This is a genomic window from Sphingomonas sp. GM_Shp_1 (assembly GCF_026540895.1).
Taxonomy (GTDB): domain Bacteria; phylum Pseudomonadota; class Alphaproteobacteria; order Sphingomonadales; family Sphingomonadaceae; genus Sphingomonas.
In genome coordinates this window covers 1-57,671 of sequence record NZ_JALNUR010000018.1, presented here as the reverse complement: position 1 = coordinate 57,671, position 57,671 = coordinate 1, and the positions used below count along the sequence as shown (strand labels likewise).

General features: G+C 66.7%; 39 protein-coding genes and 1 tRNA gene (1 of these 40 running past the window's edge). 19 read left to right on the top strand and 21 right to left on the bottom strand.

The genetic code is table 11. The annotated features are described in order from the left end of the window. On the bottom strand, positions 1 to 461 hold the 5' portion of the coding sequence (locus OXQ33_RS10815) for a phosphatidylserine decarboxylase (RefSeq protein WP_267434697.1). Its footprint begins 262 nt before the window's first position; 461 of the gene's 723 nt are visible here — the first part of the coding sequence; the start codon lies at positions 459 to 461; its stop codon lies beyond the left edge, outside the window. 142 nt (positions 462 to 603) lie between these two features. On the opposite strand from OXQ33_RS10815, the gene OXQ33_RS10810 reads away from it, so the two are divergent. Together OXQ33_RS10810 and OXQ33_RS10805 are read left to right on the top strand one after the other, a co-directional pair. Beyond that, positions 604 to 1,824, top strand: coding sequence for an NADP-dependent isocitrate dehydrogenase (locus tag OXQ33_RS10810; RefSeq protein WP_267434696.1), 1,221 nt, complete (start codon positions 604 to 606; stop codon positions 1,822 to 1,824). A 112-nt stretch (positions 1,825 to 1,936) separates the two neighbouring features. After that, positions 1,937 to 2,479, top strand: coding sequence for a TIGR02594 family protein (locus OXQ33_RS10805; RefSeq protein ID WP_267434694.1), 543 nt, complete (start codon positions 1,937 to 1,939; stop codon positions 2,477 to 2,479). Positions 2,480 to 2,511: 32 nt separating this feature from the next. On the opposite strand, the gene OXQ33_RS10800 is transcribed toward OXQ33_RS10805, so the two are convergent. Further along, positions 2,512 to 2,964 carry a cytochrome C gene (locus OXQ33_RS10800; protein ID WP_267434693.1) on the bottom strand — a complete coding sequence of 151 codons (453 nt, stop codon included), beginning with the start codon at positions 2,962 to 2,964 and terminating at the stop codon, positions 2,512 to 2,514. A gap of 112 nt (positions 2,965 to 3,076) precedes the next feature. Between OXQ33_RS10800 and OXQ33_RS10795 the strand changes: the two genes are divergently transcribed. Then, on the top strand, positions 3,077 to 4,855 hold the full coding sequence (locus tag OXQ33_RS10795; RefSeq protein WP_267434692.1) for a cation:proton antiporter: 1,779 nt from the start codon (positions 3,077 to 3,079) through the stop codon (positions 4,853 to 4,855). A 135-nt stretch (positions 4,856 to 4,990) separates the two neighbouring features. On the opposite strand, the gene OXQ33_RS10790 is transcribed toward OXQ33_RS10795, so the two are convergent. From OXQ33_RS10790 to OXQ33_RS10770, 5 genes are all read right to left on the bottom strand, one after another. Beyond that, the gene (locus tag OXQ33_RS10790) at positions 4,991 to 7,663 is read right to left on the bottom strand and encodes a valine--tRNA ligase (protein ID WP_267434691.1); all 2,673 of its coding nucleotides are present in this window, start codon (positions 7,661 to 7,663) and stop codon (positions 4,991 to 4,993) included. Positions 7,664 to 7,705: 42 nt separating this feature from the next. Further along, positions 7,706 to 9,334, bottom strand: coding sequence for a histidine kinase famiy protein (locus OXQ33_RS10785; RefSeq protein ID WP_267434690.1), 1,629 nt, complete (start codon positions 9,332 to 9,334; stop codon positions 7,706 to 7,708). Positions 9,335 to 9,421: 87 nt separating this feature from the next. Continuing rightward, the gene (locus OXQ33_RS10780; protein WP_267434689.1) at positions 9,422 to 10,003 is read right to left on the bottom strand and encodes a DUF2497 domain-containing protein; all 582 of its coding nucleotides are present in this window, start codon (positions 10,001 to 10,003) and stop codon (positions 9,422 to 9,424) included. 44 nt (positions 10,004 to 10,047) lie between these two features. Beyond that, positions 10,048 to 11,508 carry a TolC family outer membrane protein gene (locus OXQ33_RS10775; protein WP_267434712.1) on the bottom strand — a complete coding sequence of 487 codons (1,461 nt, stop codon included), beginning with the start codon at positions 11,506 to 11,508 and terminating at the stop codon, positions 10,048 to 10,050. A gap of 66 nt (positions 11,509 to 11,574) precedes the next feature. Continuing rightward, positions 11,575 to 12,243: a protein-L-isoaspartate O-methyltransferase gene (locus OXQ33_RS10770; RefSeq protein WP_267434688.1), complete on the bottom strand. Its 669-nt coding sequence runs from the start codon at positions 12,241 to 12,243 to the stop codon at positions 11,575 to 11,577. Between the two features lie 262 nt (positions 12,244 to 12,505). Between OXQ33_RS10770 and OXQ33_RS10765 the strand changes: the two genes are divergently transcribed. The 5 genes from OXQ33_RS10765 (at position 12,506) to OXQ33_RS10745 (ending at position 19,153) form a co-directional block, all read left to right on the top strand. Beyond that, positions 12,506 to 12,579: transfer RNA gene (locus tag OXQ33_RS10765), tRNA-Cys, on the top strand. A 172-nt stretch (positions 12,580 to 12,751) separates the two neighbouring features. Next, positions 12,752 to 14,623 (top strand): PDZ domain-containing protein, encoded by a 1,872-nt coding sequence (locus OXQ33_RS10760; protein ID WP_267434687.1) that lies wholly within the window; start codon positions 12,752 to 12,754, stop codon positions 14,621 to 14,623. Positions 14,624 to 14,767: 144 nt separating this feature from the next. Further along, positions 14,768 to 15,328: a PAS domain-containing protein gene (locus OXQ33_RS10755; RefSeq protein WP_267434686.1), complete on the top strand. Its 561-nt coding sequence runs from the start codon at positions 14,768 to 14,770 to the stop codon at positions 15,326 to 15,328. Between the two features lie 50 nt (positions 15,329 to 15,378). Beyond that, the gene (locus OXQ33_RS10750) at positions 15,379 to 18,774 is read left to right on the top strand and encodes a chemotaxis protein CheB (RefSeq protein ID WP_267434685.1); all 3,396 of its coding nucleotides are present in this window, start codon (positions 15,379 to 15,381) and stop codon (positions 18,772 to 18,774) included. After that, positions 18,767 to 19,153, top strand: coding sequence for a response regulator (locus tag OXQ33_RS10745; RefSeq protein ID WP_267434684.1), 387 nt, complete (start codon positions 18,767 to 18,769; stop codon positions 19,151 to 19,153). The genes OXQ33_RS10750 and OXQ33_RS10745 overlap by 8 nt, the downstream gene beginning before the upstream one ends. 42 nt (positions 19,154 to 19,195) lie before the next feature. On the opposite strand, the gene OXQ33_RS10740 is transcribed toward OXQ33_RS10745, so the two are convergent. Genes OXQ33_RS10740 through OXQ33_RS10720 form a run of 5 tightly spaced genes read right to left on the bottom strand, consistent with a single transcriptional unit; the run spans position 19,196 to position 25,619 of the window. Further along, a complete protein-coding gene (locus OXQ33_RS10740; protein ID WP_267434683.1) occupies positions 19,196 to 20,476 on the bottom strand; it encodes a TolC family outer membrane protein in 1,281 nt (426 codons plus the stop codon). Next, complete coding sequence (locus tag OXQ33_RS10735) at positions 20,469 to 22,898, bottom strand: ABC transporter permease (RefSeq protein ID WP_267434682.1); 2,430 nt, start codon at positions 22,896 to 22,898, stop codon at positions 20,469 to 20,471. The genes OXQ33_RS10740 and OXQ33_RS10735 overlap by 8 nt, the downstream gene beginning before the upstream one ends. A 28-nt stretch (positions 22,899 to 22,926) precedes the next feature. After that, positions 22,927 to 23,679 (bottom strand): DUF2807 domain-containing protein, encoded by a 753-nt coding sequence (locus OXQ33_RS10730; RefSeq protein WP_267434681.1) that lies wholly within the window; start codon positions 23,677 to 23,679, stop codon positions 22,927 to 22,929. Between the two features lie 15 nt (positions 23,680 to 23,694). Continuing rightward, the gene (locus OXQ33_RS10725) at positions 23,695 to 24,372 is read right to left on the bottom strand and encodes an ABC transporter ATP-binding protein (RefSeq protein ID WP_267434680.1); all 678 of its coding nucleotides are present in this window, start codon (positions 24,370 to 24,372) and stop codon (positions 23,695 to 23,697) included. A 14-nt stretch (positions 24,373 to 24,386) separates the two neighbouring features. Further along, a complete protein-coding gene (locus OXQ33_RS10720; protein ID WP_267434679.1) occupies positions 24,387 to 25,619 on the bottom strand; it encodes an efflux RND transporter periplasmic adaptor subunit in 1,233 nt (410 codons plus the stop codon). Between the two features lie 114 nt (positions 25,620 to 25,733). On the opposite strand from OXQ33_RS10720, the gene OXQ33_RS10715 reads away from it, so the two are divergent. Further along, entirely contained in the window at positions 25,734 to 27,050 is a 1,317-nt protein-coding gene (locus tag OXQ33_RS10715; RefSeq protein ID WP_267434678.1) for a response regulator, read from the top strand. Further along, entirely contained in the window at positions 27,040 to 28,179 is a 1,140-nt protein-coding gene (locus OXQ33_RS10710) for a HAMP domain-containing sensor histidine kinase (protein WP_267434677.1), read from the top strand. Before OXQ33_RS10715 ends, OXQ33_RS10710 begins: the two co-directional genes overlap by 11 nt. Positions 28,180 to 28,194: 15 nt before the next feature. On the opposite strand, the gene glpK is transcribed toward OXQ33_RS10710, so the two are convergent. Then, positions 28,195 to 29,685 carry a glycerol kinase GlpK gene (gene glpK, locus OXQ33_RS10705; protein ID WP_267434676.1) on the bottom strand — a complete coding sequence of 497 codons (1,491 nt, stop codon included), beginning with the start codon at positions 29,683 to 29,685 and terminating at the stop codon, positions 28,195 to 28,197. A 77-nt stretch (positions 29,686 to 29,762) separates the two neighbouring features. Between glpK and OXQ33_RS10700 the strand changes: the two genes are divergently transcribed. From OXQ33_RS10700 to OXQ33_RS10670, 7 genes are all read left to right on the top strand, one after another. Further along, positions 29,763 to 31,271, top strand: coding sequence for a glycerol-3-phosphate dehydrogenase (locus OXQ33_RS10700; protein ID WP_267434675.1), 1,509 nt, complete (start codon positions 29,763 to 29,765; stop codon positions 31,269 to 31,271). 62 nt (positions 31,272 to 31,333) lie between these two features. Then, on the top strand, positions 31,334 to 32,089 hold the full coding sequence (locus OXQ33_RS10695) for a FadR/GntR family transcriptional regulator (protein WP_267434674.1): 756 nt from the start codon (positions 31,334 to 31,336) through the stop codon (positions 32,087 to 32,089). Positions 32,090 to 32,787: 698 nt separating this feature from the next. Continuing rightward, complete coding sequence (locus tag OXQ33_RS10690; RefSeq protein ID WP_267434673.1) at positions 32,788 to 35,568, top strand: TonB-dependent receptor; 2,781 nt, start codon at positions 32,788 to 32,790, stop codon at positions 35,566 to 35,568. A gap of 82 nt (positions 35,569 to 35,650) precedes the next feature. Further along, on the top strand, positions 35,651 to 37,933 hold the full coding sequence (locus OXQ33_RS10685) for an alpha-N-acetylglucosaminidase (protein WP_267434672.1): 2,283 nt from the start codon (positions 35,651 to 35,653) through the stop codon (positions 37,931 to 37,933). Beyond that, positions 37,930 to 39,057 carry a heparan-alpha-glucosaminide N-acetyltransferase domain-containing protein gene (locus OXQ33_RS10680; RefSeq protein WP_267434671.1) on the top strand — a complete coding sequence of 376 codons (1,128 nt, stop codon included), beginning with the start codon at positions 37,930 to 37,932 and terminating at the stop codon, positions 39,055 to 39,057. The genes OXQ33_RS10685 and OXQ33_RS10680 overlap by 4 nt, the downstream gene beginning before the upstream one ends. 155 nt (positions 39,058 to 39,212) lie before the next feature. Next, a complete protein-coding gene (locus OXQ33_RS10675) occupies positions 39,213 to 40,490 on the top strand; it encodes a glycoside hydrolase family 130 protein (RefSeq protein WP_267434670.1) in 1,278 nt (425 codons plus the stop codon). Positions 40,491 to 40,760: 270 nt separating this feature from the next. After that, entirely contained in the window at positions 40,761 to 41,693 is a 933-nt protein-coding gene (locus tag OXQ33_RS10670; RefSeq protein ID WP_267434669.1) for a hypothetical protein, read from the top strand. Between the two features lie 54 nt (positions 41,694 to 41,747). Here the strand turns inward: OXQ33_RS10670 and OXQ33_RS10665 are convergent, their stop codons facing one another. Then, positions 41,748 to 42,623, bottom strand: coding sequence for an SUMF1/EgtB/PvdO family nonheme iron enzyme (locus OXQ33_RS10665; protein ID WP_267434668.1), 876 nt, complete (start codon positions 42,621 to 42,623; stop codon positions 41,748 to 41,750). Then, positions 42,620 to 44,389 carry an arylsulfatase gene (locus OXQ33_RS10660; RefSeq protein WP_267434667.1) on the bottom strand — a complete coding sequence of 590 codons (1,770 nt, stop codon included), beginning with the start codon at positions 44,387 to 44,389 and terminating at the stop codon, positions 42,620 to 42,622. Before OXQ33_RS10660 ends, OXQ33_RS10665 begins: the two co-directional genes overlap by 4 nt. Before the next feature lie 182 nt (positions 44,390 to 44,571). Between OXQ33_RS10660 and OXQ33_RS10655 the strand changes: the two genes are divergently transcribed. Then, complete coding sequence (locus tag OXQ33_RS10655) at positions 44,572 to 46,965, top strand: TonB-dependent receptor (RefSeq protein ID WP_267434666.1); 2,394 nt, start codon at positions 44,572 to 44,574, stop codon at positions 46,963 to 46,965. A 36-nt stretch (positions 46,966 to 47,001) separates the two neighbouring features. Here OXQ33_RS10655 and OXQ33_RS10650 read toward each other — a convergent pair whose 3' ends face one another. The 4 genes from OXQ33_RS10650 to OXQ33_RS10635 all read right to left on the bottom strand — a co-directional run bounded on the left by OXQ33_RS10650 (position 47,002) and on the right by OXQ33_RS10635 (position 52,408). Then, complete coding sequence (locus OXQ33_RS10650) at positions 47,002 to 47,715, bottom strand: GntR family transcriptional regulator (protein WP_267434665.1); 714 nt, start codon at positions 47,713 to 47,715, stop codon at positions 47,002 to 47,004. A gap of 71 nt (positions 47,716 to 47,786) precedes the next feature. Further along, positions 47,787 to 49,883, bottom strand: a complete 2,097-nt coding sequence (locus OXQ33_RS10645; protein WP_267434664.1) for a right-handed parallel beta-helix repeat-containing protein — start codon at positions 49,881 to 49,883, stop codon at positions 47,787 to 47,789. A 60-nt stretch (positions 49,884 to 49,943) separates the two neighbouring features. Further along, positions 49,944 to 51,266, bottom strand: coding sequence for an MFS transporter (locus OXQ33_RS10640; protein ID WP_267434663.1), 1,323 nt, complete (start codon positions 51,264 to 51,266; stop codon positions 49,944 to 49,946). Next, a complete protein-coding gene (locus tag OXQ33_RS10635; protein WP_267434662.1) occupies positions 51,263 to 52,408 on the bottom strand; it encodes an enolase C-terminal domain-like protein in 1,146 nt (381 codons plus the stop codon). The genes OXQ33_RS10640 and OXQ33_RS10635 overlap by 4 nt, the downstream gene beginning before the upstream one ends. 224 nt (positions 52,409 to 52,632) lie before the next feature. On the opposite strand from OXQ33_RS10635, the gene OXQ33_RS10630 reads away from it, so the two are divergent. Continuing rightward, positions 52,633 to 55,482, top strand: coding sequence for a TonB-dependent receptor (locus OXQ33_RS10630; RefSeq protein WP_267434661.1), 2,850 nt, complete (start codon positions 52,633 to 52,635; stop codon positions 55,480 to 55,482). Between the two features lie 33 nt (positions 55,483 to 55,515). Here the strand turns inward: OXQ33_RS10630 and OXQ33_RS10625 are convergent, their stop codons facing one another. Together OXQ33_RS10625 and OXQ33_RS10620 are read right to left on the bottom strand one after the other, a co-directional pair. Beyond that, positions 55,516 to 56,352, bottom strand: a complete 837-nt coding sequence (locus tag OXQ33_RS10625) for a kinase (protein WP_267434660.1) — start codon at positions 56,350 to 56,352, stop codon at positions 55,516 to 55,518. Then, positions 56,342 to 57,313, bottom strand: a complete 972-nt coding sequence (locus OXQ33_RS10620) for a D-glycerate dehydrogenase (RefSeq protein WP_267434659.1) — start codon at positions 57,311 to 57,313, stop codon at positions 56,342 to 56,344. Before OXQ33_RS10620 ends, OXQ33_RS10625 begins: the two co-directional genes overlap by 11 nt. Positions 57,314 to 57,671: the final 358 nt, after the last annotated feature.

Here is a 57,671-nt window from a genome sequence, read left to right as displayed (position 1 = left end):
AAATGCTGGCGCTCATTCTCGTCCGACGCCTTGTCGAGATCGGCGTTGAGGAACTTGCCCGAGATATACACGACCTGACGGATCACGCCCGCCACGGGCGTCCGGTTGATATGCACGTCGAACACCGACATGAAGATCGACACGCGCACCAGCGGCGCCTCGCCCAGTTCGCCGACCAGCTCGCGCGGGATCGGCACGCGCTGGATCATCGTGACCAGGCCGTCGGCGGGCGCGACGATCAGGTCGTCCCCCTGCGGCGTGGTGCGCACGGGGTCGCGGAAAAAGGCGGCGATCCAGATGCACAGGCCGACGAACGGCCAGAACAGCACTTTGGTGACGAGCGTCGCGAGCAGGGTCAGGCCCGCCCCGATCAGCACATATTTGCGCCCTTCGGGATGGACGGCGGGAAAGCGCCACTTGACGGTGGTGGTCGCGATGGGAGGCTTTTCGAGCGAAGGCATTACGCCTGTTTACCTGTCCACCGGCCATCGCACAATGATTTCGGTTCACCCCGGCTCCGCCACCCCGCGCCACAGGTGGTTGATCCGCCGCGCCCCCTCCCCTAGACGCATGCCCAAACCTGCCAATCTGAAGGATGCGCATATGGCGAAGATCAAGGTGAACACGCCCGTCGTGGAGATCGACGGCGACGAAATGACCCGGATCATCTGGGAGTGGATTCGCGAACGCCTGATCAAGCCGTATCTCGACATCGAGCTGGCCTATTTCGACCTGTCGGTCCAGAATCGCGACGCGACCGGCGACCAGATCACGATCGACAGCGCCCATGCGACGCAGAAGTACGGCGTCGCCATCAAGTGCGCGACGATCACCCCCGACGAGCAGCGCGTCGAGGAATTCGGCCTGAAGAAGATGTGGAAGTCGCCCAACGGCACGATCCGCAACATCCTGGGCGGCGTGGTGTTCCGCGAGCCGATCGTGATCAAGAACGTTCCCCGCCTCGTCCCCGGCTGGACCCACCCGATCGTCGTCGGCCGTCATGCGTTCGGCGACCAGTATAAGGCGACCGACTTCAAGGTCCCCGGCAAGGGCAAGCTGACCCTGAAGTGGGAAGGCGAGAATGGCGAGTCGATCGAGGAGGAGGTGTTCAACTTCCCGGCGGCTGGCGTCGCCATGGGCATGTACAATCTCGACGATTCGATCCGCGACTTCGCGCGCGCCTCGATGAACTATGGCCTGAATCGTGGCTGGCCGGTCTATCTGTCGACCAAGAACACCATCCTCAAGGCCTATGACGGCCGCTTCAAGGACATCTTCCAGGAAGTGTTCGACACCGAGTTCGCCGAGCAGTTCAAGGCGGCGGGCATCGAGTATCAGCATCGCCTGATCGACGACATGGTTGCCTCGGCCCTCAAGTGGCACGGCGAATTCGTCTGGGCTTGTAAGAATTACGACGGCGACGTGCAGTCGGACACGGTCGCGCAGGGCTTCGGCTCGCTGGGCCTGATGACCTCGGTCCTGATGACCCCGGACGGCAAGACGATCGAGGCAGAAGCGGCGCACGGCACCGTGACCCGTCACTATCGCCAGCACCAGCAGGGCAAGGCGACCTCGACCAACCCCATCGCGTCGATCTTCGCCTGGACCGGCGGCCTCAAGTATCGCGGCAAGTTCGACAACACGCCGGACGTGGTGCGCTTCGCCGAGACGCTGGAAAAGGTCTGCGTCCAGACCGTCGAGAATGGCCAGATGACCAAGGACCTCGCCATCCTGATCGGCCCGGACCAGCCCTGGATGACCACCGAGCAGTTCTTCGAGGCGATCCGCGTCAACCTCGAAACCGCGATGGCCGACTGGCAGTAAACTCCGTTTCGGTCCGGTCACCGATAGGCGACCGATCGCGAACCGCGCAATCTGGACCCGGGGGGCATGCCTCCCGGGTCTTTTTGCGTATCGCTCGATCGGGAGACATCGAATGGATCTGGGAAATTACAGTTGGCTGACAACCATCGGCACACTGCCGCGCATGGTGTCGGAAGCGCTGAAAATCTGGGGCGTCGAAGAGAAGCCCGGCGGCAAGAATAACCCCGAAATTCTGGCATGGGCTCAGGAGGTCGGTGGCGACGTCGCCGAATTCTATAACGCGGACTCCATCCCCTGGTGCGGCCTGACCATGGCGCTCGTGGCGCGCCGCGCGGGTAAGACGCCGCCCGCCAATCCTCTATGGGCACTTAACTGGCGCAAATTTGGAGAACCCAGCGGTCAGCCCGACCTTGGCGATATCGTTACCTTCACGCGCAACGGCGGCGGCCATGTCGGGCTCTATGTCGGTGAGGACGAAAGCCGCTATCATATACTCGGCGGCAATCAGGGGGACAAAGTCTGTATCCGCCCCTACGCCAAGGAGCGCTTCGTCGAGGCGCGCAAACCGCTCTATATGACCCCGCCCGCGACAGCGGTCCCCATATTGCTGCACGGCGATGGACAGCGGCCAGCCAATATGGTGGCGACCTTCTAACGGCGATCGACGTTCACCGCTGACTTTCACGCCTATCTGGAGCCGCCCTCATGCTCCAGATAGGCGATCACATCGGCCCGTGCGAGCGGGTCGGGCAATCCCGCGAAGGTCATCCTCGTGCCCGGTGCGAAGCGCTGCGGCGAGGCCAGCCAGCGATCCATCGTCGCCCGGTCCCAATGGCCGCCGATCCGCATCAACGCGGCGGTATAGCCGAAGCGGTCGCTGCCTCCCGCCACCGGCTTGCCCATGATGGCGTGCAGGTTCGGCCCGGCGCGATCCAGTTCGCCCTTGCCGATCGTGTGGCAGGCCAGGCATTGCCCGAAGGTCCGCGCCCCCGCATCGGCATCCGCGACGCGCATCAGCGTCTCCAGCGACGGATGGGGCCCCGCCTTCTTCAACCGCTCCGCCCGGCCATCGTCCCCGCACCCCGCCAGCAACAGCAGCGACAGCAAAGGCCCGAACAGCGAGAGGCGATAATCGATCATCGCCGCCCCCTAGCCCCGCATCGGTCGCACCGTCAGTGGACCGATCGTCCCATCCCCGTTACGCGCCATTAACGACCTGACAAGCGCGTCCAAGCCGGGTTAGTGTGTCGCCATGGCATTACGGCTCGACAATCAAGGCTTCTCCGATGCGCTGGTCATCCTCGGTTCTGCGGGGATCGTCATTCCGGCCTTTGCCCGCTTTCGGGTCAGCCCGGTCATCGGGTTCATTCTGGTCGGATTGCTGGTCGGCCCGGCGGGGCTGGGTTCGCTCGTCCCGCATGCGCCATGGCTTTACTATCTGACCATCTCCAACCCCGAGTCGATCGAACCCTTTGCCGAGTTCGGCATCATATTATTGTTGTTTTCCATAGGCCTGGAGCTGTCTTTTCGCAGGCTTTGGGCAATGCGGCGGCTGGTGTTCGGGACCGGCGCGGCGGAGTTGCTCGGCTCGGCAGCATTGATCGGCATCGCGCTGCATCTGATCGGACAGAGTTGGGCCGGGGCGATCGGGCTGGGGCTGGCATTGACCTTGTCGTCGACCGCGCTGGTGCTGCCACTCGTCGGGACGACCAGCCCGGTCGGGCGGGGCGCCTTTGCGATGCTGTTGTTCGAGGATCTGGCGCTGGTCCCGATCATCTTCGCGCTAGGGGCGATGGCGCCGACCGCGACCGATGAGGGCTGGGTCGGCATCGCGGGCGTCGCCTTGCGCGGCGGCCTGACGGTGGTCGCCATGTATCTGGGCGGCAGGATCGTCCTTCCCCGCCTGTTCGCCCAGGCGGCGCGCACCAAGAGCCCCGAATTGTTCCTCGCCGCCTCGCTGCTGGTCGTCATCGTCGCCAGCGTGGCGACCACGGCGGCGGGCCTCTCGCCGATCGTCGGGGCGCTGCTCGCCGGACTGCTGATCGCCGAGACCGAATATCACTCGGAGGTCGAGGTGATGACCGCGCCCTTCAAGGGGCTGGCGCTCGGCGTGTTCCTGATCACAGTGGGGATGAGCCTGGACCTTCGGCTGATCGCAAAGAACTGGGACATGCTGTTGCTGGCGGTGGTTGGCGTGGTCGCGGTGAAGGCGATCGTCACCTATCTGCTGCTCCGCGTCGCCCATGCCCGGCGCGGGGTGGCGGCGGAGACCGGGCTGTTGATGGGCAGTCCGTCGGAAACCACGCTGATCGTGCTGGGCACGGCGGCGCAGGCGCAGTTGATCCTGCCCTCGACCGCCAGTTTCTGGCAGACCGTGACCGCCATCGGCCTGACCATTACGCCACTCCTCGCCAAGGCGGGTCGAGTCATCTCCCGCCGGATCGAGGCGCGGAGCACCGACGGTCCGCCCGCGCCCGAGCCGGAGGCGGATGGCGGGCGCACCGTCATCATCGGCTTCGGCCGGGTCGGCAAGATGATCGCCGACATGCTCACCGTCCATGGCCAGGCCTATGTCGCGGTCGAGGCGGACATCGATTCGGTCAGCGAGGCGCGGCGGGCAGGCTATCCGGTGCTGTTCGGCGATGTCTCGCGCGCGGAACTGGTCGACCGGCTGAACCTCCCCGCCGCGCGCGCGCTGATCCTGACGATGGACGATCCGGTGCTGACCGTGAGGCTGGCACGGCGCATCCGCGACGCCGCGCCGGACCTGCCGATCATCGCGCGTGCAAGGGACATGGCGCATGCAACCGAACTATACCGCGCGGGCGTCAGCGAGGCGGTGCCCGAGACGCTGGAAAGCTCGCTGCAATTGTCGGAGGCGGTGCTGGTCGATCTGGGCGTCGCGATGGGACCGGTGATCGCGTCGATCCACGAAAAGCGGGATGAACTGCGTCAGGTGATCCGGCGCGAGGCGCAGTTGCAGCGCGAGCCGAGGATCCGGCGGCTGCGGCGGTTGGGGGAACAGGCCTAACCCAGTCATCCCCAAGCATAGCTTGGGGAGGGGGACCATCGCGAAGCGATGGTGGAGGGGCTTTGCCCCTTGCCCCTCCACCACGCCCTACGGGCGCGGTCCCCCTCCCCATCTGACGATGGGGAGGATTAAGCGTCAGCCAAGCCGCCCGAGTGCGGCGTGCAACCGCGCCGCTTCAGCCATCTTGTCGGCGTGGTCCGCCCGCGCCTTCTCGACCGCTTCCGGCTTGGCGCGTTCGACGAAGCTGGCATTGCCCAGCCGCCCGCCCAGCGCGTCGCGTTCCTTTTCCACCGTCGCGATCGCCTTGGTCAGGCGCTGGCGTTCGGCGTCGAGGTCGATCACGCCCTCCAGCGGCAGGACGAAGGTCGCCTCGTCCACCACCACCTGCGCCGCGCCGCCCGAAACTTCGCCCTCGGCCGCCTCGACACGGGCGAGCCGCGCCAGTGCAGAGGCCTGGCGGACCAGTCGCGCCTGCGTATCGGCATGGGCATCGCGGACGTGCATCGGCAGGCGCGCGCCCGGCGGTACGTTCAGCTCGGTCCGCGCGGCACGAATTTCGCTGACCAGACGGATCAGCCAGTCGATCTCGCGCTCCGCTTCCGGATCGAGCGCGCGGGCGTCGGCCATCGGCCAGTGCGCCACGATCAGGTCATGATCGCGCGCGCCCATCGCGTGCCACAGTTCCTCGGTGATGAAGGGCATGAACGGGTGGAGCAGGACCAGAATCTGGTCGAGCACCCAGCCCACGACCGCGCGGGTCTCGTCGCCGCCCTCTTCGCCGCCTTGCAGGACCGGCTTGATCAGTTCGAGATACCAGTCGCAGAAGCGGCTCCAGACGAACTGATAGATCGCGTTTGCCGCGCCGTCGAAGCGGTAGTCAGCCAGCGCCAGGTCGACCGCCTGCACCGTCTTTACCGTCTCGGCGATGATCCACTTGTTGACGGCCAGCGTCGCGTTGGGCGCCTCCAGCGTGGTCGACGCGCCGATGCCGTTCGCCTGGGCGAAACGCGCGGCGTTCCACAGCTTGGTCGCGAAGTTGCGATAGCCCTCGACACGGCGTTCATCCATCTTGATGTCGCGGCCCTGGCTCTCCATCGCCGCCATGAAGAAGCGCAGCGCGTCGGCGCCGTACTGGTCGATCAGGCCCAGCGGATCGACCGTGTTGCCCTTCGACTTCGACATTTTCGAGCCGTCGGCAGCGCGGACAAGACCGTGCAGATACAGCGTCTTGAAGGGCACATCTTCCATGAAGTGCAACCCTTGCATCATCATCCGCGCATCCCAGAAGAACAGGATGTCGAAGCCGGAGATCAGCACGTCATTCGGGTAACGGCCCTCCAGCGTCTTGTCGCTGTTGTCGGGCCAGCCGAGCGTCGCGAAAGGCCAGAGCGCGGAAGAAAACCAGGTGTCGAGCACGTCCGGGTCGCGGGTCAGGACCACGCCCTCGCCCGCTTGTCCCTGCGCCTCTTCCTCGCTCTCGGCGACGAACACGCGGCCATCCTCGGCGAACCAGGCCGGAATCTGGTGCCCCCACCAAAGCTGGCGGCTGACGCACCAGGGCTGGATATTCTCCATCCAGTTGAAGAAGGTCTTCTCCCACGCCTGCGGCACGATCTTGATCTTGCCCGAGCGCACCGCCTCGATCGCGGGCTGGGCCAGCGTCTTGGCGTCGACATACCATTGGTCGGTCAGCCACGGCTCGATCACCACGCCCGAACGGTCCCCGAACGGAGTCTGGATCGTGCGCGGCTCGGCGTCGTGCTCTTCGCCCTCCTTGTCGATGTGCGGGATGAGCACGCCCTCCTCCTTCAGCCGCGCGACGACCGCCTTGCGCGCGTCGGCCGTCGACAGGCCGAGGAACGCGTCGGGGATCAGACCATCGGCGGTCTGGACGATGCACGCCTTGGCATCGAGCATGTTGAGCATGTCGCGCGCTTCGATCCCGGCGCGGCGGCCGACCTCGAAATCGTTGAAGTCATGGCCGGGCGTGATCTTGACCGCGCCCGATCCCAGTTCGGGGTCGGCATGTTCGTCGGCGACGATCGGGATCAGGCGGCCAGTGATCGGCAGGCGAACCTGCTTGCCGATCAGCGCGGTATAGCGCGCGTCATCCGGGTGGACCGCGACCGCCATATCGGCCAGCATCGTCTCAGGGCGCGTCGTCGCGACCTCGATAAAGCCCGATCCGTCGGCCAGCGGATAGCGCAGGCGCCAGAAGCTGCCCTTCACCTCGCGTGTCTCGACCTCCAGGTCGCTGATCGCGGTGCCGAGCCCCGAGTCCCAGTTGACCAGCCTTTTGTCGCGGTAGAGCAGGCCTTGGGCGTGCAAGTCGACAAATACCTTCAGCACCGCCTTGCTGAAGCCCTCGTCCATGGTGAACCGCTCATTGGCCCAGTCCATCGAGCAGCCCAGGCGACGCAACTGGCCGGTGATCTGGCCGCCGCTCTCCGCCTTCCACGTCCAGACCTTTTCGAGGAACTGTTCGCGGGTGAAGTCGGTGCGCTTTTGCCCAAGCGCGTTCATCTGGCGCTCGACCACCATCTGGGTCGCTATCCCTGCATGGTCGGTGCCGACCACCCACAGCGCATCCTTGCCCTTCAACCGGGCATGGCGGACGAGAATGTCCTGCAACGTGTTGTCCAGCGCATGGCCGATATGCAGGTTGCCGGTGACGTTGGGCGGCGGGTTGACGATCGTCCAGGGCTCGGCATTGGGGCGGTCGGGGCGGAACAGGCCCTTTTCCTCCCAATGGCCATACCAGCGGGCTTCGATTGCGGCGGGGTCGAACGTCTTGGGCAGCTCAGTCATGCCGCTGCCTTAATCAGCCGCGCCCGCTTGCGCCAGATGCTATCAGGTACGAGCGCCCGGCCGGTCGAGCACCGCGCGGATCCGTTCGTTCAGTTCGGCCCGGCGATAGGGCTTGCGGATCAGTTCGTAGGACCGCGCGCCCTCATCGATCGCCTCGTCGGCGTAACCGGTGGTCAGCAGGACGCCCAGGCGCGGATAATCGCGCCGCACCGCCTGCGCCAGCGCCACGCCGTTCATGCCGCCGGGCATCAGGATATCGGTGAACAGGAGCTGGAAGTCGCTGTCCCGCGACAGATGGTCCAACGCCTCGCGCGCGCTGCGAGTCAGGACCACGTCATAGCCCAGATCTTCGAGCATCGATTTGCCCAGATCGCCGACATCGTCCTGATCCTCGACCATTAGCACGCGTTCGGCCCCGCCGCTGCGGGCGGGCTGTACCGGGGCGGGGCGGCGTTCGGATGCTCCCGCTGCCGCGCGCGGGAAATAGAGCGACAACGCCGTGCCTCCCGCCTCGCTCGGCTCGACCGCCGCCAGCCCGCCAGACTGACGCATGAAGCCATAAACCATCGCCAGGCCGAGCCCCGCGCCCTTCCCCATTTCCTTGGTCGTGAAGAAGGGGTCGAAGACCTTGTCCGCGATCTGCGCATCGATACCCGGCCCGTCATCGGCGATACCCACCACGACATACTCGCCCGCATCCAGATTGGCCGGACCTTCGGGCTGGTCGGCGGACTGGATCATGTTGCGGGTGGTGATGGTGATCTCACCCCGATGATCGGTACGGGCGATGGCTTCGCGGGCGTTGGTGACGATGTTGAGCAGCGCCATCTCCGCCTGGACCGGGTCAATCCGGCAGTTCCAGAGATTTTCCTCCAGCCGCTGGCGCAGCACCACCCCGTCCCCCGCCGTACGGTTCAGGATCGGCCGGAAATCCTCGATCAGCTGGTTGAAGTTGAGCAGCCGGTCGCGAAGCTCCTGCTTGCGTGCGAAGGCGAGCAGTTGCTGGGTCAGGGTCGCGCCGCGCGCGGCGGCGGCAGCGATCGCTTCGACCGCGCGACGACCGCTGCGATCCGCCTCTCCGACCCGCGCCTCCAATATGTCGGAATAGCCGATGATGACCTGGAGCAGATTGTTGAAGTCGTGCGCGATGCCGCCGGTCAGCTTGCCCACCGCTTCCATCTTCTGCGCCTCGTGCAGCGCATCCTCCGCCTCGCGGCGGCGCGAAATGTCCAGCTGGCTGCTGAAGAAATAGACCAGTTCGCCCGCATCGTCATAGACCGGCGAGACGAACAGCGCGTTCCAGAAGGTCGAGCCGTTCTTGCGGTAGTTGAGCAGTTCGACCGCGATCTCGTCGCGCCGTTCGACGGCGGCGCGGATTTGCGCCACCACGTCGCGGTCGGTCTCCGGCCCTTGCAGGAACCGGCAATTGGTGCCGAGGATCTCGTCCTCGGAATAGCCGGTCATGAAGCTGAAGGCTTCATTGCAGAAGACGATGGGATTGTCGGGTTGCCGGGGATCGGTAACGATCATCGGCATCCGCGTGGTCTTCACGGCCGCAAAGAAGATGTCCGACTGGCCCGAATGCGGCTGCTTCGAATCGGATATGGGGGGCGACGACACGGCGGAACGCGTCGACTTCTCGGCATCGGGCGTTTCGGGCGTGAGGGTCATGACCACCGAACCCAGCGGAACGCGCGCGGTTCCGCTCCGACGGCGATCAATATCCCGAAACCGCGCCCCTCGCCGGTCGCGAAAGGCTTAGCGCCCCTCGCGCGTGATCCGGGCGATTTCGCGGGCGACCATCGCCTCGACCATCCCCGGCAGATGGGTGTCCAGCCATTCGCGCAGCATGGGGCGGAGCATGTCGCGAACCAACCCTTCCAGGGTTCCGTCGCTGCTCGGTTCGGGCTTGACCATCATGCGGCTGAGCGCCTCCAGGGAACCGCGGCTGGCCTCGGCCGCACGGGGGCTGACGATCGCCTCTTCACCGTCATCGACGGGCTGCGTCTCGACCTTTGCTGACGAGGCGGGGGCAGACTGGGCCGGAGCGGATGGCGCGGGGGCTTGGGCGACCGGTTCGGACGCCTGGGCCATCGCGGCCTCTACTGCCGGGCGCAGCGCCGATTCGGCGGCGCGGGCGGCGGCGGCCTCGACCTTCATGCGCAGGGGCATGGGGTCGCTCAATTCCAGAACCTCGGGCGAATCATCCTCATCGACCGGCGAAGGTACGGGGCGCGGCTGGCGACGCTGACGCGCGGGCACCTCTCCCTCTTCGGCGATGATCCTTTTGATCGAGGAAAGGATTTCCTCCATCGACGGCTCGGCGCTGATCTCACCCATGACCGCAATCCCCATTGAAGCCCCCCAAGGCCCCCTGCCCGGCGTTATTGCCGGCTCGGTGCCGATGCACCTGTGGTTAATGCGGGGCTTCTGTCAACAGGGGCATTCACATCGGCATCGAGCGGGCGGGTGATCGCCGCCGTCTGGGCCGGGGTTCCGGCGGTGGTGCTGGCCACTGGCGCAGGCTCGCCATCGCCGCCCCAGTCGTTGATCTTGTTGCGAACCCGCTGGTAATTGACGACCGGATCGTAGAGGGCACCGCCGTCCAGCCCCAGGTCGCGCGCCTCCGCATTGCCCATCGCGGCGATCAGCGCGAAGCCCGCGACATAGGCATCGCGGCGCGCGGTCACCAGCGTCACCTGGCTGTTCAGCAATTCCTGTTCGGCGTTCAGAATGTCGAGCACGGTGCGGGTGCCGACGCTATTCTCGGCCCGCACGCCCTCCAGCGACAGCGAGTTGGCGCGCACCGCCGATTCGGCGGACTGGATCACCTCCTGCGAGGATTGCCACACGGCATAGGCGGAGCGGACCTGCGCCACCACCTGACGCTCGGTCCCGGTCGCGTTCTCCAGCGCCTGTCCGCGCAACGCCTCGGCCTGGCGGACCTGCGCCGCCGGGCGACCGCCCTGGAACAGCGGCATGGTCAATTGCGCACCGATGGTCGCATTCACGCCCGATACCGGCACGCCGGGGACGTTCAGCGACCCTAGATAGTTGAAATAATTGCCGCTCGACACCGCCGCGATGCGCGGCAGCCGGTTGGCGCGCGCGACGTTGATGTCATAGCGGGTCGCATCCGCCGACCGACGCGCGGCGATCAACTGGGGGTTCTGATCCAGCGCCACCGCCACCGCCTGGTTCGGCGATGCGGGCAGCGCGGGCAAAGCGGGCGGCTGTTCCAGCCCGACCGGGGCGACACCCACCACCGCGACGTAATTCTCGCGGCTGGAGATCAGATTGGCCTGGGCCGACTGAAGCTGCGCGCGGGCCTGGGCCAGGCGCGCCTCGGATTGCGCCACGTCGGTACGGGTCAGGTCGCCGACCTGGAACCGGTCGCGCGAGGCGCGCAGGTTCGTCTCCAGCACATTGACGTTGCGGGTATTGAGATTGACGATCGCCTCGTCGCGGATGACGTTCATATACGCCGCCACGACATTGGTGAACAGGTTCGCCTCCACCCCGCGCAGCTGGGCGCGGCCCGCATCGACCCGCGTCTCGGCCGCGCGCACCGCGTTCTTGACCGCCCCGCCCTGATAGAGCGGCACCGAAAGCTGCACCGCTCCGGTACCGACCCGCTCGGGATTGAGGAAGTTGTTGTTGGCGACGACGATATTGTCGGTCAGCTGCGCCGAGCTTTGCAGCGACGGCAGGCCGTTCGACCGTGCGATCGGCACATTCTCATCGGTGGCGCGCTGGGCGGCGCGCTGGCCGGTGATCGTCGGGTTGCTCTGATAGGCGCGCACCATGGCTTCCCGCAACGTCTCGGCCGAGGCCGCCCCGCCCATCAACAGGGTCGAGCCGATAAGAATACGGGAGGTCAGTCGGGAAGTCAGGTGCAGGCGCATGGTCCCTCAGAATTGGAAGGCGCGAGGACGGGCAAAGCCCGGCAGGACGGTGCATTCGGCATCGGCAAAGGCGCGGACGCCGTGGCCGCCCTCGGTCCGCCGACCGCTGGCCAGCCGGGTGACGCCGTTCTCGACCAGGCCGGTGACGATGCGGCCGCCGACCTTGACCTGCTCGATCAGAGCGGCGGGCAGTTCCTCCACCGCGCCGTCGATCACCAGAACGTCATAGGGCGCCGCGGCGGGGTTGCCCGCCTTCAGCGGCGCCTCGACGATCTCGACCTTCGGCTCACCCGCCAGCGCGGTGCGCGCGGCGGCGACCAGCTCGGGCTGCTCCTCGACCGCGACGACACCGGCGACGATCTCGGCCAGCAGCGCGGCGGTATAGCCGGTCGCCGCGCCGATCAGCAGCACGCGGTCGCCCGCCTCCAGATAGGCCTCGGTCAGCAGACGGCCCGTCGCCATCGGCAGGTTGATCGCCCGGCCATGGCCCAGGTCCAGCGTCCCGTCGCGATAGGCCACCGCCCGCAGCGCCTCGGGCGTGAAGACCTCGCGCGGCACCCGCGCCATCGCGGCCACGACCCGCTGGTCGCTGACCGCCGTGGTGCGCAGCTGGCTCACCACCATGGCGTGGCGCATCGCGTCGAAATTCGAGGAGTCGTTGCTGGTCGTCATCATGGCCCATCCCTGTCGCACAGCCGTTTTAGTTGTGCAATACACTAAATTGGTTCCCGCCGCTTCTATCGCGCAAGGGCTTTTCCGCCAAGCGGACTGGATACCCCAGCACAAGGATTTGGCCATATTGCGGCATCCGGCGGCATAATCGCTTGTAGCGATCCTCAGGCCGGAAAGACCGGGAGCGAGTTTTTGCCGCGCAATCGCATCCTGCCTGTTGACGCCGCGCAAAAAACCGCACACATGCCCGCCTCCCACGCATCGAGGCGCGATGGCGGAGTGGTGACGCAGAGGACTGCAAATCCTTGCACCCGGGTTCGATTCCCGGTCGCGCCTCCAGATTTTCCTGACATATCATCTGGATAAGACGCCACTCGACGAGAGGGACGGCGTTGTCGTCCGGCGATTCGCCGCTGCCCCGAAATAGAGCCCGGCCGCGCGCACAAAGCGGTGGACCCCGTCATTGCTCCGCGCTTAAGTCCGTACCTCAATCGAGTGAAGGGGTTCGGGCATGCGGATATGGGCGATGACGGCGGCATGGGCGCTGGCGAGCACGGCGCTGTCCCCGGTCTCGGCGCAGCAGGCCCGCCCCTCCGCCCAGGCTTCCGCGCCATCGACCGTAGAATATGACATCGCCTTTCCGCATCCCGACCATCATGAAGCGCAGGTCAGCGTGACCTATCGCGGGCTGGACCGCCAGCCCGTCCGCTTCCAGATGGCCCGCTCCTCGCCCGGTCGCTACGCGCTGCACGAGTTCGCCAAGAACGTCTATTCGGTGTCCGCCGTCGACGGGGCCGGACGCTCGCTGACCATTTCGCGGACCGATCCCTATGGCTGGACGGTTCCCGCCCACGACGGCACGGTCACGGTCCGCTACACGCTGTTCGGCGATCGCGGCGACGGCACCTATGCGCAGATCGACCCGACCCATGCGCATCTGAACATCCCGGCGACCTTCATGTGGGCCGCAGGGCAGGACGACCGGCCGGTCCGCGTCCGCTTCCACCCGCTTGCCGGATGGAAGATCGCGACGCAGCTTGCGCCGACCGGCGACCCCACCGTCTTCACCGCACGCGACCTACAATATTTCATGGACAGCCCGGTCGAGCTGTCGGCCTGGGACATGCGGAGCTGGACGGTGGGCGACGGCGCCAAGCGCTATACCATCCGCCTGACCGCGCATCATGACGGCAGCCCCGCCGATCTCGACCGGTTCGCCGCGATGGCGAAGAAGGTCGTGGCGCAGCAGATCGCGATCTTCGGCGAGGCACCACCCTATGATTATGGCACCTACACCTTCCTGGCCGATTACATGCCGCAGATCAGCGGCGACGGGATGGAGCATCGCAACTCGACGGTGATCAGCATGCCGCAATCGCTGGCGGCGGCGAAATTCGCGCAGATCCAGACGCTGAGCCACGAATTCTTCCACGCCTGGAATGTCGAGCGCATCCGTCCGGCGGAACTGGAGCCGTTCGACTTCACCCGCGCCAATGCCACGCCGTCGCTATGGCTGGCCGAGGGCTTCACCCAATATTACGGCCCGCTGGCGGTGGTCCGCGCCGAACAGATGCCGCTGGACGACTATATCGCCCAGCTCTCCGCCACGCTGAACGCGCTGCTGATCACGCCAGCGCGCCGTTACGGCGGGCCGCAGGAGATGAGCCTGCGCGCACCCTTCGTCGATGCGGCGCAGTCGATCGACCCGACCAATCCCAATATCTTCAAATCCTATTATGCCTATGGCGCGGTGCTGGCGCTGGCGCTCGACCTGGAGTTGCGACAGGCTTTTCCGACGCTGACGCTGGACGATTATATGCGCCAACTCTGGCGCACCCACGGCAAGCCTGAGCGCAGCTATCGCCCCGACGACCTCCGCGTCGCGCTGGCGCAGGTGACCGGGGATCAGGGCTTTGCCGACCGCTTCTTCGCGCGCAGCGTGACGGGCAGCGCGCTTCCCGATTTCGCGCCGCTGCTGGCCCAGGCCGGTCTGACCCTGCGTCCCCAGCATCCCGACACCGCCTGGGCGGGCGCAACGCCGGTGAAGGGCGATGGCGGCCTGACGATCGGCGCATCGACCGCGCCGGGCACGCCGCTCTATGAAGCCGGGCTGGACAAGGGTGACGAGATCGTCAGCGTCGATGGCCGCCCGGTCGCGGATGCGGCGGCGTGGAGCGCGTTGCTCGCCGCGCACAAGCCGGGCGACCGCCTGCCCATCGTCTATCGCCAGCGGGGGGGCGAGCGGCGGGCGACCATGACCCTGATCGCCGATCCCAATATGGAGATCGTGCCCGACGAGCGGATCGGACGGACGCCGACGCCCGAACAGACGCGCTTCCGCCAGGCGTGGCTGGGGCCTCGCCCCGTGGCGACCGCACCCTGACGACGCGGCCCCGGTGGCGACCGCGCCGGAACGTGCGCGGCCTTTCCCGGGTTTATCCAGGTGAATTTTTCGGGGGCGGCCGTTCGTCTCGGCACTTGCGGAGGGATAGACGCCATGCGAATGCGCGTCAGGGAGCCAGTTTGCGTGAACGATATCGATATTCCGACCCATCTGGCCAGCTATTTGGACCAGTCGCCGATCGCCCTGGCCTTGGCCGATGCATCGGACGACAATCCGCTCATCTTCATCAATCACGGTTTCCGCGAACTGACCGGCTATACCAGCGAAGACATGATCGGCCGCAATTGCCGTATGCTTCAACGGGACGCCGACAATATCGAAGCGCGCGATCGCATTCGCGAATTCCTGGCCAATGATCGCCAGGTGAACGTCCGCACCATGCTGGTCAATTTCCGCAAGGACGGCTCGCCTTTCATCAACCTGCTCTACATGTCGAAGCTGCGGCAGCTGGGCGGCAAGATGCCCTATATCTTCGCCTCGCAATTCGATGTCAGCCGGTCCCAGCCGGAGCGGCTGGCCGCCTATGACGCCGAACTGGGCAAGACGCTGGGTCGCCTGACGCCCATCCTCGCCGAGAGCGGGATCGTGCTGGAGGGCTCGCTGACCGCGATCGCCAACACGGCCGCCACCATCGCCCAGGCCAAGCTGACGCTATCGGATCTCGACCGAGCGGCCTTTCCGTGAGTGACGCCTCGCCCCGGACCGGGACGACATCGACGGACGGACGCGGCGGCATGACGGTGCCGATCGTCGGCATCGGCGCGTCCGCCGGCGGGCTGGAGGCGCTGCGCGAGATGCTGACGCCCGCCCATGCGCCGACCGGCATGGCGTTCGTGGTGGTCCAGCATCTCGACCCCAATCACGAAAGCATGCTGGCGCAGCTTCTCGACCGGCACACCAACCTCGAAGTGCGCCAGTGCGAGGGGTCGGAGCGGATCGAGGCCGATCATGTCTATATCATCCCGCCGGGCCGGGGACTGGCCATTCGCGGCGGTGTGCTGGAACTGACCGACTTCGTCCAGCCGCGCGGGCTGCGCCGCCCGATCGACGATTTCTTCCTGTCGCTGGCGAGCGACCAGCAGGCCAATGCCGCCTGCGTCATCCTGTCGGGCACCGGGGCGGACGGCACCACGGGCCTGCGCGCGATCAAGGAGAATGGCGGCGTCGGCGTCGTCCAGAAGCCGGAGAGCGCCCGTTATGACGGCATGCCGCTGTCGGCGGTGGGCACCGGGCTGGTCGATTTCATCAAGCCCGCGGGCGAGATCGTCGCGTGTCTCCAGGCCTTTTTCGCGCGTCGCTCGGGCGATCCCAAGGAGCATGAGGCGGAGGTCGTCGCCGATCATATCGACGATCTGTGCCGGGTGCTGCGCAACGCCATCGGCCATGACTTTTCGGGTTACAAGCGCACGACGCTGGTCCGCCGGGTCGAGCGGCGGATGCATGTGCTGGGGATCGGCACCGGCTCCGCCTATCTGGCGCGGGTCAAGAGCGACGCTGACGAGTGCGAGGCGCTGTTCCGCGACCTGCTGATCAACGTCACCCGCTTCTTCCGCGATACCGAATTGTTCGAGACGCTGCGGACCAAGGCGATCCTGCCGCTGATCCGCGCACGCGACCCGGACGAGGACATCCGCATCTGGGTGCCCGGCTGCTCCAGTGGCGAGGAGGCCTATAGCATCGCGATGATGTTCGCCGAGGCCGCGCGCGAGGCGGGACAGCCGCTGGCGGTGCAGATCTTCGCGACCGACATCGACGAACAGATGCTCCAGATCGCGCGCGACGGCACCTATCCCGCCGCCGCGCTGGCCGACATTCCGGCGCCTTTGCGCGAACGCTACACCATTCCCCATGCGGAGCGGTTCACCATCGCGGGGTCCATCCGCGACATGATCCGTTTCTCGAACCACAGTCTGGTCAAGGACCCGCCCTTTTCGCGGATCGACCTGGTATCGTGTCGCAACCTGCTGATCTATTTCGACGATCGGTTGCAGCAATCGGTGCTGCCGCTGCTCCATTACGCGTTGCGGCCGGGCGGCTATCTGTTCCTGGGGCCATCGGAAAGCGTCGGGCGGTTCGACCATCTCTTCCCCGCGATCGACAGCCATGCCCGGCTGTTCGAGCGTTCCGCCGCCTCCCCCTCCTACCCCATCGACCTGCCCGGCGCGACGGGCCGCACCCCCCGGCGACGCGGCGAGCGGGGCGAGCGTGACGGCGGCCATGTCAGCAGCGATGAGGGCGTGGCGCTGCGTCGGATCGTCGATCGCTATGCCCCGCCGAGCATGGTGGTGGATCAGGATGGCGGCATCCTGGCCGCGTTCGGCAAGCTGAGCCGCTATTTCACCTTTCCCGTGACCCGTGCGGGCGGGTCGAGCGCGACCACGCTGGCGCGACCGGGCCTGCGCGAAGTGATGGGCCCGATGCTGCGCCAGGCGCGCGACGCCCGCAAGCGGATCGCCGCGCGCGACGTGGCGGTGACGACCGAGTTCGGCATCCAGAAGATCGAGGTGATCTGCGATCCGCTGACCGACGGGTCGCTGCTTTTCCTGTTCCGCGATACCGCGCCGTTCAGCCCGGTCGAGATGAGCGACCTGGCCGATCTGGAGCCCGGCGACGATCATATCGAGGCGCTGGAGGACGAACTGCGCCTGACCCGCCACCGGCTGCGCTCGACCGTCGAGGAGCTGGAGACGGCGAATGAGGAGCTGAAAAGCTCCAACGAAGAAATGATGTCGATGAACGAGGAGCTTCAATCGACCAATGAGGAATTGTCGACCGTCAACGACGAGTTGAAGACCAAGGTCGATCAACTCACCCTCGCCAATTCCGATCTGCGCAACTTCTTCGAATCGACCGATCTGGCGGTCGTGGTCCTCGACCGGCATCTGCGGGTGCGCAGCTATACCGAGGCGGCGCGCTCGATCTTCCCGCTGCAACCGAGCGACCGGGGCCGGTTGCTGGCCGATGTGTCGACGCGGCTGGCCAATACGGATTATCTGGGCGGCGCGGAGGCCGTGGCCGCAGGGGGCCCGCCGTCGCAGCAGCGGGTGACGACGCGCGACGGCGAGCGGACGCTGTCACTGCGCATCCTGCCCTATCGGACGCAGGGCGACGGCATTGACGGCGCGACGCTGGTCCTGACCGACATCACCGAGGCGCTGAGCCTGGAGCGCGAACTGGCCGCCGAGCGCGAGCGTCTGGACCTCGCCATCAAGGCGGGTGGCATCGGCGTCTGGGAGTATCGCGCGGGCACCGGCGAGATGATCCTGGACGAAACCGGACGCCATCTGTTCGGCTTCGACGGACCCGAGAAGGCCGATCGCGTCGCGCAGGTGTTCGACCGGATCGTGCCCGAGGATCGGCCGGGCGTCGAACTCGCCTTGGCCGAAGCGATGGCGGGTCGCAGCGATTTCGAAATGACCTTCCGCCTAGACCTGGACGGCAAGGAACGCTGGATCAAGGGCTTCGGCCGGGTCGTCACCACGGCCGCGCCGCATCGCATGGTCGGCGTGTCGATCGACGTCACCGCCGAATATGCGATCGCCGAGACGCGCGAGCTGATGCTGCGCGAGATGAACCATCGGGTAAAGAACCTGTTCGCCATCATCTCCGGCATCGTCTCCGCCGCCGCGCGGTCGCATGGCGACGTGACCGAGATGGCCGAGGATGTGCGCGAACGGATCGCGACGCTGGGCCGTGCCCATTCGCTGGCATCCCCGGCGGGCGAGCAACAGGCGATCGAACTCGGTTCGTTGGTCGACGCGACCATCGCCCCCTATAAGGGTCAGTCGAAGATCGAGATCGACGGTCCCCGCCTGCTGGTCGACCGCCGCTGCCTGTCGCCGCTGGCGCTGATCCTGCACGAATGGGCGACCAACTCGGTCAAATATGGCGCACTGGCGCGGCGCGAGGGGGAATTGTCGGTCGGCTGGACGCTGGCCGATGGCAAGCTGACGCTGCAATGGACCGAAACGGGCGGGGAGAGCCCGACCGAGGACAATGCCAAGGGCTTCGGAACATTGCTGGTTCAGACGTCCTCGCGACAATTGGGTGCCCAGTTGGAGCGGAAAAGCATCGACGGACGTTTCATGCTGACCCTGACACTGCCGGAGACGGTACTCTCGAATGACTAAGACGGTTTTGCTGGTCGAGGACGAGTTTTTCGTCGCCATGGATCTTCAGTCGATCATCGAGGATGGCGGCTATGAGGTCGACGGACCCTATGTCAGCGTCGAAGAAGTGCTGGCGCATCTTGACGGCGATCGGCCTCAACTGGCCTGCGCCATCCTCGACGTGCGTTTGCGCGACGGGGAGGTCTTTCCGGCGGCGGAGCGGTTGAGCCAGGCTGGCGTGCCGCTGATCTTCCATTCGGGCCATGCGGACGAACAGGCGCTGCAATCGCGCTATCCGGGTGCGGCGGTATGCGGAAAGCCCTGCTCCCCCTCCCTGCTCCGCCGCACCCTGTCGATGGCGGTGTCCGGCCCCGACCAAGACGACCGCGAGGCAAGCTGAGCCCCTTGCTCCTCCCCGCCGGGGGAGGACCATCCCCGCTCCTCAGTCGAACGCCTCCCGCCCCATCCGGCCCGTCGCCCGCAGGAGCGCGGCCTGCGCGGTCAGCACATCGACCTGCGCCCGCGCCACCGCCAACTGGGCGGAGCGATAGCTCTGGTCCGCGACCAGAATGTCGATGGTCGAGCGCAGGCCGAAGCCATATTCCGCCCGCACGCCCTTGAGCGCCAGGTCCGCCGCCTTCAGCCCGTCCGCGCTCGCCTTCAGCCGCCCCTCGGCGGCGATCAGCGAGGCCCAGGCGGTATCCGCCGCGCGCACCACCGCGCGCGAGGCGGTATCGACATCGAAGCGCTCGGCCCGGCGCAGCGCCTCGGCCTGACGCACCCGCGACGCGACCAGCCCCCCGGTCAGCAGCGGCACCCGCAGCGACAGGCCGGCATTGGCCGCACTGTCGAAGCCGGTGGCATTGCCCCCCACCCATTGCACGCCGCGTCCATAGCTGCCCGCCAGATCGAGCGCGGGGGCGCGTTCCGCCCGCGCCTGATCGATCCGCGCGGTCGCCGCATCGACACGGCGTCGCTGCGCCAGCAGAACGGGATTGCTGGTCTCCGCCGCCTCCCGCGCATCGGCCAGGCTGCGCGGCAGGGCGGAGGGCGGCGCGATACTGGCCTCCAGCGTCCCCGCATCCCGACCGACCACCGCCCGATAGGCCGCCGCCGCCGTCGCGGCCTCACCCTCCGCATCGACCAGGTTCGACACGACGCTGGCCCGTTGCGCCTCCAATTGGGCGACGTCGGTCTTGGTCGCCTGACCCAGGCCGTAGCGCGAGCGGGCCTCGGCCACCTGGCTGTCGAGCCGCTCGATCCCGACCCGCGCCACCTCGACCGCCTGCTGGGTATAGAGAAGGTCGGCATAGGCCGACACGACGCGCTCCAGCACATCGGCCTCGACATCGCGCAGGGCCTCCCCGCCCGCCGCGACATCGCCGTTCGCCGCCCGCACCGCCGAGGAAACGCGCCCGCCGGTCCAGATCGGCAGCGTCGCCGATACGCCGCCCAGCGCACTGCCCGCGCCGGTGCGCACGCCCGTCTGGTTGTAACCGAGCCGATCATAGCCCGCATTGCCGGTCGCCCCTGCGGTCAGCCGTCCCGCCGCCCGCGCCTGGCTGGGCGTTTCGGCCAGCGCATCCTGCCGGGCACGGGCGGCGGCGAGTTCGGGATTGCCGTCCCATGCCGCCGCGATCGCCTCCCGCAGCGTCTCCGCCGAGGCCGGGGTGGCCGCGATCAACGCCACCCCCAACAGCAACCACCATCCCCGCTTAGTCATGACGCAGCGCCCAGGCCGGGGCGGCACGACTGGCCTTGAGCGACTGGCCCAGCACGGTCAGCACCGCGACGGTCAGCGCCACCGCCGTGGCCGCCGCGAAATAGAAGGGCGACAGGGTAATGCGATCCTCGAACCCCGCCAACCACGTCCGCATCGCGATGAAGGCGAGCGGCCAGGCAACCAGATTGGCGATCAGCACGGGCCGCAGGAACTGTCCGACCAGCAGCTTGACGATGTCTGTCGCGGACGCTCCCAGCGTCTTGCGGATGCCGACCTCCTTGGTCCGCCGCGCCGTGTTGAAGGAGGCCAGGCCCCAGAGCCCGACACAGCCGATCAGAACGGCGAGCCCCGCCCCGATACCGAACAGCCGGGTCGCCCGGTCATCGGCTTCGTAGAACTCCTCCAACTTCGCATCGGCGGTTTTGGCGTTGAAGGGCACATTCGCCACCATCTGCTGCCACAGGTTACGCACCGCCGCCGTCATCGCGCGCGGATCGCCCTGGAAGCGGATGGAGATGACGGGACCGTCCATCACATTTTCCGGCTTTGCGTCATAGACATAATAGATCGCGCTATTGGGCACGCGCGGCGAAAAGAAGCGCATGTCCTCGATCACCCCGATGATCGTCCTGGGGCGATCGCCGCCCACCGTCTTGCCGACCGCCTCCTCCGGCGTGCGGAAACGCAGGGTCGACAGCGCCCGGCGGTTGATGACGATCGCACGCGGCTGGCCCTTCTCGACCGTCTGCGAGTCGTCGCCGCGATGCGCGTCGTCGAAGAAACGGCCTGCCAGCAACCGGGTGCCATAGACCTTGAAGAAGTCCGGCCCCACTTCGATCCGGCGCAGCGACGGGCCATCTCCCGGCACGCCGGGCAGCGGGACATTGTCGGCATTGTTGTTGCCCGCGCCCCCCACCGCGCTATCGCCCACCGCTGCGGCGGAGACGTTCGGAAGTCGCCTGATGGCCTCCAGCACGGCCCGGCGACGCGGCGCCTCGATAAGCGTGTCGGCAATCGACGATACCGTCAGCAGTCCGTCACGGCGAAAGCCCAGATCGGTTGCGCGAAGATGCCGGGTCTGCGCGATCAGCACGAGCGTGCCGATCATGAAGGCGATGGCCAGCCCGAACTGGAAGATGACCAGGGCCTCGCGTATGCGCGTCCCCGCTCGCCCGCCACCGGGCGCGCGCGCCGACGCCAATACGCTCGCCGCCGGAAAGCGTGACAATAGAACCGCCGGATAGGCCCCCGCCAACACGCCGACGACGACCGTCAGCAGCGCCAGTGCGGGAACGACGACCATATAGGGAATGCTCAGGTCGAGCCCGCCTGCCGCATTGACCAGCGGCAGCCCCAGCTCGGCCAGGATCAGGCCGCCGAGTGACGCGATCGCGACCGTCAGGACCGCCTCGCCCAGAAACTGCGAGATCAGCGCGGAGCGGCTGGCGCCCAACACCTTGCGCATCGCCACCTCGCGCGCGCGCAGACCCGAACGCGCGGTCGCCAGGTTCACATAATTCACGATGGCGATGATCAGCGTCAGGATACCGACCAGTCCCAGCGTCACCATGGTCAGCTTGCGGCTGGCGCTCTCCCTGCCCTGCGGTTCCAGATGCATCCTGGTGATCGGCATCACCGCGATGTTAAGCGACTGGGACGCATTTTTTCCCATGTCCTTCAGTGCACGCCGGTCGACAAAGCCGGTCATTTTCGCCGCAAACGCATTCGCGGCATCGGGGGTGTCGAACTTGAGGAAAGTCTGAAGCGACGAGCTGCCCCAATGATACCACCATTCCTTCGAGGATGTCGGCGGGGTGCGGGGGAGCGGAACCAGGATCGAAATGTCACCGATCTCGGTATTTTTGGGCATGTCCTTGAAAACACCCGCGACCCGGTAACTGGCGATCTCATCGATCGCGAGCTTGATCGGCTTCCCGACCGGGCTCGCCGATCCGAAATATTTGCGCGCGGCGGTTTCGTTGAGGAAGACATTGGTTGGGACGTTCAGCGCGTCGCCGCTTCCGCTCACCAATGGCAGGTCGAATATGCGGAAGAAATTCGGATCGACCTGTACGATATCCTCACTGGTCGCGACCCCTCCCTGAATGACGCTACCGCCGGAGCCACGGATGCGGGTGCCCTGGATGCCGGGAAAATCCTCGCGCAGTTGTTCGAGAAGTCCGCCCATCGTCCAGTTGCTCGCCCCGTTGAACGGACTTTCGGGCATGTTCCAGACCGACTGGGCGACATAGAGCTTGTCATAGCCCGGCAGCCATTTCTCATAGCTGGTCTCGAACCGGACATAGAGGCCCAGCACCAGGAAGACGGCGATGCCCACCGCCAGTCCGCCGATGTTGAGCGCGGCATAGAGCTTGTGGCGCACAAGCGAGCGATAGAGCGATAACAGCGCGAAGCGGTTCATGATCCGATCTCCCCCATGATCCCCGGCATCAGCCGCAGGTGACGCGGGCGAGCCCGCTCTTAGAAATGGTGCAATGCGGATCGCCCTCGACGGAGACGTTCGCCATGCCGCTCGCACCGACCTGCACCCGTTGCGCGCTGCCCGCGCGGACCTTGGCCGTTCCACTGGCGTCGATCGTCGCCTCGGGCGCGGACAGGCCACGGGCATCGAGGACGCTGGCCCCGCTGCTGTCGATGGTCACCTGCCGCGCCGCGCCGTCGATGCGAAGGACGCTGGCGCCCGAAGTGCCGAGGTTCGCACGCTCGGCCTCGAGCTTGTGCACCGTCACCTCGCTCGCCCCCGACAGGCCGAAGCCGGCCGCACCGCTTCGCAGGGCGGGAAGGCGAACCACGCCCGCCCCGCTCGCGTCGAGCGCGAAGGCAGCGCCGTCGAGCGCGGGCAGGTTCATTTCCGCCGCACCGCTGACATCCACCGCCTTCAGCGCCGGAAGGGTGACGGTGATCGCGACCCGCCGGTCATGGCCGTTGCAGCTGTTGTTCCGGCGGCGGATACGCAGGGTCGATCCGGTCGTGTCGATCCGCAGATTGTCGATATTGGCGGCACGCCCCCGCGCCGTCACGGCATAGGCCGATCCCATCGCCACGGTGACGATATCGCACCCGCTCAGTTCGATGCGGTCGAAGCCGCGCATGTCGAAATCACGCGAGACCTGCGCGCCTTCCTGCGCCGGAGCCGCGACGGCGGCGAGGGACAGAAGGGCGATGGCGGACATCATCTTCATCACGAAATCTCCTTGTCAGATCGCGCGCATGGCGCTGGCGACGATGCGGCCGTCGAGCATGTCGATGCGGCGCTTGGCGAGGTCGGCATGGCTGGGCGAGTGGGTGACCATGACGATGGTCGCGCCCGCTTCGTTCAGGCCGGTCAGGATGTTCATCACCTGCTCGCCATTGGCGGTGTCGAGGTTGCCGGTCGGCTCGTCCGCCAGGATCAGCTTGGGATCGCCGACGATGGCGCGGGCGATGGCGGCGCGCTGCTGCTGACCACCCGAAAGCTGGTGCGGGAAGTGACGGGCGCGGTGGGCGATGCCGACCTTGTCCATCGCCGCCGCCACCCGGCCGCGCCGGTCGCCCACGTCACGGCGATAGGCCAGGCCCAGCGCCACATTCTCCTCGATGGTCAGCTCGTCGATCAGGTTGAAGCTCTGGAACACGAAGCCGAGCGTCTCGGCGCGGAACTTCGCCAGTTCCTTCTCGTCCATCGCCGCCAGGTCACGGTCGCCGAACAGATAGCGACCGCCGGTCGGCCGATCGACCGTGCCCAGCGTGTTGAGCAAGGTCGACTTGCCGCAGCCCGAGGGGCCCATGATGGCCAGGAATTCCCCTTGCGCGACATGCAGGTCGATATCGTGGAGCGCGGTCGTCTCGACCTCGTCGGAGACGTAGCGGCGCTGAATATTTTCCAGTCGGATCATGATGCAAGTCCCCCTTATCGGATGTTCAGTATGTCGCCCTTCACGGACGAGGTGTTGCTGATGACGATGCGTTCGCCGGGATTGAGGCCGGAGAGGATCTCCACCTGTTCGGGATTGCGGCGGCCGATCTTCACGCTGCGGCGGCGGGCATGGGCACCGTCGGGATCGAGGACGAAGGCCGAATTGCCCCCCGCCTCCAGCCAGCCGCCGACCGGCGCCACCACCGCGCGGCTCGCCGCGCCCAGGGTGATGCGGATGTCGATGGTCTGCCCGCGATTGAGCCCTTGAGGCGCGCGGTCGAAGGTCAGTTCCACCTGGAACCGCCCGTCCTTCACGGCCGGAAGCACCTTCGACACGGTCAGCTTCGCGCCGTCCGAAGTCGTCGCCGTCTGCCCCACCGCGACGCGGCCGAGATAATACTCGTCGACCTGAGCGACCAGCTTCCAGGAGCCTTCGCTGTCGACCTGTCCCGCCGGATCGCCGGGCTTCAGCGTCTGGCCCGGCTGGATGACGAAGTTGGTCAGCCGACCGCCGGACGGCGCGCGGATGGTCAGCCCTTCGAGCCCCGCGCGTACCGCGGCCATATTGCCCGACAGCCGCGTCTGGGTGTCGGACAGGCGGGCGGCCTGGGTCGCGGTGATCCGCGCCTCGGTCGCGCGGCCCGACCTCAACTGGGCGAGGCGCTTCTCCTGATAGGCAGCCTCTTCCTCGAAGCTCTTCACGCCCGCATCCGACAGGAACCCCTGGTCGTGAAGCTGGCGGCGAATGCCCAGGTCGCGGCGTGCCTTGATGAGGTCATACTCGGCCTGCGCGACCTGCCCCGCCCGGTCGAGCTTGTTGCGCTCGATCCCCAGCCCCTCGCTGGCGACGCCGCCAAGCTGGCTGGCGATCTGCGCCTCGCGGGTCAGCACGTCGAGCTTGAGTTGCGGATTGGCGAGGGTGGCGAGCGGCTGTCCCTCGGTCACCATCTCGCCGTCCTGCACCAGCAGCTTCTCGACCTGCCCGCCCGACAGCACGCCGACCAGGGTCGTCACGCGCGGGGTGACGGTGGCGCGCACCGGCAGGTAATCGTCGAAAGCGGCGCGCGTGACCTCCCCCGTCTCGATATTGGCGGAGGCGATGTCGGTGGAACCGGCGGCGGGCAGGAAGCGCCAGATCAGCACCGCCGCCACGATCACCAGCGCCGCGATCATCACCGGCTTGCGCCGCCACCAGGGCGTCGCCTTGCGCGCGATACGGCGATCCATCGCCGCCCCCGGAGCCGGCCCGCCGTCCCCGACAGCGGAAGTGTTTGCGCCTGTGCTGTGTTCGGTCATCATGGGATCAATGTCACCCAGGACGGCCGAAAAACCTAAAGCGCTATGAAACCGCCACTTTCCTCCACCATCGCCGAATCCGACCGTTCGGGACCGAACGCACCGTCCACAAATGGACGGTCGGAAGACGGGTCAAGCCCGCTTTCGATCCTGGTCATCGACGACAATCCGCGCATCGCCGAATCGCTGGCCATCGCGATCGATCTGGCCGGGCACCGGCTGGACGTGGCGAACGGGCCGGAGGAAGGTTTCTCGCGGCTGGCAGCGCGGCGATATGATGCGATCCTGCTCGACCTGAACTATGCGGCCGGTCGCACCGACGGCGGAGAGGGGCTGACCATGCTCGCCCGGCTGCTGGCGGATGATCCCGCCGCGTGCATCATCGTGATCACGGCGCATAGCGGCATCCGGCTGGCCGTCACCGCGATGCAGGCGGGCGCGCGCGACTTCGTGATGAAGCCGTGGCGCAATGCCGAACTGATCGCCAAGATCGAGGTCGCGGTCCGGCGACGCCCGGCGCCGGTGGACCAGGCCCATATCGCCGACGCCCCTTCCCCCGCCGCCGAACCCGTCCGCCTGCTGGGCGACAGTGCCGCGATCGAGCATGTCCGCACGATGATCCGCCGGATAGGTCCGACCATGGCCGGGGTGGTCGTCACCGGGCCATCGGGCGCGGGACGCAGCCTGATCGCCGCCGCGATCCACGCCGCATCGGCGGGGCCGCATCGCCCCATGACGCGGATCGACCTACGCGACCCGCAGGCCTGGGACCGGCTGGACGGGGGTGGCAATGGCGCGACCTGGCTGCTGCGCTACCCGGATCAACTCGACGCGATCGGACAGGCGCGGCTGCTCGACCGGCTGTCGGCGGCGGATCGCTTCATCGCCATTGCCGACGATGCCCGCGCCATCACCCCCGCGCTCGCCCGGCGGATCGCGACGGTGGAGATCGCCGCCCCCTCGCTCGATCAGCGGCGCGCCGACATCCCCGTCCTCGCCCGCCATTTCGCGCGGGTCGCGGCGGAACGGCATGGCCGCCCCCTGCCCCGCTTCACCCCCGCCGCCGAGGCACTGTTCGCCACCGCGCATTGGCCCGACGAAGCCCGGGGGCTGGCCGCTGCGATCGAGCGCGCGCTGCTGCTCGGCGATGACGGCGTGATCGAGGCCGCGCTTCTCGCCCCCGCGGCGCCCATCGCTTCGGCCGCCACTCCGGGCCGGGTGAGCTTCGACCTGGACGAGACCGAGCGGACCATGATCGAGGCCGCGCTGGTCGAGCATCATCACAATGTCACCCAGGCGGCGCATGCGCTGGGGCTCAGCCGGGGTGCGCTTTATCGACGGATGGCACGACATGGGCTTTGATCGGCTCCATGCCCGGATGATCGCGACCGCGCTCACCGCGCTGGCGCTGACCGGCAGCGGGGCCCTACTGGTGCTGGCGTGGCAGAACGGCATGTTCGCGTCGGTGCTGGGGCTGAGCCTGTGCGCCGTCTGGGCAATCCTGGCGGCGTGCTGGACGATCGCGCGGCGGCCCGTTTCGCCCGGATCGTCCGAAGCCGTGCGGACTGCCGACGATGGCCCGCCGCTGGCCGCGCTGTTCGACCAGATCCCGCTGCCCCTGCTGCGCATCGATCGCGGGCGGGCGCGGGCGATCAACCGGGCCAGCCGCACCCTGTTCGCGACCGACGACCGGCTGACCCCGACCCCGCCCGCGCTGCTCGATCCCCGGGAGAGCCGGTTGCGCCACGAAGGGCGAAGCTGGCGGATCGAGCGGGTCGCGAGCAGCGAGCAGGCGCTGGTGATCCTTATCGATATCGAGGTGGAGCGGCGGGCGGCAGAAGCCCATGCGGATAACGAGATGATCGATATCCTCGGCCACGAACTGCTCAACGGCTTGTCGCCGATCGTCTCGCTGGCGGACAGCGCACTGGTCGCGGCGGAACGGTCCGACCGGCGGCTGCCGGGCATATTGTCGACCCTGGCGCGGCGGATCGAGGGGCTGGAGCGCTTCACCCGCGCCTATCGAATGCTGGCCCGCCTGCCGATGCCGGTGCGCACGCCGCTGCTCCCCGTCATCTTGGCGGAGGATTTGGGCCGCCTGTTCGCCGAACGCTTCGAGGGGCGCGTCGCCCTGTCGATCCGGGTGCCGCAGGGCATCATCGGCACCTGCGACCGGGATCAGATGACCCAGGCGGTCTGGGCGTTGCTCCAGAACGCGGCGGAAGCCGCGCTGGAGGGATCGGTCGCGCCCAGGGTCACCCTCTCCTTCCAAGGGGATGGCAAAAGCTTCCGGGTCAGCGTGGCCGATAGCGGGGGCGGCGTCGCGGCGCCCGAACGGGCCCGCATCTTCCGCCCCTTCCACACCACCAAGCCCGAAGGATCGGGCATCGGCCTGACCCTCGCCCGCCGGATCGCCAGGGCGCATGGCGGCGACCTGACGCTGCTGCCCATCGCCGAGACGACCTTCGAGATGACGATCCCGGCGGCCTGACGGGCCGGGGCCGGTTCACACCGCCGGGGCGAGCGTCCGCGCCACCGCATCGCGCCATCCCGCCACCAAGGGCGCACGCGCCTGCTCCGTCATCGCGGGCTCGAAGCATCGCTCCCGCGACCAGAGCCGCTCCAACTTGTCCAGCCCCGACCACAGCCCGATCGCGAGCCCCGCATGAAAGGCCGCCCCCCGCGCGGTCGTCTCCAGATCGGCGGGGCGCTCCACCGCCGTATCGATCATGTTGGCGAGGAACCGGCAGAGCCAGTCGTTCGCCGCCATCCCGCCATCGACCCGCAGGATCGCGGGGCCCTCGCCCGCATCGGCCTTCATCGCCGCGACCAGATCCATCGTCTGATAGGCGACGGACTCCAGCGCCGCGCGCGCCAGATGCGCCGCACTGGCCCCCAGCGTCAGGCCATAGATCGCACCGCGCGCATCCGGCTGCCAATAGGGCGCGCCCATGCCGACGAATGCGGGAACCATATAGACGCCGTGGCTGTCGGGCACCTGGGTCGCCAGATCGTCGGTCTGGCTGGCATGGGTGATGACGCCCAGCCCGTCGCGCAGCCACTTCACCGCCGCGCCAGCGACGAAGATCGATCCCTCCAGCGCATAAGTCGTCACGCCGTTCAACCGATAGGCGGGCGTGGTCAACAGGCGGTGGCGCGAGGCGACGGCCGTCTCGCCCGTATTGAGCAGCAGGAAACAGCCGGTGCCGTAGGTGGACTTGGCCATGCCATGCCGGAAACAGGCCTGTCCGAATAACGCCGCCTGCTGATCCCCCGCCATCCCCGCGATCGGGATCGCCGCACCCAGCAGGTCGGGCGCGGTGGTGCCATAGACATGCGCATTGTCATGGACCTGCGGCAGCATCGCCATGGGCACGCGCAACAGGCGGCAGAGGTCCGCGTCCCATTCGCCGCGATGAATGTCGAACAGCATCGTGCGGCTGGCATTGGTCACGTCGGTCGCGTGCACCGCCCCGCCGGTCAGCCGCCAGAGCAGGAAGCTGTCGATCGTCCCGAAGGCCAGTTCGCCCCGCTCCGCCCGTTCGCGCGCGCCATCGACATGGTCGAGCAGCCAGGCGAGCTTGGTCGCGGAGAAATAGGGATCGATCAGCAACCCGGTCCGCTCACGCACCAGTTCCTCCGCCCCATCGGCCTTGAGGGTCTGGCAGAGATCAGTGCCGCGCCGATCCTGCCAGACGATCGCCCGGTGGATCGGCGCGCCCGTGGCCCGGTCCCAGACCAGGACCGTCTCACGCTGGTTGGTGATGCCGATCGCTCCGATCCCGGCGGCCCCGACGCCGCTTTCGGCGATGGCCCGGCGCGCGGTGGCGAGCACGTCGCGCCATATGTCCTCCGGGTCATGCTCGACCCAGCCACGCTCGGGATAATGCTGCGCGAATTCGGCCTGGGCGATGGCGACGCGACGCGCCATGCGATCGAAGACGATGCTGCGGGTCGAGGTCGTCCCCTGATCGATCACCAGAATATGCGACCCCATCGCTGACCCCTCCTGTCATTTTCGCTTATGCCCGGCATGGTGTAGCCTTGCCGCCGTAGAGGATAGGGACAGGCGGCATGGCGGACCAGAGCGAAGAGACGGTCGATCTGCTGATCGTCGGCGGCGGGATCAACGGGGCCGGGATCGCCCGCGACGCCGCCGGGCGCGGCCTGTCCGTCCTGCTGGTCGAGCAGGAGGATCTGGCCAGCCACACCTCGTCCGCCTCGACCAAGCTGATCCATGGCGGGCTGCGCTATCTGGAATATGGTGAGTTCCGCCTGGTGCGAGAGGCGCTGATCGAGCGCGAACGGCTGTTGGCGATGGCCCCGCACATCATCTGGCCGCTGTCTTTCGTCCTGCCGCAGAACCGTTCGCCGCGACCCGCCTGGATGGTCCGCCTGGGGCTGTTTCTCTACGATCATCTGGGCGGCCGGGTTCGTCTGCCGGGCACACGGACGATCCGGCTCGACCGGTCGCCGCTGGGCGCCGGGCTTTCCGCGCGGACGGGCAAGGCGTTCGTCTATTCGGACTGCTGGGTCGAGGACAGCCGCCTGGTCGTCCTCAACGCGCTCGACGCGGCGGAGCGTGGCGCAAGGATCGAGACCCGAACCCGCCTGATCGAGGCACGGCGAGAGGGCGGCGGCTGGATCGCGACGATCGAGGGAGAAGGCGGCAGCCGCACGGTTCGGGCGCGCATCCTCGTCAACGCATCGGGCCCCTGGGTCGCGGATGTGATCGGGCGGGCGCACGGTACGCGAAGGGATCGCGGCGTGCGGCTGGTGAAGGGCAGCCATATCGTCGTGCCGCGCCTCTATGACGGCGAGCACGCCTTCATGCTCCAGAACGACGATCGCCGGATCGTCTTCGCCATCCCCTATGAAGGCCGTTTCACGCTGGTCGGTACGACCGACCAGCCCTGGACAGAGGCTCCGGCCAAGGCATCGATCAGCGCGGGCGAAACCGCTTATCTGCTCGACACCATCAACCGCTATTTTTCCGTGAAGACCGGCGAGGCGGATATCGCATGGAGCTATGCCGGTATCCGCCCGCTCTATGACGATCACGCCGCCGACGCCTCGGCGGTGACGCGCGACTATGTCCTCGACCTCGATATCGGTCCGGCGGGTGAAGACCATGCGCCGATGCTCAATATCTTCGGCGGCAAGATCACCACCTATCGCAAGCTGGCCGAACATGCCCTGTCCGAACTTGCGCCCTTCCTTCGCCAAGCGAGCGGCGATTGGACGGCCGGGGCGGCCCTGCCCGGCGGCGACATGGCGGATGCGGATTTCGAGCGTTTCCTTCGCGAGCTACAGGCCGAACGCCCAGCCCTGCCACCCGTCCTCTTGCGACGGCTGGCGCGGGCCTATGGCACGCGGGTCGCCGACCTGCTGGGTCCGGCGCGGACCGTGGCGGACCTCGGGCCCGATCTGGGCGGCGGACTATATGGCGCGGAAGTCGATTATCTGGTCCGCGTCGAATGGGCGCGGACGGCGGAGGATATTCTCTATCGCCGAAGCAAGCTGGGCCTGCACGTGCCCGAGCGCACGGTCGAGCGTCTGACCGCCTATCTGGCCACCGCATAGGGCCGCTCTGTCCGACGCAAATGCTTGACCGATATGCGTCCACGCCCCCAATAATGGTCGTGATGGACAACACACCCACGACGCAGGACCGCCTCTACCGGGAACTGGCCCGCACGCTGATCGCCGAACTGGTCGAAGGCCGCTATCCGGTCGGGACCCGCATGCCCGCCGAGCGCGAACTGGCGGCGCGCTTCGACGTCAGCCGTCCGGTCATCCGGGAAGCGCTGATCGCGTTGGAGGTACAGGGTTTTATCGAGGTCCGCATTGGTTCGGGCGCGCATGTCGTCGCGCTGCCCGGGCAGGGCGAGACCCCCGATTTCGGCGTGTCCGCCATGGAAGTCGCCGAGGCGCGCCTGCTGTTCGAGCCCGAATCGGCCGCGCTCGCCGCGTCGCAGATCACCGATGCCGAACTGGACGAACTCGCCGCGCTGGTCGACGCGATCGAGGAGGAAAATAACGAGGTCGGCGGCGCCTTTCGGGCTGACCGCGCCTTCCATACACTGATCGCGCGGGTCACCCGGAACAGCGCCATTCTCGAAACCATCGACCGCCTGTGGGAGCAGCGCGAGCGGTCGGCGGAAAGCGCTTTGCTCGATGCCAAGGTGCGCGCGATCGACGTGCGTCCCATCGTCGAGCATCATGCTGCCATTCTGGAAGCGCTGCGGGCGCGGGACTCGCTCGCCGCGCGGGCGGCGATGCAGCGGCATCTGACGGCGGCACTCGAAGGCCTGCTGATCGCCAGTGAAGCCCGCGCGGTCGCCGAAGTGCGACAGGCGCTCGCGGCGAAGCGCGATCGAACCGCGCATCTGAAGATCTGATCCGCCCGGCTTCGACGAAACAGAAGGCCCCCCTTCGTTGATCCGCTCTATCGACCCCGGTTCGACGAGGGCCGGCGGGTGTCGGCCTGCGGCATGACCAGCGACGTCGGACACCCGCGCCTGCCATATGATGGCAAGGGTTGTTCCCAGGCCGCACAGTCCAATTGGCCGAACCAATAACGACAATACCAATCGAGACTCAGCGCTTTTCGCGATCCCTATCCGACGGCGAACAGACACTCAAAATGTCTCACTGCACGACCCGCCGCAGGTGTAGCGCTACCATGAAAAAATCTTCACATTCGCCATCCTACTGAAGGTAAATGATAAAATCTGGTCACGCATCGTCCCGACCAATTTTGTGGTGAAACCGATTGTCGCCCCGTTGACATGCATGACCATTCCATGTCACCGATAAGACCATAAGATAACAACACCGTGATGCAGGAAGAAATTTTCGGTCTTTCGACGGGATCGACGCACACGACCCATAGGTCGGGCGGCGGCCACGGCGATCGACTTCGGAAGGGTTCCGCGTCCTGACGCAGCAGAAGTGACGGCCCACCCCGATCCGCGAACGCCACCCCGTTCCGGTCGATGACGGCCCCTGCCTGTCCGACGGTCACGCACGCCCTATCCACAAAAGTCTCGGGGAAGCCCGGCGCGATCTGCTTCGCGTCGGGATCAGAGGGAGGGAAATGAGCATGACTATGTCACCGCGCAAGGACGCGTCGCGTCTCGGGCGCAAGCGGTTGCTTCAGACGACGGCGTTTACGGCAACCTGGATGGCCTCGGCGATGATCGCGGCGCCGGCCCTGGCGCAGACCGCCGCCGCCACGTCCGCCGCCACCGTTACCGCCGATACCGGACAGGCGACGCCGCAGGTCGATACGGCGGGCGACGCCAGCCAGAGCGAGATCACCGTCACCGGCTATCGCCAGAGCATCGCCTCCGCGCTGGCCGCCAAGCGCAACGACATCCGTATCACCGACGGCATCTCGTCGGAGGATATCGGCAAGTTTCCCGCCCAGAACGTGACCGAGGCGATCCAGCGGATCGCGGGCGTCCAGATGTCCAACATCAACGGACGCGGTTCGACGATCAGCATCCGTGGCCTGGGCCCGCAATATGCCCGCACCACGATCAACGGCCAGACCTTCGCCAGCGCCGACTTCAAGGACGGCTTCCGCTACGACATCATCCAGACCGATCTGGCGAGCGCGATCCAGGTCATCAAGTCGCCGACCGCCGACATGGACACGGGTGGCCTCGCGGGCACCGTCAACATCGATACGGTCAAGCCGCTCGCCTATAAGGGCCCCAGCTTCATCGCGGGCGTGAAGGCCTATCATTCCGACTTCCGCGGCGGCGTCACGCCCAAGGTCAATGCCGCCTATATCAAGCGCTTCGCCAACGACACGATCGGCGTCATGCTGGACGTCGGCTATCAGAAGCTAAAGGATCGCGGCGACTATCTGTTCATCAAGAACTGGTATCAGCCGGGCGCGGTGGCGGGCGCCCCCGATGCGCAGGTGCCGGGCAATCTCCGCTACCGCCGGATCGACCGCGATACCGAGCAGTTGATGGGCAGCGGCGCGATCCAGTGGAAGCCGCAGGACAATTTCGAGGTCCTGCTGCAAGGTGAATATTCGCGCGACCACACCCGCTACGACACCCGCCAGATGGTCTTCGGCCGCTGGGCGACTTCGGCGGTGACGGTCAACAGCACCGCCAACGGCGTCGCCGACAAGATTTCGATCAGCAACTTCAACGTCGACAACAACGACCAGCCCGAACTGCGCAAGCTCCAGACCCAGGCCTATACCGGCACCGTCAACTGGAGCCCGACCGACACCACGCATATCAAGGCGATCGGCCATTATACCCAGGGGGACGCCAAGCTGTACGAATGGGCGACGATCGACGAGGTCCGCTTCGCGAACGGCGGTACGCTCGACATTTCCGATCCGTTCAACGTCAAGTGGAACACCGCCAGCCTGACCGACGGATCGATCTACAACATGGCGAACCGCACCTGGTACGCCTTTGTCGACGGCGCGACGCATATCCAGTCGGCCCGCGACCGCGCGATCCAGACCGACCTGACCCAGGATGTCGATTTCCACGGGATCAAGGCGCTGGTGTTCGGCGCGAAATATCACCATGAGAGCTTCGACACCAAGGCCTATCGCCACGATCGCGACGCCGATGTCAGCGACCCCGTGACCTATCCCGAATTCGCCTGGATCCCCGATCTGTCGAAGACGGGCGTGCTGGTGAACAACTTCCTGGGCGGATCGATGTCGATCCCGCACAGCTTCCTGTCGGTCAATGCGCCGCTGTGGCAGCAGATCCTGCGCGACAAGGGCATCACGGTTCCCGACACGCCCGACTGGCCCAACACCTATCGCGTCGACCGTTATATCCCGGCGGTCTATGCGATGGCGAATATCGACGGCACGCTGTTCAACCTGCCGGTGCGCGGCAATGTCGGCGTCCGCTACGAGCACACCCACCAGAACGTCACCAGCAGCCTGACCAACGGCACCGACAGCAACGCCACGCTGCTCGGCCAGCAGCATGTCGTGCAGGATTATGGCAACGTCCTGCCCAGCGCCAGCTTCGCGCTGGACCTGACGCCGCGCCTGGTCGCCCGTATCGCCGCCGCCAAGGTGCTGGTCCGCCCGCTGCTCAACAGCCAAACGCAGATGGCCGACACCATCACGCGCGTAACTACCAGCCTGCGCCCCAGCGTCTCCGTCGCGCAAGGCGAGAGCCGCCTGAAGCCGCTGACCGCCAACCAGTTGGACCTCAGCCTGGAATTCTACCATGGCAAGGGCAATTCGATCAGCGTCGCGGGCTTCTACAAGGCGGTGAAGAACGGCACCTTCACGCAATTCTACTGCCCCGGCTCGTTCGACGGGGTGACGCTGAACGGCGTGGTCAGCGACTGCCAGTCGGCGGACCAGACGACCGACTATAGCTTCAGCCGGGTGCTGAACGACGACCGGGTCATCCATATCAAGGGCGTCGAATTCTCCGCGTCGCAGAATTTCGACATGATCCTGCCGGTCAAGGGCTTCGGCGCGGTCGGCAACGTCACCGTGGTCGATACCGATGCCAGCGCGATCGGCACCGGCTTCAACCTGCGCGACCTGTCCAAGCTGACCTGGAACCTGACGCCCTATTGGGAAAACGAGATGTTCAGCGTCCGGCTGTCGGTCAATCACCGCAGCTCCTATGTCCAGGACGCGGCGTCGAGCTTCTTCGTCAATAGCGGCCTGACGCATGTGGTCCGCCCGCGCACCCAGATGGACCTGGCGCTGGGCTTCAATCCGCTGAGCTATCTCAGCTTCACGGCGGGCATCATCAACCTCAACAACACCCATGAGGATGCCTATCAGACCAACGCCGACACCTTCCAGCTGGCCAGCCGGACGGGTCGCACCTTCTACCTCTCGGCCTCGACGAGGTTCTGACCCCCCCACTGAAGGGCGGACCGCCGTGCGGGCCGGTCCGCCCTTCCCTTTTCGCCATTTGCCGGGGACAATGCCGTCCGTGATGACCTCTTCCAAAGCGCTGGGCCTGATCGGCACCCTGTTTCTCACCGCGTCCGTCGCCCACGCGCGGGCGGATGGCGGCCAGGCCGCCCGAGCGGCGCTGCAAAGGCTGGGCGTGCCGGAACGGCAGGTGGCGGTGACGATCCAGTACTCCGCCACCCCGCGCTACCGGGTGCGGGTGGATCATGACCGCCTGACCGTCCAGGCATCCTCGCCCGTTGCCGCCATACGCGGGATCGCCGCAACCTTGCAGGCGGAGGGGCGGCTGTCGGTCAGTTGGGAGGGACGACGCGTCGGGCCGATGACCGGGCTGGCCGCGCGGGACAGCGGCTGGGTGTCCTCGCCCTTCGGCTTCCGCGCCTATCTGAACACCTGCACCTATGGCTATACCACGCCCTGGTGGGGCTGGCCCCGCTGGGAGCGGGAGATCGACGACATGGCGGTGCGCGGCGTCGACATGCCGCTCGCCATGGAGGGGCAGGATTATGTCTGGCGCAAGCTGTGGCGCGAACAGGGCCTGAGCGAAGCGCAGATCGCGCGGCATTTCTCCGGCCCCGCCTTCCTGCCGTGGCAGCGCATGGGCAATATCGAGGGCTATCGGGCGCCCCTGCCCACGGGATGGATCGACAAGAAGCACGACCTGCAAAAGCGGATTCTCGCCCGGATGCGCGATCTGGGCATGACCCCGATCCTGCCCGCCTTCGCCGGTTACGTGCCCAAGGCCTTTGCCGAGGCGCATCCCAAGGCACGCATCTACAAGATGCGGTCCTGGGAGGGGTTCGAGGGGACCTATTGGCTCGACCCGTCCGATCCGCTCTTCGCGCCACTCGCGAAGCGGTTCCTGGAACTCTACACCGCCGAGTATGGGTCGGGGCAATATTACCTGGCCGATGCCTTCAACGAGATGGTGCCGCCGATCGCCGAGGATGGCAGCGATACCGCCCATGCCTCCTACGGCGATGCGACCGCCAACACCCCCGCACTCGATGCCGCGACCAAGGCGGCGGCGCTGCCCCGCGAGGTTCGCGACGCCCGGCTGGCGGCCTATGGCCAGCGTCTCTACGCCTCGATCGCCGCCGCCGCGCCGGGTGCGACCTGGGTGATGCAGGGCTGGCTGTTCGGCGCGGACAAGAAATTCTGGACGCCCGACGCCATCGCCGCCTTCCTGAAGGACGTGCCCGACGAGAAGATGCTGATCCTCGACATCGGCAATGACCGCTATCCCGGCATCTGGAAGACCACCAACGGCTTCGACGGCAAGAATTGGGTCTATGGCTATGTCCATAATTATGGCGGCAGCAACCCGGTCTATGGCGCGCCCGATTTCTACCGCCGCGACGTGGCAGCGCTGTTCACCGACCCGGCGCGAGGGAATGTGCGCGGGTTCGGCATGTTCCCCGAAGGGCTGCACAGCAACAGCCTGGTCTATGACTATGCCTATGACGTCGCATGGCCGGGCGGCGACATGGCGCTGGGGCCCTGGCTGAGCCGCTACACCGCCGCGCGCTACGGGCGCAGCGATCCGGCGATGGTCGCGGCGTGGCAGGACGTGATCGCGGGTGCCTATGACGTGCGCTACTGGACCCCGCGCTGGTGGAACGAGCGGGCGGGTGCGTATCTGTTCTTCAAGCGCCCCGCCGCCGATGCGCCGACCTATCCGACCGCGCCCGGCGACCGCGCGAAATTGCGCGCCGGGATCGCGGCGCTGCTGAAGCTCGCCCCCATTTACGGCAAGAGCCCGCTCTATCGCTATGATCTGGTCGACCTGACCCGCCATGCCGCTAGCCTGTCGCTGGACGACAGCGTCAAGGCCGCCGTCGCCGCCTATCGAAAGGGAGACGTCGCCGCCGGGGACCGGGCGACGGCGCGGATGAAGGCGCTGGCGCTCCGCATCGATCACCTGATCGGCGGACAGCAGGAAAGCCTGGCCAGTTGGATCGCCGATGCGCGGGCCTATGGCGACACCCCTGCCGAAAAGACCGCCTATGAACAGAACGCCAAGGCGCAGGTGACGATCTGGGGCGGGCGCGGCCATCTGGGCGATTATGCGTCCAAGGCCTGGGCGGGCATGTATGCGGACTATTACCTGCCGCGCTGGACCCGCTATCTGACCGAAGCCCGCGCCGCCGCCCTGGCCAAGCGGCCCGTCGACGATGTCGCCTTTACCACGAAGCTGCTCGACTGGGAAAAGGCGTGGGTCGCCGATCCCCGCCCCTATAAGGCCGCCGCGCCCGCCGATCCGGTGGCCGAAGCCCGCGCCCTGATGACGGAGATCGACCGGTGACGACGACCATGCCCAAGCCGGAGCGCTTCGCCTCGCTCGACATGTTTCGCGGCGCGACCATCTTCCTGATGATCGTCGTCAACACGGCGGGCGCGGGCGGCGCCTTCACCCAGTTGCAGCATGCGCCATGGTTCGGCTTCACGCTGGCCGACCTGATCTTTCCGACCTTCCTGTTCGCGGTCGGCAACGCGATGAGCTTCGCGCTCACCCGGCCGATGCCGGAGGGCGTCTTCCTGCGCCGGGTGTTCAAGCGGGCCGCGCTGATCTTCCTGCTCGGCGTGCTGATGTACTGGTTCCCCTTCGTCACCCATCAGGCGGACGGAAGCTGGGTCGCCAAGCCCTTCGCCGACACGCGCCTGACCGGCGTGCTGCAACGCATCGCGCTTTGCTATCTGCTGGGGGCGCTCTGCGCACGCTATCTGCGGCCCAGCCATTTGCTGTGGGTCGCGATCGGGCTGGTCGTCGCGCACTGGGCGATCCTGGTCGGGCTCAGCCCGGCGGGCGAGGCGTTCGGGCGATACCGGAATGCGGGCACCTTGTTCGACCTGTGGCTGATCGGCCCGGCGCATCTCTATACCAAGGATCACGGCTTCGATCCCGAGGGGTTGCTCGGCACGCTACCCGCCACCGCCAATGTGATCGGGGGCTATCTGACCGGCCTCGCCATCCAGCGCTGGGGCAAGCATATGGCGACGGTCGGGCGGCTGGCGGCGATCGGCGCGGGACTGATCGTCGTCGCGCTGCTGCTGTCGCCCGTGCTGCCGATCGGCAAGAAGCTGTGGACCGGATCGTTCGTCGCGCTGACGGTCGGGATCGACCTCATCCTGCTGGGCGTGGCGCTATGGCTGGTCGAGGTGCGCGGCGTCCGCTTCGGGCGCTCCTTCCTGCAGATGCTGGGACGCAATCCGCTGGCCATCTATCTCTTTTCCGAACTGCTGGTCGTCGCGCTGGAGTTGATCCATGTCCGGCCCGATACGGGTCTGTACACCTGGGTCGGCGAGACGTTGTTCCAGGCGATCGCGCCGGGACCGGTCGGGTCGCTGCTCTGCGCGCTCGTCTATACGCTCATCTGCTGCGCATTCGGCTGGGCGCTCGACCGGCGCGGGATCATCCTGAAGGTCTGAGCGACCGGTCCATTTTCGGCTAGCCGTGCGGACCAGGGGAAAAAGGTCCCACCCTCGGCGCCGCCCCCCTCACCCGTTTCACGACCCGCGGAGGATCAAATCGACCGGCGGGACTTTATCGTCGGCGAGGGACCGTCGAACGAGAGGCCAAGCCGATGAATGCCGCAGATGTCTTCACGAAACTGGACGTCGAACTCAAACCCGATCCGTCCCGCACGGTGCTTCGCCCGTTCAGCTTCGGCTATCCGGCCGCCTTCGATCGCAAACCGACCCGTGCGCAGGATGTGGCGAGGCGCGTCATGGCGCTGGACGCTGAGACGCGCGACCGGATGCTGGAATTGCTACAGGCGGCGATGGAGAAAAGGCATCGCAACGTCGACGGCGTCTTCCTCCGCCGCTTCGACGAGGTGAAGGACGATCTGGGCGATATCGCCATGGGGGAAAAGCGCGACCGGCTGCTGCTCGGCGCCTATTTCAGCCAGGAATATGCGTTCGAATCCGCCGCCCTGTTCAACCCCAGCATCGTGACCGTGCCGGATCAGGACCCCGATGACGACGATATCCGCTTCCTCCTGTCGCTGCGCGGCGTCGGCGAAGGGCATATTTCCTCGGTCACCTTTCGCACCGGCAGTTGGGATGGCGGCACCGGCCTGGTCGTCGATCCGCCGAGCCCGCAAGGCGTGCCGCCGCGGATCGAGAGCAATGAGGGCGGCTGGGTCCGGATGCTCGCCGACGACAGCGAGGACGTGTCCGAGACGGTGATCTTCCCCATCCTGCCCAGCCAGCGCCAGGGCGTCGAGGATCTGCGGCTGGTGCGTTTCACCGACCATGACGGGGTGGAGAGCGTGATCGGCACCTACACCGCGTTCGACGGCAATGTCGCCCGGTCGGAGATGTTGCGCGGCATCAACCAGCAGCGTTTCGAGATGCGCGCCCTGGCCGGGGCCTTGTCGGCATATAAGGGCATGGCGCTGTTCCCCCGCCGGATCGGCGACCGCTTCGCGATGATCGGGCGGCAGGACAATGTGAACCTGTGGCTGCTCTATTCCGACGACCTGCACATCTGGGACGAAGGGATGCGCATCATGGGTCCCAAATATCCGTGGGAATTCGTGCAGATCGGCAATTGCGGCTCGCCGATCGAGATCGATGAGGGCTGGCTGGTCTTCACCCACGGCGTCGGCATGATCCGGGGCTATTGCGTCGGTGCCTGCCTGCTCGACAAGGACAACCCGACCAAGGTGCTGGGCCGGACCCACTCGCCCCTCCTCTTCCCCTCCGCCGAACAGCGGGGCGGCTATGTCCCCAATGTCACCTATAGCTGCGGCGCGCTGCTCCACAAACGCCGCATCCTGCTGCCCTATGCGATCGGGGACCAATATACCGCGTTCGCGACCGGCAGCGTCGACGACCTGTTGTCGGTCATGGAGTAATTCCCCCCTTTCGGCGGACGATCCGGCGGATCGCGCATAGTCCCGGAATCGGTCATCTGCGACGCGGTCGTAGCGACCGACCCGGGTCCAAGCCCTTGCGCATCCGGCTTTCAGCGGCGACAAGACGCCCATTCGCCGCAAATGCGGTTTACGGCATATGACGAGAGGCCAAGAGGCTCCGGGGTTTCACGTTGGACACCGCATCGTCCGAAATCCGCACGCCCGTTCATCATCTGCTGACGACAAAGCCATCAACCATAAGGGGCCGATATGAAGCTGGAATATTCACGACCCGGATCGCACGGCAACTTCGGCGACGATCTGAACGAGTGGTTCTGGGACGAAGTGGCCCCGGGTCTGCTCGACGATGACGATTCGACGATTTTGCTGGGCATGGGCACGATATTCAGCCGCTGGTTCACCGACCAGTTGCCCGCCGACAGCCAGAAGATCGTGATCGGCAGCGGCGGCGGCAAGGCCGGCGGTCCGCCCCATCTCGATGACAAGTGGCATATCTATGGCGTCCGGGGACCCCTGACCGCCGCCTATTCGGGGCTGGGCCAGGAAACCGTGCTGACCGACCCGGCGATGCTGCTGCGCGACTTTCCCGAATTTTCCGATCTGGGGCCCCGGCGGGGCATCGGCTTCATGCCGCATATCTGGAGCCTGGATCACTGGGACTGGGAAAAGACGACCAGGGAACTCGGACTGGAGTTCATCAATCCGCGCGACGAGGCGAAGGGGACGGTGCGGCGCATCGGACGCCTGGAGGGCCTGATCACCGAGGCGATGCACGGCGCGATCGTTGCCGACGCGTTCCGCACGCCCTGGATCGCGGTGGGGATCGCACCCGGCTTCGAAACCTCCAAATGGTGCGATTGGGCGGCGTCGCTGGGCATGGCGATGACGTTCCATTCGGTGCGCGACGTCTATGCGCCCAAACACTCCACCTCGCTCCGCATCATCAAGGGCGCGATCAAGGAAGGCCTGCACCGGATCGGCATCAAGGCGGGCAAGCGGGCGCGTCCCCGCAGCGGGGAATGGGACGTGGCGGACATGAAGGGCCGACTGCGCTCGCTCATCGAACAGAAGCCGTACCAGTTGAGCGACGAAGCCAAGCTGGACGCCGCACTCGAACGGACCAGGCAGGCGATCGCCCGGCTGAGGCAGGATGCGGCGGCGGGGAAGTTCGCCCGGAAATAGCATCGGCCGATCCCCGCAAGTGCGGCCATGGTCGCACTTGCAGGTAGGAAGCGGCTATCCCCGTCGGTCCAGCCGCCGATCGGGTCCTGCGGGATAGGCCACGCGAAACCCGATATGCGATGTCGGCAGGTCGCGCTCCTGCGCCTGATAGGCGGCGGGTCGGAAATTGGCGCAATAGCTCATCGCGCACAGATAGCTGCCGCCCTTGACCAGCCCGACCTGCCCGTCGCCCGCCACCCATTCCCAGACATTGCCGACCATGTCGTAGAGCCCCAGGTCGTTCGCCTCGAAACAACCGACCGGCGCGATCCCCGCATAGCCGTCATCGGCGGTGTCGCGAATCGGAAACACCCCCTCCCAGACATTGGCGCGGGGCTTGCCATGGTCGAAGGCCCATTCGACCGGATCGCGAGCGGCATTCTGGTTGCCGCGTGCCGCCCGTTCCCATTGCTCGGTACTGGGTAGCGCGCCGCCTGCCCAACGCGCATAGGCGGCGGCATCGTCGCGGTCGACATGGACGACCGGCTCGTCCGCGCGCCCTGTCAGGTCACTGCCCGGCCCATTAGGATGCCGCCAGTCCGCCCCCTTGGTCCAGCGCCACCAGCGTGACGCATCGTCGAGCGACACCGGCTGGGTCGGCGCGACGAACAGCGCCGAGGCCCCTTCCCGCTCGGCGCGGGTGCGATGGCCGGTCGCCGCGACGAAGGCCGCGAACTGGCGGTTGGTCACCTCATGCGCATCGATGCGGAACGCCGCGACATGCACCGCCCGCCCCGGCCGATCCGTGCCATCCTCCCCCAGCAGCACCGTGCCCGCCGCAACGGTCACGATCCCATCCCGCGCGATGCAGCGCCGCACCGGCTCGGCCGCCCGCGCGCCCAGCGTCACGCTGGCCGCCAGGCTCAGTAGCAGCGCCGCCGCGATCCTCATGGCCGCGCCGCCGGTGCGGGTGCCTGCGCATCGGCGGGGAGCGGCACCACGCCCTTCGCCTGGGCATAGCGTTCATACGCGCCGACCAGCTCGGCCAGCCGCCTGGGTTCGGCGGCGGCAAGGTCCTTGGTTTCGCCCGGGTCTGCTGCCACGTTGAACAACTGCCAACGCCCGGTGCTGACGCCGCCGCGCGTATAATTGTTGGTCGGGGCGGGCAGGAAGACGACCTTCCACTCCCCCTTGCGCAGCGCCCGGCGGAAGAACAGCTCGTAACCCAGCGTCTCGTCGGCGGAGCGCACGCCGTTCGCGTCGGCGGCGAGAACGGGGCGCAGGCTATGCCCTTCATGCGGCAGGATCGGATGGCCCGCGAACGTGCCGGGCTGGCGAAGCCCCGCATAGTCGAGCAACGTCGGCGCGACGTCGCGCACGTCCAGATTGGCATTGGCGATCCGCCCGCCGCCCTTCACCCCGCGCCCGGCGGCGAAGGCGCTGACGCGGATTCCTCCTTCGGTCGTATAGCCCTTGACCAGCCAGGACGGCACCGAGTTGGCCTGGGCCCAACCGGGGCCATAGCCGACATAGCTGGTCGGTTTGCCGATATTGTCCAGGCTGTTGTCGATGCCCAGCGCCTCGGCGGGCGGTAGCGCCGCATCGGGCGAGCCGACCTTGAACCGAGGACTGGGTGCCTTGATCTCGTTGCCCTCGGGGCCGTTGTCGGCGAAGAACAGGATGACCGTGTTGTCGAGCCGCCCTTGCGCCTTCAACGCGGCGATGACACGACCGACATTCTGGTCCATCCGGTCGACCATCGCGGCATAGACCTCCATCTTGCGCGCCTCGACCGCACGCTCCTCGGGGCTCAGCGACGCCCAGGGACGGGCCAGCTCGACCGAATGCGCCACCGCATCGGCGGGGACCAGACCCAGCGCCTTTTGCCGCGCGAGCCGCTCGGCCCGCAGCGCCTCATAGCCCGCATCGTACCGCCCCTTATATTTGGCGATCGTCTCCGCCGGGGCCTGAAGCGGCCAGTGCGGCGTGGTGAAGGGCAGATAGGCGAAGAACGGCCTTTTGTCCCCCGCCTTCGCTGAAGCGTCGAGATAGCCGATCAGGCGGTCGGCGAAATAATCTGCCGAATAGGCCCCCTTGGGTAAGGCCGCGGGCTTGCCGTCGTCGCGGTAGCTGGGGGCGAGTTCGGCCTTGGTCCAGGCCTCGTTCTGGTCCGCGCCGAAATGGTTGGACAGGCCTTGGAGCAGCGCGAAGCTATGCTCGAACCCCCGCGCGGCGGGCTCGCGGTCGGGAGTCAGGCCCAGATGCCATTTGCCTGCCATCAGCGTGGCATAGCCGCCGGCCCGCAATAGCTCGGCGATCGAAGCGACCCGGTCGTTCAAATACCCCTCATAGCCCGGCTGCCCGCGCGTCGCCGGGCCCAGCAACTCCGCCATGGTGCCGAGCCCCGCCTCGTGATTGTCGACCCCGCTCATCAGCATCGAGCGGGTCGGCGAACAGGTCGGCGCGGTGTGGAAGCCGGTGAAGCGCACGCCCGAGAGCGCCAGCGCATCCAGATTGGGGGTCGCGATCTCACCGCCGAACGCGCCCAGATCGGACCAGCCGAGATCGTCCGCGACGATGACCAGGAAGTTGGGCGCGTCCTTGGCCGCCTGTTGCGGAGCCGTCTCCGCCGGGCTGCCGCGCACCGGTTCCGCCAGAAGCGGCGTGGCCAGGATCAAGGCCGGGAGGGCTGCTGCCAGGAATTTTCCGCCGATCATATTCTTCCCCTTTCGGGCCGCTCACGCGGCTGCACGCCTGGCATAGCCGGCAGCGGCCGGGGGACAATGAACATTCTCTACTAATCCGATAGGAATTACTTCGTTCGCTTCGGACAACGACATTCATAGCCCTATGCGGGCGGCGCCTGCCGCGCTCCCTGCCACCGTCCGAGGACTTGTTGATGCCGATACCGAACGCTCTTGGTCGCCGTGCAGCCCTGCTGGCGGGCGCGATGATCCTGACGACACCCGCGCTGGCGCAGCAGGCGCTGGTCGCGCCCGGCACAGTCGATGAACCAGGTTCGGTCGCAGAACCGGTGGCCCAGTCCGACGATATCCTGGTCACCGCACGCCGCCGGACCGAGAAGAGCCAGGACGTGCCGATCGCGATCAACGCCTTCGGATCGGCGCAGATCGAATCCACCCGCACCTTCAACCTGCGCGACCTTCAGCAACTGACCCCCAGCCTGGTCGTCACCAACACCAATCCGCGCAACACCAGCATCAACATTCGCGGCCTGGGCAACAATGTCGCGGTCTATAATGACGGGCTGGAACCGGCGGTCGGCGTCTATCTGGACGGCGTGTATCTGGCGCGCCCCGGCCAGACGGTGTTCGACCTCGCCGATCTGGAGCGTATCGAGGTGCTGCGCGGGCCACAGGGCACGTTGTTCGGCAAGAACACCTCGGCGGGGGCCGTGGTCGTGACGACGAAACAGCCGACTTTCGACTGGCAGGCGGGCGGCGATGCCAGCCTGGGCAATTATGATTTCCGACAGCTTCACGCCTATGTCTCGGGGCCGCTCACCGACACGGTGGCGGCGCGTTTGTTCGTGTCGAAGACCGACCGCGACGGCTTTACCCGCAATCGCTTCGACGGGCGCTATGGGCAGGACTTCCACGACCTCAACCTGCGCGGTCAGTTGCTCTACAAGCCGACCGATACCCTCAGCTTGCGGATCATCGGCGATTGGGGGCGGCAGAACAGTTTCACGGCGGGTAGCATCCTGCTCGGTGCGATCCGGAATTATGACAACGGCACGCTGTTCCCGAACAATTATTACGACCGCGCCACCCGATTGGGATACAGCCCCGTCGCCGCCGATCCCGCGCTTCGGACGACCGACACCGACGCCAACCCGCGCTACCGGATGAACCAGCACGGGGTGAACGTCACCACCGATTGGGATATCGGCCCCGCGACGCTGACCTCGGTCACCGCCTATCGCGCCTGGAACTGGTATCCGCACAATGACGGCGACGGCACCAGCCTGGACGCGGGCGCGGACTTCCACCAGAGCAACGAGCAGCGCCAGGTCAGCCAGGAACTGCGCATCGCCTCCAACGGGAACCGCCGGGTCGATTATGTCGCAGGGCTCTATTATCTCTACCAGTCGATCGAGGCGGAGTCGGTCAACCGCTATGGCACCCGCGCCGCCGACTGGTTCCTGCCCCCGACCACCAACGCGGCGGTCGGGGCGGCGGCACTGAACGGCTATAACGTCGTCAGCCATTCACGGCCCGTCACCGACAGCTATGCCGCCTTCGCCCAGACCATCTGGCACATCACCGACGCGGTCGATCTGACCACCGGCCTTCGCTATACCTATGAAACCAAGTCCGGCTATTTCGACCAGACGGCGACGGGCGCGTCGCTCGCCGGACTGACGGCGGCGCAGCAGACCGCGGCGCAGGCCATCCGGGCCCGCTACGGCGTCGCCAATTATTACGAAGCCCGGACCGAGGCAGGACGGCTATCGGGGCAGGCGACCCTGTCGTGGAAGGTCGCCGCGCCGATCCTGGCCTATGCCACCTATGCCCGGGGCAACAAGTTCGGCGGCCTGAACCTCGCCAACATCACCACCACCGGCCAGTTCGCCGCCAACCCCGTGATCCGCCCCGAGACGATCGACAGCTATGAGGTCGGGGCCAAGACCACATGGGCGGACGGGCGCATCACCGCGAACGTCGCGGCCTTCTGGACCGATGTGAAGGATTACCAGACCACCATCATCGACGTGGAGCGGAACGGGGTCAGCTTCTTCACCAATGCCGCCAAGGTCCGCACGCGCGGGATCGAGGCCGATGTCCGCGCCACGCCGACCCGCTGGCTGACGCTGTACGGATCGGGCACCTATGACGATGCGCGCTACATCTCCTACGCCAACGCCCCCTGCCCCATCGAGATCACCGGGCGGACGCTCTGCGACCTGAGCGGACAGCGCCTGCCCGGCGTCTCGCGCTGGGCCGCCTCCGCCGGTGGAGAGGTCCGCGCGCCGCTGGGCGTGAATTTCGGTCATGAGGCGGAGCTTTATGCCGGGTCGGACTATAGCTATCGCTCGGGTAGCAACAGCACCGCCAGCCTCAGCCGCCATTCCAACATTCCGGGCTATGAGCTGCTCAACCTGCGGTTCGGCATCCGGTCGCTGGACGGTCGCTATGACATTCAGTTCTGGGGCCGGAACGTGACGGACTCGACCTATTATCTGTCGCTGGCGGCCAACAACACGGGTGCGATCTCGGGGACGCTGGGCGATCCCCGGACCTATGGCCTGACGCTGCGGACCAAATGGTAAAAGCACCCGCCGACCGGCGGCCTTCCCGACATTTGGTCACACCATGCCGAGAATGCGCTGCAACGCCGCCTGGAAATGATGGGTGAGCGCCGCCTCCGCCGCCGCCGGATCGCGCGCCAGGCACGCCTCCAGCACATCCAGATGCTCGCGGATGGTGCGGATCATGCGCGGCGGCGTCGCGGTCAGGTCGAGCCGGATCACCGCGACATAGTTCTTCAGCCGCCGCGCCGTCGTCTCGATCATCGGGTTGCGCAACGATGCGATGATGCTGCCGTGAAAACGCTGTTCCAGCGACTCCATCTCCTCCGCCGTGCTCTCCACCGACGCGCCGTCTTGCAGCCTTTCGAGCAGCGCGCGGTGGTCGGCGATCAGTTGCGCGATCTCGCCCGTCTCGGCGGTTTCGGCATAGGTGCGCGCCGCCGACCTCTCGATGATCGAGCGGAACTGATAGGTGGAGCGCGCCAGCTCCAGATCGGCCTTCAGGAACTCGATGCCCGATCGGGCATGGATCTTCAAAATGCCCTCGGTCTCCAGCACGCGCAGCGCATCGCGCAGCGGCTGGACGGGCAGGTCGAGCAGCTGCATCAACTCGCCCTGCGAGATGAACGATCCCGCCGAAATGCGCCGGTCGAACAGCCCTTCCAGGATGCGGCGATAGGCCATCTCCCCCAGACGGCGACCGGAGTCCGTCGGTTCCTTGGCCTTGGCGGATCGGGTGCGCGGGCGTTTGGCGGAGACGGTCTTGTTCATGGCCTTGCCCCCTACCGCTTTGCGACGGCCCTCGCCACCGGCTGCAACCGGTTGATATTCCGCGGGAGGACTCATCGCGGCTTGTCCGGGCGCGGGCCCGATGCATCGATCACCGCGCGGGCCGGGCCGGACCACTGGCCGGGTGCGACCTTCACATTGTCGATCAGCCGGTTGTTCATATAGGCGTCCCAGGACCCGTTCAGGCGGCCGCCGTCATACCAGTTGCCCGTCGCGACATTGTCCAGCGTGGTGCGGTGCGGGCGATAGCCGTCCATGGTGTTCGCGTTCAGCCACACGCCCACCCCCTGGATGACATTCTGGCGGACCGTGACATAGCGCGACCCTTCGTCGAGATAGAGGCCGATGCCGCCGGGCACGTCATAGACGTAATTCTCCGCGATCAGCGCGCCCGGATCGGCGGACAGGTGATAGATGGCGCCGCCATCGGCGAACCACTGCTTGACCTTGTGCACCCGGTTGCCGAGCACCACCGTGTCGCGCAGGATCGTCGGCGTGTCGTACACGATGTTGCCGGGCTGGTCGTAATAGCCGCGCGTCCGGGTGCGATAGGCGCCGCTGCCGCCCGGATCGTTGACGCCCCAGCCCCAGCCGATGTCGATCCCGTCATAGGGCGCATCGGACACGTCGTTATGCGTGACGACCGTTCCCGCCGCATAGGTGACCAGGATCGCGGCCTGTTCCTTGTAATCCTGCGACACGGTTTCGATGCGATTGTCGGCGATGACGACATTGCGCACGCCCATTTCGGGGCGGGGCGGATGATGCGCATCGGGCAGGATGCCGCCGACCATGATCGCGCCGCCCGCAAGCTGGCCGAAGCGGCTGCGGCGCACCTCGACGCCCGCCGCGCCATATCCGACGCCGCTGTCATTGGCCTCCGGATTGTTGCCGATGCCCAGCGCCACCTGCCCCAATTGGGTGAACTCGGCACGGTCGAAGGTCACGCGCACCGCCGCCGCGACCTGCACGGCGGCGGGCTGCTGGCGCCAGCGGTTGCGCATCGTCTCGAACGCCCAGCATCCCCAGCTGCAATCGCGGATCGGGTCCTCCGGGAAACCCGGTATCCATCCCGCCAGATAGGAGCCGCTCTGCTGGCTGGCATAGCCCTCCGCCCCTGAGGGGGCGAGCCAGCTGGTGTGGCGGAACGCCAGCCCGTCGAACGCCAGGTCGGTCACGGGGCGGTCATAGCTGCCCGCGATCGACACCAGCGATTCCAGCCGGGGCAGCACGACCGCGATCCGCGCCATATCCTCGCCCGGCAGCGGCTTGTAATAGAGCTTGCCCGCCGCCGAATCGACGAACCACTGCCCGCCCTCGCGCAGGAAGGCGAGCGAGTTGACCAGGAACAGCCGCCCCTTGTCCCCCGCCAGCGTCCGGGCGAGCGTGTCATAGCCGATGAGATTGTTGCGCCAGCCGGGCTGTTGCATCCGGATCGTATCGCCCTCGATTCCATCGACCACCGCGCGGCGATCGGTGAAGAAGCCGGTCTGCTCGACCTCGATACGCGATTGATCGGGCAGGCTCGCCAGAAAGCGCCAGGCCGGATCGACGATGGTCATGCCCGTGGCGGTGAAGGCGACAGCGCTTCGGGGGATCGGGACATGCGCGCGCTGCGCCATCCGGCCCGCCACCCAAAGCTGGCGCGGGTCGAGGCCGCGCGGCACCTCCGCCACCCAGATATCCCGCGCCCGGTCGGCGAGCGTCCAGCCACCGACCGCCATGCCGCCCGACAGCACGGGCCGCGCTCCCGCCGCCGCCGTCCAGCGGACGACATGCCCGCCCTGCCCGCCATCCGCCGCCGTGAAGCGCAAAGGCGCGGCCAAGGCATAGACCCCGTCCGCCAGTTCGACCGTGACGTCGTGATCGGCGTTGATCCGCCGCACCGCCTGCTGTGCGCGCTCCAGCGTGCGGAACGGGTGCGCCGCCGATCCGTCACCCGCATCGTCGCCCTGCGGCGATACTCGCAGGATGACGGGAATGGCGGCGGGCGGCACGGGCAGCGAGATCGCGCTGAAGGACTCGTGCGAATTGGGTATCCCCGCCGCCTGCGCCGATGGAATGGCGGGTGCGGGCGGCAATTGCTGGGCCGCCGCGACTAGAGGCGTGGACAGCAGCAGGAGCCCGGCTCCGGCGAAACGCGATGTCATGGGGTATCTCCTGCCGAAGGTTCGGGAAAAGGCGGCACCTGGCCTGCGATCGACGTCATCTCAGCGGACCGACCGGATCGGCAGGACCAGGAACGAGCCGACCAGCACGAAGACACCCGACACCACGAACAACACGGTATAGTTGTTGCCCGTCGAGGACAGCAGTGCGGCGGCCATCACCGGGCTGAGGATCTGGGGCACGTTGACGGCGGTGGTCAGGATGCCCAGATCCTTGCCGGTCGCATCCTCCGCACCCGGCTTGGGCTTGGGCAGCACCTGCGTCATCAGCGCCAGGTCGACCGACATGAACGCGCCATATCCCAGGCCGATCAGCACGGCATAGGCGAACATGCCCTGCGCCGTCGGCACGATCAGCGGCATGGCCACCGCCGCCGCCATGACGAGGCTGGCGAGGAAGACTAGCGGCTTTCGCCGTCCCAGTCGATCGGACAGCACGCCCGAGCCCAGACCCGAGACGACCAGCGCCACGAAGGTGATGATCGACATGCTGGCGATCATCCGGTTCGCGCTCGCCTGGCTCATCCCGATATGGTCCTGCAGGATATAGAGCAGATAGGTCAGGATCGCCTGATAGCCCATATAGATGGCGAACCGGCCCAGGAACGCCCAGGCGAAGTCGGGATGCTCGCGCGGGGAAATCCAGAAGCCTTTCAGGAACGCCCCCAGCTTCAGCGGCGTGGCGGGCGGCAGGGCGACACGCGGTTCCGGATTGATCACCACGAACGCCAGGCACACGACGATGATCGCGGAGCCGACGATGCCGTAGGCCAGCGGGATCCGGCTCGCCAGCGTCCCTGCGAAGAAGGTGCCGAACGACACCCCCGCCGTCATCGCGCCGCCGACGACGCCCGATGCGAGTCCCCGTTCCTCGGGCGGAAAGCGGTCGGCCACCAATGTCGTGATCGCGGGCTGCATCGAATTGAGGGTAACGACCGACACCAGCCAGATCGCGGTGATCCCCACCAGCCCGCCGCCATAAGGCGTCAGGATGATCGCCACCCCGCCGATGGTCGCACCGATGACGATCCAGGGCGTGCGCCGCCCGAACCGACTGCGTGTCCGGTCCGACAGCGCCCCCGCGATCGGCGTCGTCAACGTGCTGAAGACCGAGGTGATGGCATAGATGATGCCCAGCGTCTTCGCCTTGCCCGCCGGATCGATATTCTGGATCTGGTTGGGCAGCAGCACGCCCAGACAGGATGCGTACAGGGTGAGCAGCGTGAAGAACACGATGCCCAGCGACACCAGCAGCACCCATTTGCGGCGGCCCGTCACGAAAGGCGTCGGCCCCGCCGCGTCGTCGGTCGCCGCCGCGACCACGGCGGCGGCCTCTTCGAGCGACGGGGTCAGCCCGACGCTCATGCCGGGCGTTCCCAGCGCGGCGCGGGCGGCAGCGCCGCCTCGTCCAGCGGATCGGGTGTGCGATACCGGGTCCGCACCGCCTCGCTCAACCGCAGGCCATGGCCGGGGCGGTCATGCCCATGGATCAGGCCATCGCGGATCGCATAGGGCTCCTCGACCAGATGCTCGAAATTCTGGAAACTATATTCCAGCCACCGTACGCCCGGCAGCGCCAGCGCCATGTTGACGCCGATTTCCAGGAAGCTGTTGCCGAAGGTCACCTCGACATTGTGCTCGCCCGCAAGCCAGCCGGCGCGCATCACGTCGCTGACCTGGCCATGGACGTTCAGCATGTCGCACGCCTCGGCCTGGAGCAGCTTGCGCTTGCCCGACAGGTCCAGATACTCGCCGCTGTTGACGCGGGTGTCGGGACAGGCGAGCCGCAACCGCCGCAGCCCGTCGAAATCGTCGCGCGGGATCGGGTCCTCGATCCAGTAGATGCGGTGCCCCGCCCGCTCAAACAGGGCGAGCGCGGCGCGGGTCTCGGCGGCGGTCCAGGCCTCGTTGGCGTCGATCATCACCGGCCGCCCGTCATCGCCGGTCGCTTTTTTCAACAGGTCCAGGCGGTGCAGGTCCCGTTCGATCTCCGGGTGGCCGACCTTGATCTTATATCCCCGATAACCCGCCTGCGCGGCCCGACCGAACAATTCCGTGAAATCATGATCCGACAGATGAAAGTCGAGGCCACTGGCATAGACCGGCACCGAGTCGCGTTGCGCCCCCAGCAATTTCCAGAGCGGCAGGCCGCTGCTTTGCGCGAACAGGTCCCATACCGCATGCTGGATCGCCTCCTCGAACGGCACCAGCATCCTGCGCACATTGCCGCCGCGCGGTCGCCCGACGCGCAAAGCCAGCGCCCCGGCTTCCTGCCCTTCCAGCATGGGAAAGACCTCCTGTCCGAAGGCCCAGGCGATGGTCGCTTCCGGCAGCAGCGGCTGGAACAGCACCTGCACGAAGCCCAGGCCCACGCGCCCCGCCTCGTCGATCAGTTCGAGGGCGACGATATTGGCCTGGGTCGCGCCGACCTGCGAGTCGCCGACCTTGCGATCACGTCGGAACTGAAGCCTGGTCACGCGATAGTCCGCGATCCTGTTCGCCTTCATATCCCCTCCTGAAATATCAAACACGCTATTTCTTGTGTTCCAAGACGCATATGCATGGCGAACGCAGCATTCTTGCGGCTAATCAGCCGTGACGGTCAATCCCAAAACACCGAAAATGATTTTCTGAAATATCACGTCCATATTTTAATTGACTGTTCGCACCAGTGAAATCAAACTTGCACATAAGCTGACGATCGAATCGATTGCGGCGAAAAGGAGGGGATATGAAAAGGGCCTATCTGCTGTGCGCCGTCGCCAGCATCGCTCTGCCGGGCACGCTATTTGCGCAGACCACACCGACCGCCGCCGTACAGGATAGTACGGACTCGCAAAGTGACGACACCGCGTCGGCCGATGCGCCCAGCAGCGGCGACATCATCGTCACCGGCATCCGCGCCAGCCTGAAATCCTCCGCCGCGATCAAGCGCAATGCGTCGCAGATCGTCGATGCGGTGTCGGCGGAGGATGTCGGCAAGTTCCCCGACGTCAACATCGCCGACTCGCTCCAGCGCGTGACCGGCGTCGCGATCGACCGCAGCGGCGGCGAAGGCCAGTTCATCACCGTTCGCGGCCTGGGCCCGCAGTTCAACACCGTGCTGGTCAACGGCCGCGTCATGGCCACCGACAATCCGGGCCGCGAATTCTCGTTCGACGTGCTGTCGCCGAACATGATCCAGCGGACCGAGATCTACAAGAGTACGGTACCACAGCTACAGGAAGGCGGCATCGGCGCGACCGTCAACATCATCACCGCCAAGCCGCTGGACGGCAAGACGGGCGCACACCTGACCCTGTCGGCAGGCGGCATGTATGACACGCTCGCCAAGAAGACGAGCCCGGACTTCTCCGGCACCGCATCCTTCGCCAACAAGGACAAGACGATCGGCCTGGTCGTCGCGGCGTCCTATACCAAGCGCTACAGCGCCTTCGACCAGTTCGCCATCCATGGCTGGCTGCCTGGCTCCCAGGGCCTCATCAACGGGACACCCAGCTCGGCGGGCCTGACCGCGGGCGCGTTGATCAACAGCCCCGCCAACATCTTTACGCCGCGCGACTCCGCCTTCTATCACTATGACGAAAGCCGCGAGCGCCTGAACGTCGCGTCGACCTTCCAGGCCAAGCTGAGCGACCGCCTGCTGCTGACCGTCGACGGGCTCTATTCAAAGTTCAACGTGATGAGCAACGGCCATTATTTCGGCCCGTTCTTCACGCCCCGCTTCATCGGCCTGACCGCCAACAGCAACGGCACGGTCAACGGCTTCAACCGGCCCGGCACGCAGTTCCTGGCCGCCAACCCCGCGCTGACCGATCCGGCGCTGGGTGACCAGCGCGTGACGGTCTCCCAGAACGACAATGCCTCGACCTATGGCAACCGTTTCAGCAACAGCTACCAGATCGGCAGCAACCTGAAGTGGAGCGTCGCGGACAATCTCGACCTGAAGTTCGACGCCTCGACCACTCAGGCGAAGAACCGCACGCCGGGCGCCTTCATCGTCGTCGGCGCACTGGCGCAGAGCGCACCGCGCTTCGACCTGCTGCCCGGCGTGACCATGCCGATCATCAGCAATCTGGGCAACGTGACCGACCCGTCCCTGATGCGGGCGCATTACAGCTCGGTGGGCGAAGGCCGGGTTCGCGACCGGGGCACTGAATTCCACTTCGACGGCGACTACCGCAATCAGGATGAGGGCCCCGTCAAGTCGATCCTGTTCGGCGCAGCCTTCAACCGGCGGCACAAGACGCAGACCAACGCCAATAACGAGGACACGGTCTGCACCTATTGCGGATACGACATTCCGGTCCCGGCCAACCTGCTGTCGCCCTATACCCTGAACAACTATCTCCCCAAGATTTCCGGCAGCGACAAGGCGCCGGTCAACTTCCTGACCTTCGACCCCGCCGCGGTGCTCGCCTATCTATCGCAGCCCTCGGTACTGGCGCTCGCACGCCAGGGGCGCACAGCGGCGGAGCAGGCGGCGGTCGCGGCGCAGCAACTGGCTTTGCCGGGGGGCCCGTTCGGGCTTCGCGATCGTCCGGGCCAGTTGCTCGACGTGGTCGAAAAGGTCTGGGCGGGCTATATCAATGTCGGGCTCGGCGGGCCGCGCTGGTCGGGCAATGTCGGCTTCCGCGTCACCGACACCTCGGTGGTGTCGAGCGGCTTCACCCAGCCGATCCTCGGCATCTTCGTCAACCCAGGCGACGACAATCTGAACATCCCGCTCGGCAACCCGACGGCGGTCAGCGTCCGCAATCATTATCGCAACTTCCTGCCCTCGGCGAACGTCCGATACGACCTGACCGACCGGATGCTGCTGCGCGGCGCCTTTTCGCAGACGATCACCCGGCCGACGCTGACCGATCTGGGCGTCAACAATTTCTACAATGGCCGCGTCACGGCGGCGACCTCGGGCGGCGGCAATCCGACGCTGCGCCCGTTCAAGTCGACCAATTACGACCTGTCCTATGAATTTTATATCTCGGACATCAGTTATGTCAGCCTGGCGGGCTTCTACAAGGAGTTCTCGGACTTCCTCGAGCAGCAGACCCTTCCGATCCAGATCGGCCAATATACTTTCCAGGATACCCGCACCCGCAACGGCGCGACCGGATCGGTCGCGGGCGTCGAAGTGGGCGCACAGCTGACCGCCGACCGGATCAGCTCGGGCTTCTTCGGCGGCTTCGGTATCGCGGGCAACTATACCTATGTCAGCGACACCGCGAAGCGCGCAGCCAATACCAACAGCGCCTGCGGTTATAACGGCCTGTCGCCGCACTCGGCCAATGGCAGCCTGTTCTATCAGAAATACGGCATCCAGGCGCGCGCGTCGTACAACTGGCGCTCCTCCTTCCTGCGTAGCTGCCTGAGCGACTATGGCCAGCCGGAAAACCGTCGCGCTTATGGCCAGTTGGACTTCAGCGCCTCCTACGACATCACGCCTGCGTTCCAGGTCTATGTCCAGGGAGTCAATCTGACCAACTCCTACATCTTCGACTATTCGGTCCTCGAAGAGCGGGTGAAGAACATCCAGAATTTCGGAACGCGCTTCAACTTCGGTGTCCGCGCTTCGTTCTGATCCCTCTTCCCGTTTCCCCCACTGGCCCGGTGTTCACGCACCGGGCCATTTTTCGTCGAGGCGTCGGCCATCGCGGACGGACCAGCTTGCCAAGCCGCGATCCTGGTCCAGCCGCAGACACAGATCGGCCCGGTCGGGCATCTCCGCCCAGATATGGCGGGTCAGCCGCTCATAATGGCTGACGAAGCGGGCCAGTTGGGCGTCGTTCATCACACCCGTCCCGTCTCCCCTCGCCCGGCGCAGCGCATCCTCCTGCTGGGTGCGCCAGCGCAGCACCGTCGGCCAGTCGGGGGGCATCATCAGCACCAGCATGTCGAGACGATCGAACAGCGCCGGATAGTCGGTCGCGAGCGCGGCGTTCGCATAACGACGCCATATGCCGTCGTTATCCTCATCCACCTCCAATCGGTTGAGCGGCGCGGCCAGCGCCTCCTCCGCTTCCGGCCGGGCGCCGACGCACCAGCCCTCGAAAATGACCAGTTCGCAGTGTTCGGGCGCGTTCGGCCATGTGCTCATGGGCGCACGATCGTCGATCGCCTTGTCGAAACGCGGCAGCGGCGCCGCTTCCCCTCGCGCGATGGCGGCCAATGTCGCGATCCCCAACGCCACGTCATGCGTACCCGGCACACCGCGCGTGGCGAACAGGGGATGGGTCTCGCGCGCCAGCCGCTGGCGTTCGGCGCGGGTAAGGTACAGATCGTCCAGCGACAGGATCGCGCTGCCAGCGAACCGCTCGGCCAGCCTCGCCGCGACGGTCGACTTGCCGCTCCCCTGCGCGCCGCACAGGCCCAGGACGAGCGGCGGATCGTCCACCCGCCTCTCGGCCAGCCGTTCCGCGATCAGCCCGGCGATCGCCGCTTCAGGCGACACGATCGGCAGGCTCCTCGCCGCGCAGGAACGCCGCCAGACTGTCCGCCGCGCGCAGGCCCATGGCGGTGCGCGCCTCGATCGTCGCGCTGCCCAGATGCGGCAACAGGACCGCGCGGGGGTGCGCCAACAGGGCGGGATGGATGACCGGCTCGCGCTCATAGACGTCCAGCCCGACGCCGCCGATCACACCGCGGGTCAAGGCATCCGCCAGCGCCTCTTCATCGATGACCGGTCCACGCGCGGTGTTCACGACGATGGCATGCGGCCGCATCCGCGAAAGCAGGTCGGTATCGACCATATGCCGCGTCCCCTCGCCGCCTGGCACGTGAAGCGACAGGACATCGCATTCACCGGCCAGCGCCTGCGGCGATGCCGCGCGCGTCGCCTCCAGGGCCTGCTCCACCTCGGGCGGGGCGGCGGAGCGGCTGGCATAGCGGATCCGCATTCCCAGCCCCTTCGCCTTGGCCGCCGTCGCCTGCGCGATCCGGCCGAAACCGATCAGGCCCAGGGTCTTGCCCGACAGCCCCTGGCCGATCAGGTGCGAAGGGCGCCATCCGGTCCATGCGCCCGCCCGGACCTCCCGCTCCCCCTCGCCCGCACGGCGCGCCGCCATCAGCATCAGCAGGATCGCGATCTCCGCCGTCGCCTCGGTCAGCACATCGGGAGTGTTGGTCACCACCACTCCCGCCTCGCGCGCCGCCGCCAGATCGATATGGTCGACGCCCGCGCCGTAATTGGCGAGGATGCGCACCCGCCGCCCCGGCGTGGCCAGCAGGTCCGCGTCGATCCGGTCGGTGATCGTCGGCATCCAGGCATCATAGCCGGTCATCGCCTCGACCAGCGCCGGGCGGTCGAGCGGCCGGTCGTCGACGTTCAGCGTCGTGTCCCACGTCTCGGTCAGATGACGCTCGACGGTGTCGGGCAAGCGGCGAGTGACGAGAAGCTTGGGCAGGTCGGTCATGGTCTGCGGCGATCCTGTGACAAGAGCGGAGCACGTGGGTATTGGCACGAAGCGGACCAACGCTTCGGATCTTGGTCCATCGGGCGCCGGCATTGGAATGGTGGAACCCGCCCCAAGTCTGGCGAAATCGATCCGGGTTACGCAACCCCGAAATGACCCAAGCTCCCGCCGGAGGAGCGAACGACATCACCCCAAGTCCACAAGCAAAGCTATGCTGAGCGCCTTGGCGATCGCAACAAGTGGTTTTCGCGTCGGATGCCATAGCTTTACGAGAATAATTAGCCGCTCGCGGGTCCGACGCCACGCAGATCGCCAGCGTTGTTGGACGAACGCGAAAAATCCCCGGCAGCGTGAGCTA

What these genes read in the sequence shown, in the direction of transcription:
- OXQ33_RS10810 (WP_267434696.1), top strand. Translation starts at nt 604, where the DNA reads ATGGCGAAGATCAAGGTGAACACGCCCGTCGTGGAGATCGACGGCGAC.
- OXQ33_RS10805 (WP_267434694.1), top strand. Translation starts at nt 1,937, where the DNA reads ATGGATCTGGGAAATTACAGTTGGCTGACAACCATCGGCACACTGCCG.
- OXQ33_RS10800 (WP_267434693.1), bottom strand. Translation starts at nt 2,964, where the DNA reads ATGATCGATTATCGCCTCTCGCTGTTCGGGCCTTTGCTGTCGCTGCTG.
- OXQ33_RS10795 (WP_267434692.1), top strand. Translation starts at nt 3,077, where the DNA reads ATGGCATTACGGCTCGACAATCAAGGCTTCTCCGATGCGCTGGTCATC.
- OXQ33_RS10790 (WP_267434691.1), bottom strand. Translation starts at nt 7,663, where the DNA reads ATGACTGAGCTGCCCAAGACGTTCGACCCCGCCGCAATCGAAGCCCGC.
- OXQ33_RS10785 (WP_267434690.1), bottom strand. Translation starts at nt 9,334, where the DNA reads ATGACCCTCACGCCCGAAACGCCCGATGCCGAGAAGTCGACGCGTTCC.
- OXQ33_RS10780 (WP_267434689.1), bottom strand. Translation starts at nt 10,003, where the DNA reads ATGGGTGAGATCAGCGCCGAGCCGTCGATGGAGGAAATCCTTTCCTCG.
- OXQ33_RS10775 (WP_267434712.1), bottom strand. Translation starts at nt 11,508, where the DNA reads ATGGGCGGGGCGGCCTCGGCCGAGACGTTGCGGGAAGCCATGGTGCGC.
- OXQ33_RS10770 (WP_267434688.1), bottom strand. Translation starts at nt 12,243, where the DNA reads ATGATGACGACCAGCAACGACTCCTCGAATTTCGACGCGATGCGCCAC.
- OXQ33_RS10760 (WP_267434687.1), top strand. Translation starts at nt 12,752, where the DNA reads ATGCGGATATGGGCGATGACGGCGGCATGGGCGCTGGCGAGCACGGCG.
- OXQ33_RS10750 (WP_267434685.1), top strand. Translation starts at nt 15,379, where the DNA reads ATGACGGTGCCGATCGTCGGCATCGGCGCGTCCGCCGGCGGGCTGGAG.
- OXQ33_RS10745 (WP_267434684.1), top strand. Translation starts at nt 18,767, where the DNA reads ATGACTAAGACGGTTTTGCTGGTCGAGGACGAGTTTTTCGTCGCCATG.
- OXQ33_RS10740 (WP_267434683.1), bottom strand. Translation starts at nt 20,476, where the DNA reads ATGACTAAGCGGGGATGGTGGTTGCTGTTGGGGGTGGCGTTGATCGCG.
- OXQ33_RS10735 (WP_267434682.1), bottom strand. Translation starts at nt 22,898, where the DNA reads ATGAACCGCTTCGCGCTGTTATCGCTCTATCGCTCGCTTGTGCGCCAC.
- OXQ33_RS10730 (WP_267434681.1), bottom strand. Translation starts at nt 23,679, where the DNA reads ATGAAGATGATGTCCGCCATCGCCCTTCTGTCCCTCGCCGCCGTCGCG.
- OXQ33_RS10725 (WP_267434680.1), bottom strand. Translation starts at nt 24,372, where the DNA reads ATGATCCGACTGGAAAATATTCAGCGCCGCTACGTCTCCGACGAGGTC.
- OXQ33_RS10720 (WP_267434679.1), bottom strand. Translation starts at nt 25,619, where the DNA reads ATGGATCGCCGTATCGCGCGCAAGGCGACGCCCTGGTGGCGGCGCAAG.
- OXQ33_RS10715 (WP_267434678.1), top strand. Translation starts at nt 25,734, where the DNA reads ATGAAACCGCCACTTTCCTCCACCATCGCCGAATCCGACCGTTCGGGA.
- OXQ33_RS10710 (WP_267434677.1), top strand. Translation starts at nt 27,040, where the DNA reads ATGGGCTTTGATCGGCTCCATGCCCGGATGATCGCGACCGCGCTCACC.
- glpK (WP_267434676.1), bottom strand. Translation starts at nt 29,685, where the DNA reads ATGGGGTCGCATATTCTGGTGATCGATCAGGGGACGACCTCGACCCGC.
- OXQ33_RS10700 (WP_267434675.1), top strand. Translation starts at nt 29,763, where the DNA reads ATGGCGGACCAGAGCGAAGAGACGGTCGATCTGCTGATCGTCGGCGGC.
- OXQ33_RS10695 (WP_267434674.1), top strand. Translation starts at nt 31,334, where the DNA reads ATGGACAACACACCCACGACGCAGGACCGCCTCTACCGGGAACTGGCC.
- OXQ33_RS10690 (WP_267434673.1), top strand. Translation starts at nt 32,788, where the DNA reads ATGAGCATGACTATGTCACCGCGCAAGGACGCGTCGCGTCTCGGGCGC.
- OXQ33_RS10685 (WP_267434672.1), top strand. Translation starts at nt 35,651, where the DNA reads ATGACCTCTTCCAAAGCGCTGGGCCTGATCGGCACCCTGTTTCTCACC.
- OXQ33_RS10675 (WP_267434670.1), top strand. Translation starts at nt 39,213, where the DNA reads ATGAATGCCGCAGATGTCTTCACGAAACTGGACGTCGAACTCAAACCC.
- OXQ33_RS10670 (WP_267434669.1), top strand. Translation starts at nt 40,761, where the DNA reads ATGAAGCTGGAATATTCACGACCCGGATCGCACGGCAACTTCGGCGAC.
- OXQ33_RS10665 (WP_267434668.1), bottom strand. Translation starts at nt 42,623, where the DNA reads ATGAGGATCGCGGCGGCGCTGCTACTGAGCCTGGCGGCCAGCGTGACG.
- OXQ33_RS10660 (WP_267434667.1), bottom strand. Translation starts at nt 44,389, where the DNA reads ATGATCGGCGGAAAATTCCTGGCAGCAGCCCTCCCGGCCTTGATCCTG.
- OXQ33_RS10655 (WP_267434666.1), top strand. Translation starts at nt 44,572, where the DNA reads ATGCCGATACCGAACGCTCTTGGTCGCCGTGCAGCCCTGCTGGCGGGC.
- OXQ33_RS10650 (WP_267434665.1), bottom strand. Translation starts at nt 47,715, where the DNA reads ATGAACAAGACCGTCTCCGCCAAACGCCCGCGCACCCGATCCGCCAAG.
- OXQ33_RS10645 (WP_267434664.1), bottom strand. Translation starts at nt 49,883, where the DNA reads ATGACATCGCGTTTCGCCGGAGCCGGGCTCCTGCTGCTGTCCACGCCT.
- OXQ33_RS10640 (WP_267434663.1), bottom strand. Translation starts at nt 51,266, where the DNA reads ATGAGCGTCGGGCTGACCCCGTCGCTCGAAGAGGCCGCCGCCGTGGTC.
- OXQ33_RS10635 (WP_267434662.1), bottom strand. Translation starts at nt 52,408, where the DNA reads ATGAAGGCGAACAGGATCGCGGACTATCGCGTGACCAGGCTTCAGTTC.
- OXQ33_RS10630 (WP_267434661.1), top strand. Translation starts at nt 52,633, where the DNA reads ATGAAAAGGGCCTATCTGCTGTGCGCCGTCGCCAGCATCGCTCTGCCG.
- OXQ33_RS10620 (WP_267434659.1), bottom strand. Translation starts at nt 57,313, where the DNA reads ATGACCGACCTGCCCAAGCTTCTCGTCACTCGCCGCTTGCCCGACACC.